Below are 55,683 nucleotides of genomic sequence, written 5' to 3' on the forward strand. Positions count from 1 at the left end.
ATAGGCGGTGAACGTGGCGCCGCCCGTCTCGGCCAGAATCTTGGTGATCGCCGCCGTCAGCGACGTCTTGCCATGGTCAACGTGACCGATCGTGCCGATGTTGCAATGCGGCTTCGTGCGCGAAAATTTTTCCTTGGCCATGGCCCTCGTTCCGAATGTCAGGCGGTAGAATCCAACGAGGGCGCTGCATAGAAGGCTTTCAACGCAACTTCAAGAGCCAAATCGCCGAAAACGAAGCCTATCTGGCGCGGGCGTCCGGCGGCGCGATATCCCTAACCATCGCCTATCCCGCTGTTTCCTCACGAGATTCGCTCGCAGGAGCCGAAAGCGCACGCCCGCCTTTACAACTTCCTTATGCGGCGAGGTCTCCTTCCGCATCGAAATTTGACGCGCGTTTCGCCAGATTCCGCGCCGCAACACGAAAGGAAACGCCATGTCTGATCTTGGCTATCTGGGCCTTGGATTGGCCCTGCTCGCGGCTCTGGCGCTCTACGCCAAAGCCCTGACGCGCGCCTGAAGGAGGCCGCGATGTTCGAACCGCTTCTCGGCCTGATCGTGGCCGTCCTGCTCGGGGTCTACCTCGTTTTCGCCCTGCTCAATCCCGAGCGTTTCTAAATTTCCGGAGTTCGTCATGACCCTGTCCGGCTGGCTGCAAATCGGCCTGATCCTCGGCCTCGCCGCGCTCACAGCGCGGCCGCTTGGCCTTTATATGGCGCGCGTCTTTTCCGGCGAGCGCACCTTCCTCACCCCCGCCCTCAGCCCGATAGAGCGCCTGTTCTACCGGCTCACCGGGGTTTCACCCGAGCGCGAACAGGGCTGGCTGGCCTATACGCTCGCCATGCTGGCGTTTTCGGCGGCGGGCTTCGCGTCGCTCTACGCGATCCTGCGACTGCAGGCTTTCCTGCCGCTCAACCCGCAGGGCTTCGACAATGTCCCGCCCGATCTCGCCTTCAATACCGCCATCAGCTTCCTGACCAACACCAATTGGCAGGCCTATGGCGGCGAGACGACCATGAGCCATTTCTCGCAAATGGCCGGTCTGGCGGTCCATAACTTCCTTTCCGCCGCGACCGGCATTGCGCTGGCTTTGGCCGTGACCCGAGCCTTCGCCCGCGCCAGCGCCGCGACGCTCGGCAATTTCTGGGTCGATCTGACCCGGGCCACCCTCTATGTGCTGCTGCCGATCAGCCTGCTGCTGGCCATCGCCTTTCTCGCGACCGGTGCGCCGCAGACGCTGGCCGGTTCGGTGGAGGCGACGACTCTCGAAGGCGCCAAGCAGACCATCGCGCTCGGCCCCATGGCCAGCCAGGAGGCGATCAAGCAGCTCGGCACCAATGGCGGCGGCTTCCTCAACGCCAATTCCGCCCATCCATTCGAGAACCCCAGCGCGGTGGCCAATCTGCTGCAGGTCTGGTCCATGCTGGCGGTTTCCCTTGGCCTGCTCATCATGTTCGGCCGCATGGTTGGAGCGGAAAAGCAGGGCTGGGCCTTCCTGAAAGTGGTGGGCGTGCTACTGATCGCCGGCGTCGCCGTGATCTATTGGTCGGAAAGCGCGGGCAATCCGCTGCTGACCCAGCTCGGCCTCGATCCCGCCAACGGCAATATGGAGGGCAAGGAGCTGCGCTTCGGCCTCGCGCTATCCTCGCTGTTCGCGGCGGTCACCACGGGCCTGTCCTGCGGCGCGGTCAACGCCATGCATGACTCGCTGACGCCACTTGGCGGGCTCGTGCCGATGTTCCTGATCCAGCTGGGCGAAGTTCTGCCGGGCGGCGTCGGCTCGGGCCTCTACGGGCTGGTCGTCTTCGCCATTCTTTCAGTGTTCGTCGCCGGGCTGATGGTCGGCCGCACGCCGGAATTTCTCGGCAAGAAGATCGAATCCCGCGAAATCAAGCTCTCAATGCTGGCCGTGCTGATCCTACCGCTCGCCATCCTCGGCTTCTCCGCCGTGGCGGCGGTGCTCCCGGCGGCGCTGTCGAGCCTCGCCAACAGCGGCCCGCACGGCCTGTCGGAAATCCTCTACGCCTATACGTCGTCAGCCGGCAATAACGGCTCCGCCTTCGCCGGCCTGAGCGCCAATACGCCCTGGTGGAACATCACCACCGCGCTCGCCATGGCGCTGGGGCGCTTCGGCTATGTCGTGCCGGTCGTGGCCATCGCCGGCTCCATCGCCGCGAAAAAGAAGGCGATGGCGTCGGCTGGAACCTTCCCCACCGATGGCGGGCTGTTCGTGGGCCTCGTTGTCGGCGTCATCCTGATCGTCGGCGGCCTGCAATTCTTCCCCGCCCTCGCCCTCGGTCCAATCGTCGAGCACGTCCTGATGCTCGCCGGCAAGACCTTTTGAGGTGGTTTGAAATGTCCCAGAAATCTCTCGCCAAACACAAGCTGTCGCTGTTCGACCCGGCGATCTTCCGCGAAGCCGCCGTCGAGGCCTTCAAGAAGCTCGCGCCACACAAGCTCGCGGCCAATCCGGTGATCTTCGTCACAGAGGTCGTCGCGGCGCTCGTCACCCTCCTGTGGCTACGCTCGCTTTTCCTCGGAGGCAGTGAGCCGTTCTTCTCGGGCCAGATCGCCCTGTGGCTTTGGTTCACGGTGTTGTTCGCTACTTTCGCGGAAGCGGTGGCGGAGGGTCGTGGCAAGGCGCAGGCCGCCACGTTGCGCGCCACCCGCTCCGACACCATGGCGAAAAGACTGCGCGACCCAGAGGCGTCGGGGCATTCCGCCGCGATCGATAATGTCCCCGCGCTCGACCTGCGCGCCGGCGACACGGTCCTGGTCGAGGCCGGAGACATCATCCCGTCGGATGGCGACATCGTCGAAGGCGTCGCTTCAGTCAATGAAAGCGCGATCACCGGCGAATCCGCCCCCGTGATCCGCGAGGCGGGTGGCGACCGCTGCGCGGTCACCGGCGGCACGACCGTGCTCTCGGACTGGATCAAGGTGCGCATCACCGCCCAGCCGGGCAACACCTTCATCGACCGCATGATTGCTCTGGTCGAGGGCGCCGAACGCCAGAAGACGCCGAACGAACTGGCGCTCTCCGTGCTGCTCGCGGGCCTGACGCTGATCTTCCTGATCGCCGTCGTGACCTTGTGGAGCCTTGGCGTCTATTCCGGCATGAATGTGAGCGTGGTTGTGCTGGTCGCTCTGCTGGTGACGCTCATCCCCACCACCATCGGCGGCCTGCTCTCGGCGATCGGCATTGCGGGCATGGACCGGTTGGTCCGCTTCAATGTGCTGGCCACCTCGGGCCGCGCAGTCGAGGCGGCGGGCGACGTGGACACGCTGCTGCTCGACAAGACCGGCACCATCACCTTCGGCAATCGCATGGCTAGCGAGTTCATCCCCATGCCCGGCGTATCGGCGGCGGATCTGGCCGAAGCGGCCCTGGCCGCCAGCCTTGGCGACGAGACGCCCGAGGGCCGCTCGATCGTCGCGCTCGCCAAAAGCGAATTCGGCGCCCGGGAGCCTGACTTCGGCGGCGTGGCGCCAACCATAGTCCCCTTCGCCGCGCAGACCCGGCTCTCGGGCGTGGACGCTGGCGGCCGCGCCATCCGCAAGGGCGCGGTTGAAGCGGTGCTGCGCTTCATCGGCCTGCCGGCAGATTCGACGCCGCCGGACTTCAAGGCCGGCGTAGAGCGCATCGGCCATAGCGGCGGCACGCCGCTGGCGGTCGCCGACAAGGGCCGCCTGCTCGGCCTCATCCACCTCAAGGACGTGGTCAAGCCGGGCATTCGCGAGCGCTTCGCCGCCTTGCGGGCCATGGGCATCAAGACGGTGATGATCACCGGCGACAATCCGCTGACCGCCGCTTCCATTGCGACAGAAGCGGGCGTAGACGATTTCCTCGCCGAAGCCACTCCCGAAGACAAGCTGAACCTGATCCGCAAGGAGCAGACCGGCGGCCGCCTCGTCGCCATGTGCGGCGACGGCACCAATGACGCGCCCGCCCTCGCGCAGGCCGATGTCGGCGTCGCAATGCAGACCGGCACGCAGGCCGCGCGCGAGGCCGGCAATATGGTCGACCTCGACAGCGACCCAACCAAGCTCATCGAGATCGTGGAGATCGGCAAGCAGCTGCTCATGACGCGCGGCTCGCTGACCACCTTCTCCATCGCCAATGACGTCGCCAAATATTTCGCCATCCTGCCGGCCTTATTCATCGCGACCTATCCGGAGCTTGGCGCGCTCAACGTCATGGGCCTGTCGTCACCGCGGTCGGCGATCCTGTCGGCGGTGATCTTTAACGCCATCATCATTGTGCTGCTGATCCCGCTCGCGCTGAAAGGCGTCGCCTATCGTCCCGTCGGCGCGGCGGCCCTGCTGCGCCGAAACCTGCTGATCTATGGCCTCGGCGGCCTGATCGCGCCCTTCATCGGCATCAAGGCGATCGACATCGTCGTCGCCGCGCTGCATCTCGCCTGACGGCAGCTTGCCTTCTCCCCTTGCGGGAGAAGATGGCTCGCCAAAGGCGAGACGGATGAGGGGTTCCTTCAAGGCAATCGACGCCCCCTCATCCGGCGCTTCGCGCCACCTTCTCCCGCAAGGGGAGAAGGGGTCCAAACGTCCCGAGGAACAAACCATGGGAAATCCAATGCAACATATTCGCCCCGCCATCGTCATGCTGGTCCTGTTCACCGCCCTCACCGGCCTCGCCTATCCACTCGCGCTGACCGGAATCGCCTCCGTCCTGTTCCCCTGGCAGGCGGGCGGCTCGCTGATCCAGCGCGACGGCAAGATTGTCGGCTCGGCGCTCGTCGGCCAGAATTTCACCTCGCCAACCTATTTTCAGTCTCGGCCCTCCGCGACCAGCGCGCCGGACCCGAACGACTCCAGCAAGACCGTCGATGCGCCTTATAACGCCGCCAATTCCGGGGGCTCCAACCTCGGCCCGACCAGCAAGGCGCTGATCGACCGCGTGAAAGCCGCGGCTGACGCCAAGCGCGAGGCGGGCTGGACCGGGCCGCTGCCTGCCGATGCGCTGACGACTTCGGCCTCGGGCCTCGACCCCGACATCTCGCCCGAAAACGCGCTCCTGCAAGCCCCCTCCGTGGCCAAGGCGCGCAGCATTGACGTCGCCAAGGCCCGCGATCTCGTGCTGGCCCATGTCGAAAAGCCCTGGCTCGGCTTCTTCGGTGAGCCGCGGGTCAATGTGCTCTTGCTAAACCTGGCGCTCGACGCGCAAAAATAAGGCATGGCGACGGAGCGCGAACGCGACCGCCGCCCTGATCCCGAGGCGCTGCTGGCGCTGGCGGGAAAGGAAGGGCGCGGCAAATTAAAGGTCTTCCTCGGCGCCGCCCCCGGCGTCGGGAAGACCTATGCCATGCTGGCCGGCGCGCGGCGGCTTAAGGCCGAAGGCGCCGACATCGTCATCGGCCTGGTCGAAACGCATGGGCGCGCGGAAACCGCCGCGCTGCTGGAGGGCCAGGAAGTCCTGCCGCGCAAAAAAGTCCCCTATCGCGGACGCGAGCTGGAGGAATTCGACATTGACGCGGCGCTGAAGCGCCGGCCCGCGCTGATCGTGGTGGACGAACTCGCCCACAGCAACGCCCCTGACAGCCGCCATCCCAAACGCTGGCAGGATGTCGAGGAATTGCTCGGCGCCGGGCTGGACGTCTGGACCGCGCTCAATATCCAGCATCTCGAAAGCCTCGCCGAAGTCGTCAGCCGCGTGACCGGCGTCGCCGTGCGCGAGACCGTGCCGGACGGCGTACTCCAACGCGCCGACGATGTCGTGCTGGTGGACATCACGCCGGACGAGCTGATCCAGCGCCTTCAGGAAGGCAAGGTCTATCTGCCCGAAACAGCGCGGCGCGCGACGCAGAATTTCTTCACGACGCGCAATCTCACCGCCCTGCGCGAACTGGCGCTGCGCAGCACCGCCGACCGCGTCGACGACCAGATGGTCGATTACCTGCGCCAGAACGCCATCGAAGGGCCGTGGGATACGTCTGACCATCTGCTGGTTTGCATCGGCGCGGATTTTCAGGCCGAGACGGTCGTGCGGGCGGGCGGGCGGCTGGCGACGCGGCTCAACGCCTCATGGGTCGTCGCCCATGTCGCGCCGGAAGGCCATGAAGAATCCGACCCCGCCAAGGTGCGCTTCGTGGACGAGGCCTTTCGTCTCAGCGAGCGGCTCGGCGCCGAAACGGTGCGGCTCGCCGCCTCCGACATGGTGGCCGAAATCCTGCGCTATGCCCGGCGCGAGAACTTCACGCAGATCGTCGTCAGTCGGGCGCGCGGCAATTTATGGAAGCATTGGCTCGGCCGCGATTTCGCTTATGAAATGGTGCGGCAATCCAGGGAGATTCCCGTCCTCGTCATCGCCGCGCCGGAGGCGCCCGCGCCAAAACCGCGGCGGATCAGCCTGAAACTCCGCGCAAGCGAGCGTCGCCGCCTCGGCGCTGGCCTTGCGGGCGCCGTCCTCGCCGTGGCGCTGGCGGTCGGCGCAGGCGAGGCGCTGAACGCCTGGCTGAGCCTGCCCAACTTGTCGATGGTCTTTCTGCTGGCAGTTCTGGTCTGCGCGGAGCGTTTCGGCCTCTGGTCGGCCATCGCGGCGTCGTTTCTCTCCTTTCTCGCCTATAATTTCTTCTTCATCGAGCCGCTCTACACGCTGACGATCGCCAAGCCCGAGGAATTGCTCTCGCTGCTGGTCTTTCTGCTGGTCGCGGTGCTGACCGGCTCGCTCGCGGGGCGCGTCCACGATCAATCCGAATTCGTGCGGCGTCGCGCGGAAAACTCCGAACTGCTTTACGCCTTCTCGCGCAAGCTTTCCGCCGCACCGACGCTCGACGACGCGCTCTGGGCGGCGGCCGCGCATCTTCAGCGCGTCCAGGGCGGCCATATCCTTTTCCTGTTGCCAGAGGGCGACGAGTTGCGGCTGGCCGCCGCATGGCCCCCGATGGACGAACTTTCCCCCGGCGAGATGAGCGCGGCGCGCTGGGCTTTTTCCAAGCGCGTGGCGGCGGGCTGGCGCACCGACACCCTGCCCAATCTCGCCTTCCAGTTCCGGCCCCTCGTCACCCCGCGCGGCGTCGCGGGCGTTTGCGGCTTTCAGCCCAAGACGCCGGACGAGCCGGTGTCGCCAGAGGACGAGCGGGCGCTCACCGCCATGCTGGAGCAGACCGCCATCGCCATCGACCGTTCGCTGCTGGTGGGCGAGGCGGTGCGTAGCGCCGCGCTGGAAGAAAACGAGAAATTGCGCACCACCCTGCTCTCCTCGCTGTCGCACGACCTCAAGACGCCGCTTTCTTCCATCACCGGCGCGGTGACGACCTTGCGCCAGCTCGGCGACAAGATGCCCATCGAGGACCGCCGCGACCTGCTCGCCTCCATCGAGGAAGAGGCCGCGCGGCTCAGCCGCTTCGTGGCCAATCTGCTCGACATGTCGCGGCTCGAATCCGGCGCGGTCAAGGTGCGCGCGGATTTTCTCGACCCCGCCGAAATCGTGCGCGGCGCGGTCGAGCGATGCCGCAAGGCCTTTCCCGGCATGCGCATCGAAACCTCGCTCGCGCGCGACCTGCCCTTCATTCGCGGCGATGCCGGCCTGCTGGAGCAGGTGCTGTTCAACCTGCTCGACAACGCCCATAAATATGGCGGCGAGACCGGCGCGACGGTCCACGCCCGGCAGGAGGGGCCGGAGGTCGTCATTTCGGTCACGGACGAAGGGCCGGGGGTCAAGCGCGCCGATCTCGAACGCATCTTCGAGAAATTCTATCGCGGCGGCAGGATGGACGGCCGCAAGGCCGGCACAGGCCTCGGCCTTTCGATCTGCAAGGGCCTGGTCGAAGCGATGGGCGGAAAGATCGAGGCGCAGAGCCCAGCGCTGCGCCGTCGCGGGACCAGGCTGCTGGTGCGCTTTCCCGTCGCTGTGGTGGACAAGGAGAAAAGGGCATGAAGACCCGCGTGCTGGTCGTCGACGACGAGGCGCCGATCCAGCGTTTTCTCCGTCCCGCCTTGTTGGCTTCGGGCTATGAGGCTCTGTCGGCGGAGACGGGCGCGCAAGCCTTGCGCCTCATCGCCACATCCGCGCCGGACGTCATCGTGCTCGATCTCGGCTTGCCCGACATGGACGGCAAGGACGTGCTGGTCGAAGCGCGCAAATTCAGCAAAAGCCCCATCATCATTCTGTCCGCGCGCGACCAGGAGACCGAGAAGATCGCGGCGCTCGATCTCGGCGCCGATGATTATGTGGAAAAGCCCTTCGCCATCGGGGAGTTTCTCGCCCGCCTGCGCGCCGCCTTGCGCCACGCCGCGCCCGACCACGCCCCCGCCCCGCGCTACGAGGCCGAGGGACTCGTGGTCGATCTCGACAAGCGCCGCGTGACGCGCGACGGCCAGAGCCTGAAGCTCACGCCCAAGGAATTCGACCTTCTCACCGTGCTCGTCCGCCATGCCGGGCGGGTGGTGACCCACCGCCAGATTCTCGCCGCCGTCTGGGGCCCGGCCCATGCCGATGACACGCAATATCTGCGAGTCTTCGTCGGCCAGCTGCGCGCCAAGATCGAACCGGACGCCGACGTCCCGCGCTTGATCCTGACCGAGCCGGGCATTGGCTACCGGCTCTGGGCGCCGGAGCCCGCCTGAACGCCGCATCCCAGGTTTCGTGACACAAATACTTGACGACGCGAGACCTTTTTCGGGCTTGATCGAGGTCATTCCCCGGGCGAAGTTTCGCGCCTACACATCGGGAAGCAAGCTCAAGCGCCGCGTGAACGGGCGCGGCTTGAGGGAAGGGACGCATGGCCTCAATTGATTCCTCACTCGAGCCGATATTGGCCCGATATGGCCGCGCGCCCTCCGCCTTGCTGCAAATCCTGCGCGACGCTCAGGAGGCCTTCGACTGGATCTCCCCGGAGGTTCGCTCGGCCGTCGCTCATGCGCTGGACATTCCCGCGACGCAGATCGACTGCCTCACCCAATTCTACGCCCATCTCTATGACGAGCCGTGCGGCCGATATCGCGTGCTGTTCTCCGACAATATCACCGACCGCATGGCCGACGCTCCGGCCCTGATGGCGCGCATGCTCGACCAGTTCGGACTGGAGCCGGGCGAAGTTTCCTCCGATGGCCTCCTCAGCATCGCCACAACCTCCTGCACCGGCATGTGCGATCAGGGGCCGGCGCTGCTCGTCAATAATCGCGCCGTCACGCGGCTGACGCCCGAGCGCATTGATGCGCTCTGCGCCCTGATCCGCGCGCGTACGCCACTGGACGCCTGGCCGTCGGAATTCTTCGAGGTGAATGACAATATCCGCCGCGCCGACATGCTGCTCGGCGCGGCCTGCGCCTCAGGCGAGGCGATCCGCGCGGCTTTGGCGCGCGGGCGCGACGGCATGTTCGCGGAGATGAAAAAGTCCAACTTGCGCGGGCGCGGCGGCGCCGGCTTCACCACGGCGGTCAAATGGGAGGCCTGCCGGGACGCCCCCGGCGAGGCGCGTTACGTGATCTGCAACGCCGACGAGGGCGAGCCCGGCACGTTCAAGGACCGCGTATTGCTGCAATCCTATGCCGGCCGCGTGTTCGAGGGCATGGCCATCGCGGGCTATGTCACCGGAGCGAAAAAGGGCTTTCTCTATCTGCGCGGCGAATATTCCTATCTGCGGGCTCCGCTGGAAGCGAAGCTCGCCGAAATGCGGCGCGAAAACTTGCTCGGCGACGCCATTTGCGGCGACCCGGGCTTCTCCTTCGACATTGAAATCCATATGGGCGCGGGCGCCTATATCTGCGGCGAAGAGACGGCGCTGATCGAGTCTCTTGAAGGCAAGGCTGGAAAACCGCGCATAAGACCGCCCTTCCCCGCCACCCATGGCTATCTCGGCCAGCCGACCGTCGTGAACAATGTCGAGACCCTGTGCAAGGCGACCGAGATCGCGATCCAAGGCGGCGTCTTCTATGCCGGTCAGGGCACGCAGCAATCGACCGGAACTAAAATCCTCTCTGTCTCGGGCGATTGCGAACGGCCCGGGCTTTACGAATATCCGTTCGGGGTCAGCATCGCGCAGGTGCTGGAGGATTGCGGCGCGGAAAACGCCTTCGCCGTGCAGATCGGCGGCGCGGCGGGCTGTTGTCTCGCGCCGCATGAGTTCGACCGCCGCATCGCCTTCGAGGACGTGCCGACCGCGGGAGCCTTCATGGTGTTCGGACAGGGCCGCGACATGTTCGAAACCGCGCTGAATTTCGCAAACTTCTTCGAGCACGAAAGCTGCGGCTTCTGCACGCCCTGCCGGGTCGGCACGGCGGTCATCGCGCGGATGATGAACAAGATCGACGCCGGCCATGGCGCGCGCTACGAACTCAACGAACTGAACCGCCTCGACGTCCTGCTGCGCACGTCGAGCCATTGCGGTCTGGGCCAGAACGCGACCATGGCGCTGCGCGACATGATGCAGAAATTCGCCCCGGCTTTCGAGCGCCGCTTGAGCCTGAAGGATTTCGAGCCCGGCTTCGATCTCGATGCGGCTTTGGCCGAGGCCCGCGCGCTGACGGGCCGTGACGATGCAGCCGCACATCTCGGAGCCGATTCATGAGCGAAATCCTCGCCCAACTCATGCTCGACGGCCACAAGATCGCCTTCGAGCCCGGCCAGACCATTTTGCAGGCCGCCCTGGCGGCGGGCGTCTATATTCCGCATCTCTGCGCCCATCCGGAGTTCGAGCCGCATGGGTCGTGCAAGCTCTGCACGGTCGTGGTCAATGGCCGCAATGGCTCGGCCTGCACCATCAAGGCCATGCCGGGGCAGGACGTGCTCAGCGACACGCCGGAGCTGAACTTGCGGAGGCGCACCCTGCTGCAAATGCTGTTCGCGGAGGGCAATCATTTCTGCCCCGGCTGCGAGAAGAGCGGCAATTGCCAGCTTCAGGCGCTCGCCTATGACCTCGAAATGTTCGACCCGCATTTCGCGCAATTCTTCCCCGCCCGCGAGGCCGACGGCACGCATCCGGAAGCTTTTCTGGACTTCAACCGCTGCATCATGTGCGAGCTTTGCGTGCGCGCCAGCCGCGACGTGGACGGCAAGAACGTCTTCGCCCTCGCCGGACGCGGACGCGACACGCATATCATCGTGAACTCGCCCAGCGGCAAGCTCGGCGATTCCACCTTCTCGATCCACGACAAGGCGGGCCAGGTCTGCCCGGTCGGCGCCATTCTGCCCAAGGAGGTCGGCTTCGTCCGCCCCATCGGCGAAAGGCTCTATGATCACGACACCATCGCCGAAGTCGCGCTCCGCGAAGACGCAACTTGGCGCGAAGGGGAGAAGTGACGTGAACGCCCCCTTCCCACCCCGCGCGAAGAAACGCCTCAAGATCGCCACGGCGACCCTCGGCGGCTGTTTCGGTTGCCATATGTCGCTGCTCGACATGGACGAACGCTTTCTGGAACGGGCCAAGCTGGTCGATTTCGACCGTTCCCCGCTCACCGACATCAAGCATTGCGGGCCTTGCGACATCGGCCTGATCGAAGGCGCGGTCTGCAATGCCGAGAACGTCCATGTGCTGCGCGAATTCCGCGCCCATTGCCGCACCCTCGTTGCGGTCGGCGCCTGCGCCATCAATGGCGGTCTGCCCGCGCAACGCAATCCGCTCGATCTCGGCGGCCTGATGCGCAAGGTCTATTGCGACCGCGTCGACGAGACCGCGCAGATCCCGGACGATCCCGAACTGCCGCTGATGCTCGACAAGGTCTATCCGATCCACGAAATCGTGCGCATCGACTATCTGATCCCCGGCTGCCCGCCTTCCGCCGACGCATTGTGGAAATTCCTCACCGACCTGATCGAGGGCCGCACGCCGCGTCTCGATTACGCCCATTTCCGTTTCGATTGAGGCTCGCATGTCCGCCCTGGAAACCGCCGAAACGAAACAGAACCTGCGCCGCATCGCCATCGATCCGGTCACCCGCGTCGAAGGCCATGGCAAGGTCACGATTCTGCTCGACGACAATAATCGCGTGCATCAGGTCCGGCTCCACATTGTGGAGTTTCGCGGCTTCGAGGCCTTCATCGAGGGCCGCCCGTTTTGGGAGGTTCCGGTCGTGGTGCAAAGGCTGTGCGGCATCTGCCCGGTCAGCCATCATCTCGCCGCCGTCAAGGCGATGGACCATATCGCCGGCTATCACAGCCTGACGCCGACGGCGGAGAAATTGCGGCGGCTGATGCATTACGGCCAGATCCTGCAATCGCACGCCGTGCATTTCTTCCATCTCGCCTCGCCCGACCTGCTGCTCGGCTTCGACAGCGAACCGACGCGGCGCAACATCGTCGGGGTCGCGGCGCAATTTCCCGAGATCGCCCTTCAGGGCGTGCTGCTGCGCAAATATGGCCAGGAGATCATCCGCCATACCTCGGGCAAGCGCATCCATGGCACGGGCGCCATTCCGGGCGGCGTCAACAAGACGCTCACAGCCGCCGAGCGCGAGGAGCTGCGGCGCGAGATCGACATAATGATCGGCTGGGCGCGCGACGCCGTCGGGCTGGTCGCGCAATTGCACGCGACCCGGCCGGACTTCTATGACGCCTTCGGGGAATTCCCGTCCAACATGATGGGCCTCGCCGCGCCGAACGGCGCTCTGGAGCTTTACGACGGGAGCTTGCGCGCCCGCGACGCCTCTGGCGCAATGATTTTCGACCAGGTCCCCTGCTCCGATTACGACAGCCTGCTGCAGGAAGAGGTCAAGCCCTGGACCTATATGAAATTCCCGCATATCCGGTCGCTCGGCGCGGAAGCGGGCTGGTACAAGGTCGGGCCGCTGGCCCGCATCCAGACCTGCGATTTCATCCCCACGCCGCTGGCGGAAGAGGAACGCAAGAAATTCATGGCCCAGGGCGGCGGCAAGCCGCGCCACGGCACTTTGCTGTTCCATTGGGCGCGGATGATCGAGGCGTTGCACGCAGTGGAGACGATCCGCGACCTGCTCGACGATCCCGACATTGTCGGGATCGATCTGATGGGCGAGAAGGGTGAGCGCCACACCGAAGCCGTCGGCGTGATCGAGGCTCCGCGCGGGACCCTGTTCCATCATTATCGCGTCGGCGCGGACGATCTGGTCAGCTATTGCAACCTCATCGTCTCGACCACCAACAACAATCAGGCGATGAACGAGGCGATCCGCAGCGTGGCGAAGGACCATCTCAGCGGCCATGAGGTGACCGAAGGCCTCTTGAACCATATCGAGGTCGCCATTCGCGCCTATGACCCCTGCCTCTCCTGCGCCACCCACGCCATTGGTCAGATGCCCTTGCAGGTCGATCTGCGCGATGCGTCCGGCGCGCTGGTCGGGCGGCGGCGCAAGAATTTTTCCGGCGACGCGGCGTGAGGCTCGTCGTGTTCGGCTGGGGCAATGTTTCTCGCGGCGACGATGGACTCGGGCCGCTGTTGCTGGCGCGGATCGCCGAGGCCAACTGGGCGGACGCAAGTTTGATCGAGGATTTCCAGTTGCAGCTCGAACATGCGCTGGATTTGCAGGGCGCCGATCTGGCCCTCTTCCTCGACGCCGGCAAGGACACGCCCACACCCTTCGCCTTCACGGAAATTCACGCCCGCCACGGCATGACGCACACCAGCCACGCCCTTGCGCCCGAGGCCGTGCTGGGCGTCTATGAAAAGACGCTGGGCAGGAGCCCGCCGACGAGCTTCCTGCTCTGCGTGCGCGGCGAAAGCTTCGAACTCGGCGATGGGCTGAGCGCCGAGGGCGCGGCGCGGCTGGAATCGGCATGGGCCTTTCTGGAGGCGCTCGACCGCAGGCGCGATGTGCAGAGCTGGCGGGCGCGCATAAGCGCAGATCGGCGCGAAAAAAATAAAAATCCGGGCGTTCCGCAATCGCCCGTAGGGGGGAAGTCATGAACGCCGCCTATTGGACCATTCTGCTGCATCTTTGCCTCGCGCTCTGCGCGGGCGGCCTCATCGGGCTGGAGCGCAGCCGTCGCGGCCGCATGGCGGGCCTCCGCGAACATGCGCTGGTCAGCCTCGGCTCGGCCCAGCTCATGATGATCGGCGTCTATTCCTGGCAGGGCGGGATCGTCGAACATCCCTTCGACGGCACGTCGAACCATGTGATTCAAGGCGTGATGAGCGGCATCGGCTTTCTTGGCGCGGGCGGCATTCTGAAGGAAGGCTTTTCCTTGCGCGGCCTGACCACCGCCGCCTCGCTCTGGTGCACCGCGACCATCGGGCTGATGATCGGCCTTGGCTTCCTCTTTCCCGCGCTGGCCACGACGACGCTGACCCTGCTCGCCCTGACCATCCTGCGCTGGTGCGAAGGACTGCTGATCGACAAGCACGAAATCAAGCTGCACTTACGCCAAAACCGCGCCGACGCGATCCATGAGCCGCAGATTGTCGAAATGCTGGCGAAACACCGTTGCGCCGTCTCCTCGCTCAGCGCCCAGGGCGCAGGCGAGGGGCGCTTTCTCGATTATCAGGCGCTGATCAGCACCCCCGACAAGAATGCCAGCCACGGCCTGATCGAGGCGCTGGCGAACGATTCCCGCTTTATCGAATTCAGCCTGACGCCGGTCGGCGATTTCTAGCTTCCGGCCTCATAAAGCCGACGGAACATCGCCAGCGCATCGACATGTCCCAGCTTAGGGTGACGAAAGGCTTGCGGCCGAATGATTCCCGCAGCGCAAACTGGTTTACGGACCTAAAATTCCACGCCGAAGACCATGCGTGCGCGCTGGCGGGAAAGATCGGCCTGGTTCCAGGCTTCGACGCCCTCCGCCGTCAGCGTTCGCGGCGATGACGAAAGCTGCGCCGACCACGCCAGGGAGAGGAAGGCCTTCGGCCCCATTTGCAGATGAAGCGTCGGGCCGGCGTAAAACGCAGAACCGACGCTGTTGCTGAAGCCCAGCGATTGATAGGCCTGATAATATTCGACTTCGCCGCCGACAAATGTGTCGGGCGTGATGCGATAGGACATCGCGCCGGTCACGCCGAACAGAGCCGAGCGGCTCGTTCCGCCATCGGCTTCATTGCTGGCCTCGGGCAGATAGATGATGTTGGTCGCGACCAGCAGCTTTTTCGGGATAAGCTCGGCGTCGAAATAGACGCGGGTCTCCATCGAGTAATTCTTGCCGCGTCCGCCGCTGATATTGTCGATCCGCTCGAATTCCGGCTCCAGCGAGATGGCGAAGCCGAAGGGCGCGTCAATGCCGCGCCGCAGGAAGATATATTTCGGCATCAGGGAGAAGCCGGCGAAATTCACCTGGCCGTGGTTGTCGAGGCCCGGGACGTTGGCGATGTTCAGCCACGAGCCGTAAAGTCCGATCTCATAGCCGAACCGATCCGTCGCAGCGCCCTCGAAGGCGGCCTCCTGCTGGACCGCCTGATAGACGCCGCGCCCCTTCTTGCCGAATCCGGACGTGGTGGTGAATTCCGCTTCCTTGCCGCCCGCCTCGCCGACGTCCGTGCCCTCGGTGAAGCCGAAAAGATGCTTGTCCTCAAAGAAATCCGGTTCGCTTTTCGCGCCGGGACGCGCGTCGTCGTCGTCCTGCGCCAGGGCGGGAGGCGCAAAGGAAAGTCCAACGAAGATCAGAAGCGCCAGTCGGATGATGGTCCTCTCGGCGCCGGTCGTGGCGAACAAACTTCTCTCCCGGAGGGAACCGCGCACGGATTCGCGCGCTAAAGGTCAGGCTAACAGAAAATATCCGGCCGCACGACGCCTATGCAAAGATCCGCGCCCCGGTTCACGGTCGGTTCATTTGGCCGGCATACACTATGCTCACTCATCTGAGGGAGGGTTAAAATGAAAATTTTCGCGAAAGGCCTGATCGTCGCGGGCGCCCTGTTCGGCGCGAGCCTGGTCGGCGCCGCGACGGCGAGCGCGATGCCCATCGCGCCCGACGCTGGCGGCCAGGCGGCCGGCGCGCCGATCGAGACCGTCGGCTGGCGCTGTGGTCCGGGCTGGCACGTGAACCCCTGGGGCCGCTGCGTGCCCAACGGTTACGGCTATGGCGGCGGCTATTACGCCCCCCGCCCCGTTTACCGGCCCTATGCGCCGGTCTATCGTCCTTATGCTCGGCCCTACGCCCGTCCTTACGCCCGGCCCTATGGCGTTTACGGCCATCCCTATCGCCGCTGGTGACAGCTTTTCGCTCGCCGGAGCCGCCCCGGGCGGCTCCGGCGTTTAAAACCTTTCGATCGTGAAGGGTTTCGGATCGGCGAAGGGCGCTTCGCCGGTCATGATTTCCGCCAGCAGCCGGCCCGAACTCGCCGAGAGCGTCAGTCCGTGATGCTGATGGCCAAAATTGAACCATAGTCCCTTGTGACGCGGCGCGGCTCCGATGATCGGCAGCATGTCCGGCAGGCAGGGGCGACGCCCCATCCATGGCTTGGCGTCCAATCTTTCTCCCAACGGAAATAGCTTGCGCGCGACGGGTTCGCTCGCATCGACCTGCGTATAGTCTGGCGGGGAGTCGCGGCGCGCGAATTCCGCGCCCGTGGTCATGCGAATGCCGCGCGCCATGGGCGCGAGCAAAAAACCATTGTCGGCGTCAAGCGCGGGATGATCGAGCCTCGCGCCCTCGCCTGGCGCATAATGCATGTGATAGCCGCGCTTCACCGCCATGGGGAATATATAGCCCAAAGGCCCGGTGACGGCGTCCGCCCAGGGCCCGAGGCAGATCACGGCCTCGCGCGCCAGCAGCGGCCCCTGCTCCGTCTCCACGCCATAGCCCGCGCTGGCGGGGCGGAAAGTCCGGGCGTCGCCGCGCAAAAAGACGCCGCCGCGCTGCTCGAACAGAGCGAGATATTTCTGCGTCAGCGCCAGCGGATCAGTGAGCGAGGCCGGGTCGAGATAATGCACGGCGCCGTGGACGCCATAGAGCGAGGGCTCAACCTTGCGCAGGGCCGCCGCATCATAAAGCCCGACCTTGAGGCCATAGGGCTCGATCTGCCGCGCCAACGCCCGCCCCTTGGCGAAGGTCTGCTCGCTGCGAAACAGTTTCAGCCAGCCGGTCTTGCGGAGCAGGTCCAAAGCGCCCGCCTCCACCATCAGCTTTTCATGTTCGCTCAGGGACTGCTCGATCAGAGGGCGGACGGCCATGGCGTTGCGAAAAGCCCGGTCCGGCGCGGATTCGCGCCAATAGCGGAGCAGCCAGGGCGCGAAATAAGGCATATCGCGCAAATGATAGCGCGCCTCATTGGCGCCATTGACCGCGTAAACCGCCAGCGCGCGCCAGTCGCGGGGGAAGAGATAGGGAAAGATCGAGGCGCGCTCGATCAGCCCCGCGTTGCCGAAGGAGGTCTCCTCGCCGGCGCCGCGCCGGTCCACCAGCGTCACCGCGCGCCCGCGCGCCTGGATTTGCAGGGCGGTCGCCACGCCCACGATCCCGGCGCCCAGCACAAGCACATCGGTCTGACGCATGAAGCATTCCTCAGTCCCGACGCTTCGTCCCGCCGGCCGGCAAGCGCGAGCGTCGCACTTCATATTGGTCTAGCAACGGCGGCGCCAACATGAAGGGCGACAAGAATGACACGGCGCCGCGCGGCCTGTGGACGACAGGCCGCCGATCCTGTAGGAGCGGATCACGATCCAAACCGGCAGGAAATCGCCAAAGTTCGGGGAAACAAAGATGCGCCCGCTGAAAATCGCTCCCTCGATCCTCTCCGCCGATTTTTCCAAACTCGGCGAAGAAATTCGCGCCATTGTCGCAGCCGGAGCCGATATCGTCCATGTCGATGTCATGGATGGCCATTTCGTGCCCAATATCACTATCGGGCCGGATGTCGTGAAGGCCTTGCGCGGCTCGACAGACCGGATTTTCGACGTCCATCTGATGATTTCGCCCTGCGACCCCTATCTGGAGGCTTTCGCGAAAGCGGGCGCCGACACCATCGTCGTGCACGCCGAGGCCGGGCCGCATCTGCATCGCTCGCTGCAGGCGATCCGCGCGCTTGGCAAAAAGGCCGGCGTCTCGCTCAATCCCGGCACGCCCGAAAATGTCGTTGAATATGTGCTCGACGAGCTGGATCTGATCCTCGTCATGTCGGTCAATCCGGGCTTTGGCGGACAGAAATTCATCCCCGCAACGCTGGAGAAGCTGCGCCGCCTCAGGGCCATGATCGGCGGCCGCCCCATCGATCTCGAAGTGGATGGCGGGGTCACGGCCGAAAACGCCAGCGATATCGTCGGCGCGGGCGCCAATTGGCTTGTCGCCGGCTCCGCTGTCTTCAAGGGCGGCCCCGAGCATTACAAGAAGAATATCGACGCCATTCGCCTCGCCGCCCAGATGGCGCGGGGCGAGGTGGTATAACGCAGCCCTTCCCTTCTCCCCTTGCGGGAGAAGGTGGCGCGAAGCGCCGGATGAGGGGTTCTTGACGCGCGGCCCCCTCATCCGTCTCGCCTGCGGCGAGCCACCTTCTCCCGCAAGGGGAGAAGGGAGTCCGGGTAGATATCCGGATTTCGCATAACAAGAGAGACGCCCGATGATCCCCCGCTATTCCCGCCCCGAAATGGTCTCCATCTGGGAGCCGCAGACGCGCTTCAAGATCTGGTTCGAGATCGAGGCCCATGCCTGCGACGCCCTCGCCGAGATCGGCGTGATCCCGAAGGAAAGCGCGAAAAACATCTGGGAAAAGGCCGGGAACGTCGCGTTCGACGTCGATCGCATCGACGAGATCGAGCGCGTCACCAAGCATGACGTCATTGCCTTCCTGACCCATCTGGCCGAGTTCATCGGCCCCGACTCGCGCTTCGTCCATCAGGGCATGACCTCGTCCGACGTGCTCGACACCTGCCTCTCGGTGCAGCTCGCCCGCGCCGCCGACCTTCTCATCAAGGATGTTGACGGCCTGCTCGCCGCCATCGAGCGCCGCGCCTTCGAGCACAAGATGACGCCCAGCATCGGCCGCTCGCATGGCATCCACGCCGAGCCCGTGACCTTCGGCCTGAAAATGGCGGAAGCTTACGCGGAGTTCGCCCGCGCCCGCAAAAGGCTCATCGCGGCGCGCGAGGAAATCGCCACCTGTGCCATTTCCGGCGCCGTCGGCACCTTCGCCAATATCGATCCGCGCGTGGAAGAGCATGTCGCGAAGAAGATGGGCCTGACGCCCGAGCCGGTCTCGACCCAGGTCATCCCGCGCGACCGTCATGCCATGTTCTTCGCCACTTTGGGCGTGGTGGCCTCGTCCATCGAGCGCCTCGCCATCGAGATCCGCCATTTGCAGCGCACGGAAGTGCTGGAGGCCGAGGAGTTCTTCTCGGAGGGCCAGAAGGGCTCCTCCGCCATGCCGCACAAGCGCAATCCGGTGCTGACCGAGAACCTCACCGGCCTCGCGCGCCTCGTGCGCGGCATGGCCGTGCCGGCGATGGAGAATGTCGCGCTCTGGCATGAACGCGACATCTCGCACAGCTCGGTCGAGCGCATGATCGGCCCCGACGCCACCGTGACGCTGGATTTCGCGCTGGTCCGCCTCACCGGCGTGATCGACAAGTTGCTGGTCTATCCGCAGAACATGCAGAAGAATCTCGACCTGCTCGGCGGCCTCGTCCATTCGCAGCGCGTGCTGCTGGCCCTGACGCAGAAGGGCGCCTCGCGCGAGGACGCCTATAAATTCGTCCAGCGCAACGCCATGCCGGTCTGGCGCGGCGAGGGGGATTTCCTCGACCTTTTGAAAAAAGACCCGGACGTCAAAGCTTTGTTGACCGACGCCGAGCTGGAGGAGAAATTCGACCTCGGCTATCACCTGAAGCACGTGGACACGATCTTCGCCCGCGTGTTTGGACGCACCCAGTGAATGACGTCTACCTCCTCGCCGGCGCGGGTCTCCTTGCCGGCGCAATGAACGCCATCGCGGGCGGGGGCTCATTCGTGACCCTGCCGGCGCTGATCACGGCGGGGGGGTCCCGGCGCTCAACGCCAACGCCTCGTCCACCGTGGCGCTGGTGCCGAGCGCGCTGGCCAGCGCCTATGCCTATCGCAAGGACTTCCAGGATTTCGAGGGAGTTCGTTTCCGGGACATGGCGCTGCTTAGCATCGCGGGCGGCGCCTCTGGCGCGCTGCTGCTGGAGGCGACGCCGCAGAGCGTGTTCACGTTCCTCGTGCCCTTCCTGCTGCTGTTCGGCACGCTCGCTTTCGCCTTCGGCCGTCAAGCAGGCGCATTCCTGCGCGAGCGCGTCAAAATCACGCCGCGCATGATGCTGGTCAGCCAATTCATTCTGGGTATTTATGGCGGCTATTTTGGCGGCGCCGTCGGCATCATGATGTTGGCCGCTTGGAGCCTGCTGACCTCCGCCTCCATCGCGGCGATGCAGCCGGCACGCAACCTGCTCAACGCCGCGATGAACGCCACCGCGACCTTGCTGTTCATCGCCGGAGGGCTGGTGTTCTGGAGGCAGACTTTCATCTTGTTCGGCGGCGCCATCATTGGCGGCTATCTCGGCGCCTATTACGCCCGCCGGATCGACCCCGGTCTGGCCCGCATCGTTATTTCCTGCCTCAACGCTGGCATGACCGCCTTCATGTTCTGGCGGACCTTCGGCCACTGAGATTGTTTCTGGGGACTCCCATGCTGAAATCGCTGCTCGCTTTTATCGTTCTCGCCGGCGCCATGACGCTTCCAGCCGAGGCCGCCTCGCGACGGACCAGAACTCCCCAGACCGAGGCGCCGCACCAAAGCCATTTCATGCAGAGGCAGCATGAAAAGCACCGAGCCCGCCATCATCATCCGCACCAGACGCATCGCCGCCCCTGGCATTAATCCGAACCTCGCCGAACTGGTTCAGGCGGCATTCATGCGCTCCGCGCGAAACTGCCCCCAGATCGAAAGATCAATCGGGGAGATCCTCCATGTTTCGCGCGTTTGCCACCGCCATTCTTCTCGCTTCAGGCCTTGTCCTGAGCGCAGCGCCCGCTTCGGCACAGTATTGGGGCGACCAATCTGCTTCGGATCACGACCCGGGCGAACGCCAAGGCTGGGACCGGGACCAGGGCGAGCATCACAATTGGGAGCGCGAACGCAACAACGCCGCCAGATGGGGGCGCGTCGACGACGAAGAGCACGGCTGGGGCCACGATCGCGGCCATCATCACGGCTGGCGGCATCACTGGCGCGAGCGTGAAGATTGGGACCGCGACGGCCATGACGACGACGGCCCCTTTTGACTCTGCGACAGCCGACGCCTGATCCGCTAAACGGAACTGACGGGAGATATTGATGCTGAAATCACTTGTTGTCGCCCTCGCGCTGATCTGCGCGCTGCCGCTTGCGGCCGCGCCTGCCGAGGCGCATGGCTGGGGGCGCCATCACGGATGGGGCCACCATCACGGCTGGAATCGCGGCCATCATTATGGCTGGCGTCATCATCATAGCTGGCGCCATCATCATCACTGGTGAGAATGTTGCGGCGGCCTGTGCCGCCGCGCTCAGAGCCCCTTGCTGAGGCGGTCGAAGGCGATCAGCCTTTCGAGCAAAGCTGGCATCTCGCTGAGCGGGACCATGTTCGGCCCGTCGGAAAAGGCTTCGTCGGGCCGGTCATGGGTCTCGATGAACAGGCCCGCGACGCCGACAGCCACCGCAGCCCGCGCCAAAACTGGCACGAATTCCCGCTGGCCGCCTGAAGAGGTTCCCTGCCCGCCCGGCTGCTGCACGCTGTGGGTGGCGTCGAAAATGACCGGCGCGCCGATTTCCCGCGCCATGATTGGCAATCCGCGAAAATCCGTGACCAGCGTATTATAGCCAAACGAGGCGCCGCGCTCCGTCACGAGAACATCGGGATTGCCCGCGTCATAGATTTTCGCCGCGACGTTTTTCATGTCCCAGGGCGCGAGAAACTGACCCTTCTTGACATTGATGGGCTTGCCGGTCGCCGCCGCCGCCAGCAGCAGATCGGTCTGGCGGCAGAGGAAGGCCGGGATCTGTAACAGGTCCGCGACCTCGGCCACCGTCGCGCATTGCTCCTTCTCATGCACGTCAGTGACGACGGGCAGCCCGAACTCGCGCTTGACCTCTTCGAAGATCCGAAGCGCCGCGTCGAGGCCAACGCCGCGCCGGCCCGAGGCCGAGGTGCGATTGGCCTTGTCGAAGGAGGATTTGAACACGAAATCCATGCCGAGCTTTTCCGTCAGCGCGGAAAGTTGTTCGGCCATGAACAGGGCGTGGTCGCGGCTTTCCAGCGCGCAGGGACCGGCGATCAGCGCAAGCGGCAGATCATTGCCGAAATGCGCCGCGCGCGCGCCCGCGCCGATCGTGACATTCCCATGTTTCCGCGCTTCCGACATCCTGTCTCCAATCAAGCCTGCTCGAAGGCGACAGCGACGCCCTCGATAGTTTCGGCCAGCAACCGGCCCGCCTGCTGGCGCGGCGATAGGCCCTTCGCGCGCAATACCGCTTCCGTTTCGGCGAGGTCCTTGACCGCGAAAACAAGGCCGGCGACGCGAAAGCCTTCCGCCGCCGGCGCCACGCCGAAGCGAAAAGCGAAAGCCGGCGCGCTCAGGACATCGAGGCGCGTCCCGCCGTCGAGGCGGATTTCGAGCCCAGCCGAAGTCGCCAGCATTTCGCGCTGGCCGGTGAATGCCGACAAATATTCCGCATGATCGGCCGGACCATCGGCAAGAGCCGCGACGGCGCGAAGGCCGAGGACGCCATTGGGATGGCGCGGCGCCTCAGTCGCACGCGCCGCCGACAGCTCGAAGGAGGACGCGGCCGGGTCAGCCGGTGTCGCCGGCGCGGCGACTTCATCGGCGCTCAACCCGACCGAAGCCCGTCGCGCGGCCGCATCTTTCGACGCGACGAAGTCCAGCGCCACGCCGTCGGCCAGCGCAATGGCGGCGCCGCTTGCGTCGAGCGCAAAGCCCAGCCGCGCCCATGCCTGAGCGAGGTCTTGCGGGCGGGAGGCGGCGAGCGCGACGTGAACGAGTTTTCTCGGCATGATCCATTCGGCTTGGTTGGCGCCGGACCTTATCGGCCAATCGAAAGACGCAGGCAAGTTTTCACTCCGGCGTCAGTCGCCGGTTCCGGCGGCGCGCCGCGCGCTCAATATCCCGGCGACGAGTTTTGTTCCGGGCAGAGCCGCGCCGCCCGGGCCGGGCATGGCGGCGACATCCTCCGCGCCAAAGCCTTTGCCGCAGGCCGAGCAGACCAGCCTCGGCTGGAACTGGCAGCCGCAGCTCTTGTGGCGAAACAGGATCGGCGCGCCCTGTTCCGGCTGGGCCCAGCGGTCGCCCCAGGCCGTGAGCGCCAGCAGGATCGGAACGAGGTCCCGCCCTGCTTCCGTCAAGACATATTCGAAGCGAGGCGGACGCTCCTGATAGGCGCGGCGCTGGATCACGCCATTTTCCTCAAGCGCCTTGAGCCGCCGCGTCAGCAGGTTGCGCGACACGCCGAGGTCTTCCGCCAGCGCGTCGAAACGGCTCACGCCCAGGAAGAGATCGCGCAGCACGAGCGGCGTCCACCAGTCGCCGATCAGTTCCAGAGCGCGCGCCAGCGAACAGCGCATTTCCGCGAAACTCGTTCTTTCCATGCTCCCAATTTAGTGAGTTGCATCATTGAACGCAATCGGCCATTTTTGGGTTCATTCATTGAACCTTAACCATAATCTCCGGAAAAGCCGATGTTTCACGCCATTGCCCGGCGTCAGATCAACGCCCTTTTCGAGGCCGTCGGGCGCGCCGACGCAGCGCCTGTGCTGGTCGCCTTCGCCAGCCAGTTCACGCACAGCTTTCTGGGGCGCTCGGCTTTAGGCGGAACCCGCCATTCCCTCGCGGCGACAGGGCTCTGGTACGAGCGGCTCTATCGTCTTCTGCCGGGGATAAAATTCGATATAGCGACGATCACGCTCGCCGGCCCACCGTGGAACACTCTGGCCGTGGTCGAATGGCGCGAGAGCAATGACGGCGCGGACGGCGTGAAGACCGAGAATTTCGGCTGTCACGTCGCGCGGATTTCATGGGGGAAGATGGTGTCGCTGGCGATCTGCCCGGACACAGCGGGGCTGCAGACGACGCTCGATCGCCTCGCCACGGCGGGCTTCGCCGAGGCGCACGCCCCGCCAATCGAGGATTGAGCTTGGCTTACACCAGCCGGCTTTGCGCCTTGGCGGCGGCGATGAAGCTGGCGAAGAGCGGATGCGGCTCGAAGGGGCGCGATTTCAGCTCGGGGTGATATTGCACCCCGACGAACCAGGGGTGATCCGCAAGCTCCACTGTTTCGGGCAGGAGCCCGTCCGGCGACGTTCCCGCGAAGATCAGGCCGCAATTTTCCAGCCGCTCGCGATAACCCATGTTGACTTCATAGCGGTGGCGATGGCGCTCGGAAATATGGGTCGTCCCATAAATTTCGGCGATCTTCGAGCCGGGCTTGAGCGAGGCCGCATAGGCGCCAAGGCGCATGGTGCCGCCGAGATCGCCGCTGGCCGAGCGAATCTCCAGCTCATTGCCGCGCATCCATTCGGTCATCAGGCCGACGATGGGCTCCGGCGTCGGGCCGAATTCCGTAGACCCAGCCTGCTTGATGCCGGCAAGCGAACGCGCCGCCTCAATCACCGCCATCTGCATGCCAAAACAAATGCCGAAATAAGGCACATTGTGCTCGCGCGCGAAACCTGCCGCCGCGATCTTGCCTTCCGTGCCGCGCGCGCCAAAACCGCCCGGCACCAGAATGCCGTGGACATGCTCCAGATAGGGCGACGGGTCCTGATGCTCGAAGATCTCGGCCTCGATCCAGTCGAGATTGACCTTCACGCGGTTGGAAATGCCGCCATGGGCCAACGCCTCGATCAAGGACTTATAGGCGTCTTTGAGGCCGGTATATTTGCCGACGATGGCGATTGTGACCTCGCCCTCGGGATTATGCACCGCCTCCGTCACGGCGTTCCAGCGGCCCATGTCGGGGCGCGGCGCCGGCTCGATGCCGAAGGCCGCCAAAACCTCGTGATCAAGCCCCGCCGCATGATAGGCGCGCGGCACGTCATAGATCGAGGAGACGTCGAGCGCCTCGATCACCGCCGATTCACGCACATTGCAGAACAGGCTGAGCTTGCGGCGCTCGTCGGCGGGAATGGAGCGGTCGGCGCGGCAGAGCAGGATGTCGGGCTGGATGCCGATGGAGCGCAGCTCCTTGACCGAATGCTGGGTCGGCTTGGTCTTCACCTCCCCCGCCGAGGGGATGTAAGGCAGCAGGGTCAGATGGATATAGACGCAATGCTGGCGCGGCAGGTCGTTGCCGAGCTGGCGGATCGCCTCCAGGAAGGGCATGGCCTCGATGTCGCCGACCGTGCCGCCGATTTCAACCAGCACGAAATCATAGCCGGAATTGCCGTCGAGGATGAATTCCTTGATGGCGTTGGTGACGTGGGGAATCACCTGCACCGTGCCGCCGAGATAATCGCCGCGCCGCTCGCGCGTGATGATGTCCTGATAGATGCGGCCGGTGGTGATATTGTCCATGCGATTGGCCGAGCGGCCGGTGAAGCGCTCGTAATGGCCCAGATCAAGATCGGTTTCGGCGCCGTCGTCAGTGACGAAACACTCGCCGTGCTGATAGGGCGACATCGTGCCCGGATCGACATTGAGATAGGGGTCGAGCTTGCGCAGCCGCACCGTATAGCCTCGCGCCTGCAGCAGAGCGCCGAGCGCCGCCGAGGCCAGGCCCTTGCCAAGGGAGGAAACCACGCCGCCGGTGATGAAAATATACCGCGCCATCGCGAGGCCCTCAGCTTTGAGCGGGACGCGGCGCGGGGGCGCCGGTCGACCGTGGGGATTCCAATGGTTTCATTTAACCGAAGGGCCGGAAAACCGGCCCCTCGAAAAACGCGAACTTACTGCGACCGCGGCGGGGCCGGAACGGGTTCCGGCGCGGGCGGGGCCGTCTTCTCCAGCTGCTTCAGCTGATCGAGCACCGTGCCTTTCGGCTGATCGGCGCCCTTGGACTGATCGCTCGTCGAGGCCGGTCCGGCGGCTGGCGATTCGAAGATGGATTTGCTGGCGTGAGTGTAGGAGGCCAGAATGGTCAGCCCCAGACTGGTCATGAAGAACAGGGTCGCGAGGATCGCCGTCGCCCGGGTCAGCGCATTGGCCTGGCCCCGGCCCGTGAAAAACCCGCCGGAGCCGCCGCCCATGCCCAGCGCGCCGCCTTCGGAGCGCTGCAGCAGGACCACGGCGATCAGCGCCACGACAATGAGAAGGTGAACGACGATCAGAACCGTCTGCATATTACCGTCCTTGGCGCCGATCCGCTGGAAAAAGCCGCTTTCCGGCGGAAGGCTGTTGAGAAAGCTTGATAAACCACAAAAGCCGCCGCAAACCGGCGGCGGCGCAAGATTGGGCGGGTCTTAACGCAAAATTCCGCCCTTGGGAACCCCGCACAGGGCTCAGCCGTAAACCGAAACGATGCCCAGAAAATCCTTGGCGGTGAGGCTCGCCCCGCCGACCAGCGCGCCATTGACGTTTTCGACCGCCATCAGTTCGGCCGCGTTAGAGGCCTTGACGGAGCCGCCGTAAAGGATTCGCACCGCCGCGCCATGGTCCGGCAGCAGGTCGATCAGCTCGCGGCGGATGAAGCCATGGACTTCGGCGACATCCTGCGGGGTCGGCGTGAGACCGGTGCCTATGGCCCAAACCGGCTCATAGGCGACCACCAGATTTGCCGCCGTCGCGCCATGGGGCAGCGAGCCGGCCAGCTGGCCGCCGACGACAGCGAGCGTCTGGCCCGAATCGCGCTGGAGATGGGTCTCTCCGACGCAGACGATGGCCACGAGCCCGGCGCGCAGGGCGCCTTCCGCCTTGGCGCGCACGATAGCGTCGCTCTCGGCATGATCGGCGCGGCGCTCGGAATGGCCGACGATGGCGAATGTCGCGCCCGCGTCCTTGAGCTGCTCGGCGGAAATATCGCCGGTATGGGCGCCCGACGCCTTGGCGTGGCAGTCCTGCCCGCCAATGGCGAGCTTGCCGCCGGCCGCCGCGACCGCCCCGGAAATCAGGGTCGCGGGCGGGCAAATCAGAACGTCCGCGCCGGGCGTCGCCGCCGCCGCGTCGGCGATGGCGGAAATTTCGACCAGGGACGCATTCAAACCATTCATTTTCCAATTGCCGGCGGCGAGCGGACGGATCGTGGTCATGTCATTTCCCCCAATGTGCCGCGCTCCGATTAGCAGAGGAGAAAACCTTTGCACAGGGGACGAATTGCAGCAGGCTCGGCTCGCGCTTCGCCGCCCATGGCGCGGAACTTGCCTGATGAGAGGCGGGAGCTTCTCCGGCCACGCGGAAAGACCGCCAGTTTGGCGTCTCGCACAGGCCGTCCGTGCCGTCGCAGCAGGGTTTTACCCGTTTTGTCGGGAAAGCTCCACTATCCGCCATGACAGATTGGTCGCCGCCGACGCGAGGCTGGCGCGTATCCGCGCGCCTCAGGCCGGCCGCCGCCTCGATTCTCCCCGAATTCGCCTGCCGCTGACGTCTTGAATGTCTCAAGAAGAGCGGATTTCCCGAAAGCCGATCATGACCTCCATCGAAACCACCGCCTTCCAGCGTCTCGAAACTGAAGACCGCCTGGTGAAACCCGCCCATAACGGCCCGACCCATAGCGCGGGCCGATACGGCTTTCGCGGCGAAATCGCCCTGACCAAGGATCCGGAAGTGCTTCTGACCGCCGTTTTCGCGGCGTCGCAGGACGGAGTCGAAGGCCTTTCCTTCCTTGCCGGCCAGCTCGGCAGTTTCAGCGAATTGCCGACCCTCGTGACGGCGCTCGACGGCGCCCTGACTCCCGCTGGAAAATATTTCATCTATGTCGGCGACGTGAAGCGCGGCGACCGCTACCAGGTCACGTTCGGCGATTCGTCGCTTTACGTCCTGCCCTATGACGACGTCTCGGTTTATAACGAGCTGATCGACTTCCTTTATCTCGACAAGATGAAGATGAAGAAATTCGACACGGCCGCGAAAATCGACGCCATCGCCGATGGCGCCGCCAGCTATTCCGAAACCTTCCCCAAGGTCACCTATGAGGAAGGCCTGAACCGCATCTGACCCGCGACGCCTGCAAACCGTGTCCCCGCCGTCCGCGCCCCCTCGCGGACGGCGGGCTTGCGCACAGCGTGTCGGGGCGCATGGCCCCTGCCCGGCTCGACCGGATTCCCGTCGCCGCAAGCCGATTGCGGCGACGCTTTATTGGATTGCCTGCGGCGCTTTTTTAATGGATTGCCTGCGGCGGTTGGCGTTTCTATAGTCCCGCGCTCTCAGCCGCCCGTTCGAATCCGGCGCCAAAACAGGAAATGCTCCATGCTCGATGGTCTCCGGATCATGTCGAAGAATATTTTCGGCCGGACCCTTCTTGCGGTCTTCGCCGCGCTGATCGTGATCGGCTTCGGCTTTTTCGGCATTCGCGACGTGTTCACCAATTTCCGGGCCAATCAGCTGGCGACCGTCGGCGACGCGGAGATCAGCGTCGCGCAGTTCCGCAATGATTACCAGTCCGCTCTCCAGCGCGCGCAGCGTCAGGCCAAGCGCGCCATCACCAATGACGAGGCGCGCCAGATGGGGCTCGACCGCCAGGTCCTGTCGCAATTGCTCACCGGCGCCGCGCTGGATCAGGACTCCAAAAAGCTCGGCCTCGCCCTGTCCTCCGCCGAAATCGCCCGGCTCATCAAGGCCGAGAAAATGTTCGCCGGCCCCACCGGCGCCTTCGACCAGGCCCGCATGAACGAAATCCTGCGCGACAATGGCTATACCGAGGCCAGCTATCTCCGCGAGCAGCGCGAATTCGCCCTGCGCCAGCAGATCGCCGACGCCGTCACCGGCGCATTGAAAGCGCCTGAAGTCCTGCTCGCCGCCGTCAATTCCTTCACCAGCGAGACCCGCAAGGCGGAATACTTCGTGCTGCCCGCGCCCGATCTCGCCAAGGCGGCCGCGCCCACGGACGAGGCCGTGAAGGCCTATTATGACCTCCGCAAGGAAGGCTATCGCTCGCCCGAGTTTCGCAAGGCGAATGTGCTGATGTTGTCGCCGGCCGATGTCGCGAAGACGATACAGATTTCCGACGAAGCAGCGAAAAAGGTCTATGACCAGACCGCCGCGCAGCGTTTCATCGCCCCCGAAAAGCGCACGATCGCCCAACTGACCTTCCCCAGCGAAGCTGACGCCGCCAAGGCGCGGGCGCGTATTGATGCGGGCGAAAGCTTCGACGCCGTGGCCGCCGACAAGAATGCCGGCGGCGTGCTCGCCGACATTGGCGCGACGACCCGGGCCGCCATGTTCGACAAGGGCGTCGCGGACGCCGCCTTCGGCCTGTCGCAGCCCGGCGTGACGCGGCCGATTCCCGGCAAGTTCGGCGTGGTGCTGGCGAATGTTTCCCAAATTGAGCCGGGCGCGACCAAGCCGTTCGACGAGGTCAAGGAACAGATCAAGGGCGAACTCGCGCAAGCGCAGGCCAAGGGCGACACGCAGGCCTTGCATGACAAGATCGAGGACCTGCGCGCCTCCGGCAAGACGCTCGCCCAGGCGGCCGAGGCGCTCGGCCTGCAAACCCAGACCTATCTCACGGACGCCTCGGGCGCCGGCAAGGGCGAGGCCGGGCAACCCGGCGCGCCAATTCCCGCGCTCGCCGCCGCGCCCGAACTGGTCAAGGCGATCTTCGCCTCGGACGTCGGCGTGGACAATGAAGCCGTCACGCGCAAGGACGGCGGCTTCTCCTGGTTCGAGATCAACGCTGTCGAGACGTCGCGCCAATTGTCGCTGGACGACGTCCGTCCCTTGCTCGTCAAGGCTATTCAGGAGAGCGAGGCGCAAAAGGCTCTGGCCGCAAAAGCCAATGAACTGGCGCGCAAGATCGATTCGGGCGAAAGCCTCGCCACGCTCGCCGCCGCCAATAATGCGGCGGTCGAGCAGGCGTCCGGCGTCAAGCGCTCCGACGCGCCGGGCCTGGCGCCGGCCGCCGTGCAGCAGATATTCGGCACGCCGGTCGGCGGCGCCGGCGTCGCGCTGGCCGATCGCGGCGGACGCATCGTGTTCAAGGTGCTCGACGCGACGACGCCCCCGATCGACCTGAAAAGCCCCGTGCTGGCCGGGCTTGTCCCACAGCTGGATACGAGCCTGGCCGACGATCTGTTCAGCCAATATGTCTCCGGCCTGCAAACGCAACTGGGCGTGCGCGTGAACCAGACCGCGCTGCGCGCGGCTGGCGGGCAGGAATAAGGGGAACCGACGGATGTTTCTGCCCGAATATGACGCTTTCGCCGGGCGTTATGAGGCTGGCGAGCCGTCGCTGGTCAGTCTGCGGCTGGTCGCTGACCTCGAAACCCCGGTTTCCGCCTTTCTGAAGCTCTCGCACGGACGCGCGGGCGACGTCTTCCTGCTCGAATCCGTCGAAGGCGGCTCCGCGCGCGGACGTTACTCCATGATCGGGCTGGACCCTGACCTGATCTTCCGGGTGCAGGGCGGCAAGGCCGAGATCAACCGCGACGCGCGGCGCGACCGCGAGGCTTTCACTCCCTGCAAGGGCAAGCCGCTCGACGCCCTGCGCGCCCTGCTCGACGAATCGGCCATTCCGGCTTTTCCCGGCCTGCCGCCCATGGCGGCCGGCGTGTTTGGCTATCTCGGCTATGACATGGTGCGTGAGATGGAGCGGCTGGCCCCGGCCAAGCCCGATCCGATCGGCACGCCGGACGCTTTGCTGGTGCGCCCCACCCTGATGGCTGTGTTCGACTCCGTGCGCGACGAGATCTGGCTGGTGACGCCAGTACGCCCGCAGAACGGCGCCAGCGCCAAGGCGGCCTATGAAAGCGCCGTCGCCCGGCTGGAAGAAGCCGTCGCGACGCTGGAAGGCCCGATGCGCCACGAAGGCCAGGCCGCCGACGCCTTGCTGCTCCAAAGCCACCAGCCGGACTCCAACACCAGCGAAGCCCAGTTTCTCGACATGGTCGAGCAGGCCAAGTCCTATATCCGCGCCGGCGACATTTTCCAGGTCGTGCTGTCGCAGCGATTCACCTCGCCCTTCCAGCTTCCGGCCTTTGCGCTCTACCGGGCGCTCCGACGCGTCAATCCGGCGCCTTTCCTGTGCTATCTGGATTTCATGGATTTCCAGATCGTCTGTTCCAGCCCGGAGATCCTGGTGCGGGCGCGCGAGGGCAAGGTCACCATCCGCCCCATCGCCGGGACGCGCTGGCGCGGCGAAACGCGCGAGCAGGACGAGGCGCTGGAGCACGAATTGCTCGCCGACGAAAAAGAGCGCGCCGAGCATCTCATGTTGCTCGACCTCGGCCGCAACGACGTCGGCCGCGTGGCGGAAATCGGCAGCGTGAAGGTGACGGAGCAATTCGTCGTCGAACGCTACAGCCATGTCATGCATATCGTCTCAAACGTCGAAGGCAGGCTCGACGCGAGCCGCGACGTGATCGATGCGCTCAGCGCGGGCTTTCCCGCCGGCACGGTTTCCGGCGCGCCGAAAGTGCGCGCCATGGAGATCATCGACGAGCTGGAAATCGACAAGCGCGGCATTTACGGCGGCTGCATCGGCTATTTCGGCGCCTCCGGCGAAATGGACACCTGCATTGTTCTGCGCACTTCCGTGGTAAAGGACGGCAAGATGCATGTTCAGGCCGGGGCCGGAATCGTCTATGATTCCGATCCGGCGAGCGAGCAACGCGAATGCGTGAACAAGGCGCGCGCCTTGTTCCGCGCGGCGGAGGAAGCCCTGCGCTTCGCCTCAACGGCGAGGCGGGGGCAGTGAAGTCTCCGCACGAAACTCAAATAGATCGGTAGAAAATTGACTTTTGAAAACGCCAGCCCCGCGCTGGCCCGAGCGCTCGCGGCGCATGACTATCTGAAACCCACCCCGGTCCAGGCCGCCGTGATGAAGCCCGAGGCCGAGGGCCGCGACATTCTCGTCTCGGCGCAGACCGGCTCCGGCAAGACCGTGGCCTTCGGCCTCGCCATGGCTTCCGACCTTATTGGCGCCGGCGAAACTGTTCCCGACGTCGGCGCGCCGCTGGCCCTCGTCATCGCCCCGACCCGCGAACTGGCCCTGCAAGTGGCGCAGGAGCTGCGCTGGCTCTATTCGCAGTCCGGCGCGCGCATCGTCGCCTGCGTCGGCGGCATGGACCCCCGCGCGGAGCGCCGCGCGCTGGAAGCCGGCGCGACCATCGTCGTCGGCACGCCGGGCCGCTTGCGTGACCATCTGGAACGCCGCGCCCTCGACCTCTCGCGCCTCGCCGTCGCCGCGCTCGACGAAGCCGACGAAATGCTCGACATGGGCTTCCGCGACGATCTGGAATTCATCCTCGACGCCACGCCGGAAGGCCGCCGCACCCTGCTGTTCTCGGCGACCATGCCGAAAAGCATCGTCGCCTTGGCCCGGAAATACCAGCGCAACGCCCTTCGCATCGAGGCCGTGGGCGATGTGGGCGGTCACGCCGACATTGATTACCGCGCCGTCCGCGTCGATCCGCGCGAGACGGAAAAGGCGGTCATCAACCTCTTGCGCTATTACGATTCCCCGACCGCCATCGTGTTCTGCAACACCCGCGATTCCGTGCGCCATCTGCAAGCCAGCTTGCAGGAGCGCGGCTTCTCCGCCGCGCTTCTTTCCGGCGAACTCGGCCAGCACGAACGCAACCTGTCCATTCAGGCACTGCGCGACGGCCGCGCGCGGGTTTGCGTCGCCACCGACGTCGCGGCGCGCGGCCTCGACCTGCCGACGGTCGGCCTCGTCATCCACGCCGACCTGCCCCATGACGCGGAAGCCCTGCAGCACCGTTCGGGCCGCACAGGTCGCGCCGGGCGCAAAGGCGTAAGCGTGTTGATGGTTCCGCCCAAGGCGCGCCGCCGCGCGGAAAGCTTGCTGGCCCAGGCCAATGTCGCGGCGGAATGGGCTTCGCCGCCGACGGCCGACGACATCAAGCGGCTCGACCGCGAACGCATGGCGCGCGACGAGGCCTTCCAGAACGAGCTGACCGACGAGGAAAACGAGATCGCGGCCCTGCTGCTGGCCGAGCACGGCCCGGAAAAATGCGCCGCGGCGCTGGCGCGCCTGCTGCTCGCCCGCCTGCCACAGGCCGAAGAAGTCGTCGACCCGGGCGTTGGGCCGGACTTTTCCGCGCCCGCCAAGGGACCGCGCGCCGGAAAGGCCCCGCTGCCCGGCGCGGTCTGGTTCCGTCTCGACATTGGCCGCGCCAAGAATGCCGATCCGAAATGGATGCTGCCCATGCTGTGCCGCAATGGCGGCGTCACCCGCGCCGACATCGGCGCGATCCGCATCTTCCCTCAGGATAGCAAGGTCGAGATCGCGGGCGAGGTCGCGGAAACCTTCCTGAAGAACATGCGGCGGCCCGGCGGCGAAAACATCCGCGTCGAGCGGATCGGCCCTGCCGGCGACAGCCCGGCGCCGTCCGACTTTGGAAAACCCAAGGGCAAGAAGCCTTACAAAGGCTCCAAACCACATCAATAACTTGTCACAAGATACTGAGTTAGCTCGTCTTTAATCTTCACGCGGTCGCATGACGCCAGAAAGGAAGCTGAGCATGACGGTCGCCGCCCTCAATGCCCTGGCGCCGGTCGTCCTGCTCATTAGCCTTGGCTATTCCCTGAAGCGCTTCCGCGTTCTCGACGAGGCTTTCTGGCCGCAGGCCGAGCGTATCAGCTATTTCGTCCTGCTGCCGACCCTGTTTTTCCATGGGATGGCGACAGCGGATATTGGTGAGTTGCCGGCCGGCCGGCTCTCCTGCGCGCTCATCGGCTCGACGCTGGCGCTCTCCGCGCTGATCGTCGCGGCTCGCCCGCTGATCCGAACCGACGGCGCCGGTTTCACCTCGGTTTTCCAAGGCGGAATCAGGTTCAACAATTATATCGGCCTGATGATGGTCTCGGGTCTGCTGGGCACGAAGGGCATCGCCTATGCCGCCATTTGCAACGCCGCGCTTGTGCCGACCGTCAATGTCCTCGCGGTGCTGGTGTTCGCGCGCTACGGCGAAGTGCGGCTGTCGCCGCTCCATGTGCTGCGGCAAAGCGTGACCAATCCGCTTGTGCTGAGCTGCCTCGGCGGCCTCGCCTTTCATATGGCGGGCTTTTCACTTCCCTTCGGCGTTGAGCCGGCGATGAAGGCGCTGGGCGGCGCGGCTTTGCCACTTGGCCTGCTCTGCGTCGGCGCGGCTTTGCGCTTTTCGGGCATTGGCGGCTGGGCGCAACCCATTTTCGCCTCGTCGCTGTTCAAGTTTGCGGCGGCGCCCGTCATCACCTTCCTGGCCGTGCGAACTGTCGGGCTGCCATCGACACCCGCCTCCGTCGCCCTGCTCTACCAATCGCTGCCCACAGCCTCTTCAGCCTATATTTTGGCGCGGCAAATGGGCGGCGACGCGCCCCTGATGGCGGGCATCACCGCCGCCCAGACCATCATGGCCGCCGCGACCATGCCCCTCACGCTGGGGCTGCTGGCGTCGGGGTGATTGAAGGCCTCATTCCTCCGGCAGGTCGGAGGCGAAAGCCTCGTTCAGCGGCTCTTCGCCCAGAGGCTCCTCGTCTTCCAGCAACCCCGCGTCGTCGCGCGGTTGCGGCACGCCAAAGCCCTTGGGCAGGCGGCCGTCGAACAGGCCCGCCGCCTTGAGTTCGTCGAGGCCCGGCAGGTCGGAAATCTGCTCGAGGCCGAAATGCAGCAGAAAATTTTCCGTCGTACCATAGGTCACGGGGCGTCCGGGCGCGCGGCGGCGGCCGCGCAGGCGCACCCAGCCGGTCTCCAGCAACACGTCCATCGTGCCTTTCGACAGCGCGACGCCGCGAATATCCTCGATCTCGGCGCGGGTCGCTGGCTGGTGATAGGCGATGATCGCCAGCGTCTCCATGGCGGCGCGCGAGAGCTTTCGCGGCTCCTGCTGTTCGCGTTGAAGCGCCCAGGCGAGGTCCGGCGCGGTGCGAAACATCCATTTCTTGCCGACCCGCACCAGATTCACGCCGCGCGACACATATTCGGCCTTGAGATAGGCCAGAGCCGGGGCGAGCGCCGCGCCCTGCGGCAGGCGCTTGATCATTTCGTCCTCGCTCAAAGGCTCGGTCGCGGCGAAAATCAGCGCCTCGCACAGCCGCATGACCTCGCGCTGCGCTTCGTCGGGCGTTTCGCGGGCCAGATAAGCGGCGGCGTCGGCCGCCTTGAGGTCAAACAGGGACTCTTGATCCGCCAAACCCGGTCACTCCGCCGCGAGCGCCTGCCGGCGCCGAAGCCAGAGCGGCGCGAAGGCGCGGTCCTGCCGCAGGTCGATCAGCCCTTCCTTGACCATTTCTAGCGAGGCCGAAAAGGTCGAGGCGCGCACCGTGCGCGCCTGGGCGGGCGTGGCGACCCAGGCGATCAGATAATCATCGAGCGTCGTCCATTCCACCGCCATGCCGACGATCCGCTCCAGCGCCTCGCGGGCCTCGGCCAGAGACCAGACCTGCCGCGTCTTGAGCGAGACATGCGACAAGGCTTGTTTCTGCCGCTGTATGGCATAGGCGGAGAGCAGATCGAACAGACTCGCCCGATAGAGCGGCGCGTTGATGATGTCCAGCCCCTCCGGGGCGCCGCGCAGAAAAAGGTCGCGGCCAAGACGCGGGCGCTCGGTCAGACGCTCCGCCGCCGCGCGGATCGCCTGCAGCCGCTTCAGGCGCCGGGCGAGGCTCGCCGCCAGCTCCCGTGGGTCCGGCTCCTCCGCCTTGGGCGGCGCCGGCAGCAGCAGGCGCGATTTGAGATAGGCCAGCCACGCCGCCATGACGAGATAATCGGCTGCCAACTCAAGCCGGACGCGGCGCGCGGCCTCGATGAATTCGAGATATTGCTCGGCCAGCGCAAGGACGGAAATACGGCTCAGGTCAACCTTCTGGCGACGCGCAAGCTCAAGCAGCAGGTCGAGAGGGCCTTCATAGCCGTCCACATCGACCCGGAAATCCGCTTCGCCTTCCGCGCGTTCGTCGCCCGCCGTCTCGAATTCCGCCTCGGCCCTGTCAAGGCCGCCGGAGGCGACGCGGCCGGGGACGTTGTCGTTCACCCGCTCCATATATCGCTGTCTGCTCCACTCCGCTTGCGATGCGAATCAGGCTTTCAGCGTGGGCGAATCAGGCCAGAGCCGCAAGCGCCGAAAGCAGTTCCGCCCGCGCTTCCACAGGATCGAACCCCTCGGCGCCCGCAAAAGCGGCGGAAACCTGCGCCCGCGCCCGCTCGACGCGGTGCAGCGCCTTGCCCGCGAGGACGGGCGAGGCCTGGGCCACGGCGCCCGCTTCGGTCAAGTCGCCATTGCAATGCAAAGCAAGATCGACACCAGCCGCGAAGGCCCGCGCGGCGCGCTCGAAAAAGCGCCCGTCGAGCGCCTGCATGGAAAGATCGTCAGTCATCAGCAGGCCATCGAAGCCGATCTCGCCGCGTACGACCTCCTCGATCACCATGCGCGAATGCGTCGCCGGATGCGCCGGATCGAGCGCCTCATAGATCACATGGGCTGTCATGGCCGCCGGAAGTTCGGCATTGGCGCGGAATGGCGCGAAATCCGTCTCCAGTTCGGCGCGCGAGACATGCACGCGCGGCAGCTCGAGATGGCTGTCCGCCGTCGCGCGGCCGTGGCCGGGGACATGTTTCATCACCGGCATGACGCCGCCGGCCATCAAACCCTGCGCTGCGGCGCGGCCAAGCCGCGCGACATCGGCCGGATTGTCGGCATAGGCGCGATCGCCGATCACGCGATGCGATCCCGGCGCCGGCGTGTCGAGCACCGGCAGGCAGTCAACATCTATGCCCACAGCGCGAAGATCTTCCGCGATCAGACGCGCGCCAAGCGTTGCAAGGCGGGCGTCGTCGCCGGGAACCCGCCCGAAAGCGGCGGCGGCCGGATAGACCGGCCAATGCGGCGCGGTCAGGCGCTGCACGCGCCCGCCTTCCTGATCCACCAGCACGGCGGCATCTGCGCCGAGCAAGTCGCGGAAGGAGTCCGTCAAGGCCCGAACCTGCGCGGGGCTATCGATATTGCGCCGGAACAGAATCAGCCCCCACGGCCGCGCCTCCTTGAAGAAAGCGCATTCGTCGGGGCTGAGCTCAAATCCGGCGCAGCCGGCGATAAAGGCGTGAAAGGTCATGAGGCGTCAGTTTTTCGCCACAAAGCAATTCCCGCCCTGGGCCTTGATAGCCGTACACATGGACTTGGCGCTTTCCTCGGTCAGACGGCCGACGCGGACGCGATAGACAGTCTTGTCGCCGATCTTGGCCTGCACGAAGCTCGGGCGATGGCCCTGCAGCGCGCTGGAATATTTGGCCGAAAGCGAGTTCACCGCCGCGCGGGCCTCGGCTTCGCTCGGCGTTCCGGCGAGCTGGACGGCGAAGCCGCCGGCTTCGCCCGGCGCGTTCGCGGCGACCTTCACGGGCTGCTGCGGTTTGGCGGCGTCAGGTTTGGCGGCCTGCGGATGCGCCGGCGCCTTCAGGGCCGCCTCCGTGGTGGACGTGGCGCGCTCGGTCGTTTTCGGAGCGGGCGTCCGGGTCGAAGGCGCGGCGGCAGCGCTCGACGGCGGGGCGCCGGCGGCAAGCGACGGCAATGTGCGGGCGACCGGCGCCGGGGCGGCGGCGTTGTCGATGACTGTGCCATCGGCGCGCACCGAAACGGTCTTGACCTTCTTGGCCGTCGGGAAAATCGCGTCGGCGTGCTGCGGCTGGGCCGGAGCGCCGGTGGGCGAAGGCGGCGCGGGCGTATCCACGCCGGCCGCGCCGCCGACGACGCGGGCGTTCTTCACCGTCACGCCGAGATCGGCGGGCTGCTCGGAACTGCCGGCGACCTTGGAGACATTGCCGTTGCTCTTGCGGTCGAACAGGGCCTGGCCAGCGGGCGCAGCGGCGTTGTCGGACGCGGCCGGCTTGACCTTGGCGGGGTCGCTGTCGGCCTGGATCGTGACCACGTCCTGATTGGCGGATTTTCCGCGCAACGCCAGCGTTCCGCCAATAGTGAGAACGCCGAGGCCGAGCACGGCGCCCATGCCGAGCATCACCTTGCGCCGGAAGTCGGGCGGGGGCGGCGCGGAGGCCTGCTCTTCGAAAGCGGCGGGCCAGTCCTGCTGCCCCGAGGGCTGGGCCTGCGGCTCAGGCGCCCAGGCTGGCTCGGATTCCTGATAGGGTAGCGGCTCGGCCGCATAGGCCTCGGCCGGATGGCCATAGGCCTGCTGCGGCTGGGGCGCTTGCTGGGGCTGCGGCGCGTGCTGGGGCTGCGGCGCTTGCTGCTGATCCTCGAAATAAGGTTCGCGCAGGGAATAATGGCCAAAATCGCCCTCGGTCGCGGGAGCCGGATGCGACTGCTCGCGGCGAGCGTTATGGATTTCGGCTATCGCCGTCTGAGCGCGGAAAAGCGCCTCGAAGGGATCTTCCTTCTTGGCCATGCTCTCGCCGCCCACGAGGCGCGCGAGCTCCGCCAGGGGATCGCCACCCTCCGGACGGGATTGAGACGCGGGCGCGGCGGCGCGCAGGCGACGTTCGAACTCGTCCAGATCGACCTCCGGACGAAACTTGGCGGCAAACTCACCCATAGCCAACCCTCGCGATTAACACAAAGCGACGCGGAGGGAGCGCCCATCTCCAGAAGGGCTTACGCGCAACTAGCGCATCTCGTCCGGCGCTTTAACACCAAGAACAGACAATCCTGACGCCAGTATATTGATTAACCCTGTCACGAGACCGAGCCTGGCGCAGGTCAAATCTCTACGATCTTGATTAACAAAGCGTAATTGCGGCTGATCTTTGCCGCGATTCCAGTGCGAATGAAAAAAACTCGCAACGTCATGCAGGTAAAAAGCCAGCCTATGCGGCTCATGCGCAGCGGCCGCGCTCTCTATAAGGCGCGGATATTGCGCCAATAATTTGATCAGCGCCAATTCGTGCTCATCGTCCAGCAAGGCGAGGTCGGCCGCCGCGAGGCGCTGCGGCGTCAGGTCGAGATCGGGGAAAGCGGCCAGGGCCTGTCGCAGAACGGAACAGGCGCGCGCATGGGCGTACTGTACATAAAAGACCGGATTGTCCTTGGATTGCTCGATCACCTTGGCTAGGTCGAACTCCAGCGGCGCGTCATTCTTGCGATAGAGCATCATGAAGCGCACGGCGTCCACGCCGACTTCGTCCACCACCTCGCGCAGGGTGACGAAATCGCCCGAGCGCTTGGACATCTTCACTGGCTCGCCGTCGCGCATCAGCTTGACCATCTGGCACAGCTTGACGTCGAGCGAGACCCGGCCCTCGGACAGCGCCTGAACCGCCGCGCTCATGCGCTTGACATAGCCGCCATGGTCGGCGCCCCAGACGTCCACCAGGACGTCATAGCCGCCCTCGATTTTCTTGCGGTGATAGGCGATGTCCGATGCGAAATAGGTGAAGGCGCCGTCGGACTTTTTCAAGGGGCGATCGACGTCGTCGCCAAAGGAGGTGGAGCGGAACAGGGTCTGCTCCCGATCTTCCCAATCATCGGGAAGCTGCCCCTTGGGCGGAGGCAAACGTCCTTCATAAATCAAATCCTTGGCGCCTAAATCCTCAAGCGCTGCTTCAACATCGGACGGGCCTTTGGAGCTGTCGTGCAGGCTGCGCTCGGAGAAGAACACCTCATGCGTGATATTGAGCGCGGCGAGATCGTCGCGGATCATCTCCATCATCGCGGCAATAGCCGCCTCGCGCACCGGCTCCAGCCATTCGCCTTCGGGCTTGTCGCGCAGGGAATCGCCGAATTTCTGCGCCAGAGCGGCGCCGACCGGCTTGAGATAATCGCCCGGATAGAGCCCGTCCGAAATGGTCACGTCCTCGCCGAGCGCCTCGCGATAGCGCATGAAGGCCGAGCGCGCGAGCACATCGACCTGGGCGCCGGCGTCATTGATGTAATATTCGCGCGTGACCTCCGAGCCGGAGAACTCGATCAGGCTGGCGAGCGCGTCGCCGAACACCGCGCCGCGGCCATGGCCGACATGCATCGGCCCGGTCGGATTGGCGGAGACATATTCCACATTGACCTTTTTCGCGGCGACCCGACCTGAAGCGCCACGCCCGAAATCGCAGCCATCGACGATGATCTCGCGCAGGATGTCCGCGAAGACCCGCGTCTTGAGACGGATATTGAGAAAGCCCGGCCCTGCCACCTCGGCCTGATCGACGTCCGGCTCCTGTGTCAGCTCATAGGCCAGTTCAGCCGCGAGCTGGCGCGGGTTCGGGTAAAAAGCCTTGGCCTCCTTGGCGAACACCATGGCGGCGTTGCAGGCCAGATCGCCCATGCTCGCGTCGCGCGGCGGCTCGACGACAAAACGCGCCGGATCGAGGTTCTCCGGAAGGCGGCCCTCCTTGCCGAACCGTCCGAGAATGGCGGCGATGCGGTCATGGAATTCGGCGTAAACATTCATCGGGCGGCCTCGGAAACGACATTCGAGGCGGGGCTAACGCAATTCGTGGCGCGCGTCAAAGAATCCCGCTCATTTCAGCGGAACCTTTGCCGTCCGCTGACATTTATTAAAAGGCCCCCATATTAGGGAAAACGGCGCATTAAGCTTTCCGAAATGTGTCGGGCGCAGCCTCGTCGTTTACCGTAGGGCCACAAAAAAAGAACATCCCGGCTCGGCGGCGCAATTTTTGCGGGGCAAGCGCCAATCCAGGCGGAATGTTTCAATTGAGGACCGGCCCATGTTCGGTTTTAATTGGAAGACGTTCGAAAAATCCGGCGAAAGCTTCTCGGCGGCCAGCGGCGGCGGAGCAGCGACGACGCGAAGACGCCCGCGCATAGGCCTGGCGCTCGGCTCCGGCGCGGCGCGCGGCTGGTCCCATATCGGCGTTTTGCAGGAGCTTGAGGCGCGCGGCGTCCCCATAGACGTCATCGCCGGGGCCTCCATCGGCGCGGTGGTCGGCGGCTGCTTTTCGGCGGGCCGCCTCTCCGCGCTCGAAGCTTTCGCCCGCTCGCTGACCAAGCGCCGGGTGTTCTCCTTGATGGACCTGTCCTTTTCCGGCGTGGGCATGATTTCAGGCGGCAAGCTGCGCGACGAGCTTTCGCGCGAGTTGGAAGGCCGGCGGATCGAGAACCTGCCGATTGTCTTCGGCGCCGTCGCCACGGAAATCGGAGCCGGCCACGAGGTCTGGCTGCGCCGGGGCGACCTTGTCTCGGCCATCCGCGCCTCCTACGCCATGCCCGGCGTGTTCGAGCCGCTTTGCATCGACAATCGCTGGCTGTTCGACGGGGCGCTGGTCAATCCGGTGCCGGTGACCCTGTGCCGGGCGCTTGGCGCGGAACTGGTGATCGCCGTGAATCTGGTCGGCGATTCCGCCTATCGCGGCTCCCTGATCGCGGACGCCGCCGGCATGACCCCGGAACACAAGGAAAGCGCCGAGCCTGCCCCCCTGCCCAAACATGCATCGGAAGCGCGGCAATTGCACCGTCAGTTCGGGCGCCGCGCCAATGGCGCGCCGGGCATGGCCGCCGCCATGCTGGACGCCTTCAACATCACGCAGGACAGGATCGCGCGGTCGCGGCTCGCGGGCGACCCGCCGGACGTGCTGATCAGCGCGCGCCTGTCGAAGATCGGATTTTTCGACTTTCACCGCGCCGACGAATTGATCACGTTGGGACGCGAAGCGGCGCGGCGAGCCCTGAACGACATCGAGGACGTCGCGGCGCTGGAGCACCAGAGCCGCGAACCCGCCAAAACAACGCCCTGAGCGCCGCCCGCCTCTCGCGAGGCGGCGTCGCGATCAGGCGGTCGCGATATATTCACGCATGGCGCGATGTTCGGATTCGATCGCGTCCAGCCGATGTTTGACGACGTCGCCGATCGAGACGACCCCCGCGAGCCGGCCATTGTGAATCACCGGCAGATGGCGGAAGCGGCCTGCGGTCATCTGCTCCATGACCGAGTCGATCGCCTCGTCCATGCGGGCGGTGACCACCTTGCTGGTCATGAATTTGGACACGGAGTCCTGCAGGACGGCGACGCCATGGCGGCCGACCGCGCGAACGATGTCGCGCTCTGACAAGATACCAAGCACTTCGCCGTCGCCGCCGGTGACAATCACCGCGCCGATGCCTTTTTCGGCAAGAATGGCGGCGGCTTCCTGCATCGTCCGATGCGGCTGAATTGTGGTCACGTCGTGACCCTTGCTGGCGAGAATGATTGCGACGCTCATGGATATCCTCCGGAATGGTGCGGGTTTATTCCCGTCTTTCCCGCAAGGATGCTCCGGTTCGCCGTCAAGCGCAAGCGAAGGCTGGGCGCTCAGCTCTTGCGCCTTTGGTCGAACAGCGGCGCGAGCAGCACGCCGGCGAGGAAGCCGCCGATATGGGCTTCCCAGGCGATCGGCGCCTGCGAGACTCCGAAGCTCTGCGCGCCAAGGCCGACCAGGAGGTTGGAGACAAACCAGAACACCACGAAAGCCAGCGCCTGCCGGTTCGCCAGCATGGCGCGGAAGGAAGCGAGCGGCGGCGGCTCCGGCGGCGCATCGGTATCCGGGCGGGCGAAGCCTCCGGGTTGGAACACGAAGCGCGCCGCCGCGCCCATATAGGCCGAGATCGCGGCGGAGGCGCCCACCATCGGCGTCGCTTCGGTCAGATGCAAAGCGAGATAGACGCCCGCCCCTGCGACGGCGCCGGCCACGCCCAGCAGCAGGAAATTGGCCGAACCGAAGCGCCGGGCCACCGGCGAGCCGAAGGCGGCCAGCCAGACGCAATTGAAAATCAGATGAGTCTTGTCGCCATGCAGGAAGGCGTAGGACAGCGGCGTCATCCAGACCTGGTTCGGGGGGGCGTAGGTCAGGAAGAACTGGCCGATCTGGGCGTCGAGCTCGGACTCGCGGGCAAGCTGGGTGAGGTGATCCAGCACGGCGCGCTGATCGATAAGAAAGCCGAACCGCGCCGGCACGAAGCCATAGGTCGCCACGATCCCGACATCGGCTTCCGGCGACAGCAGCGCGCGGGCGATGTGGATCAGGATCAGGACAGCGAGAAGAATGACGACGACGAAGGGAATATTGAAGATCGGCTCGCGGGCGCGTTCGCGCATCTCGGAATGGTTCCCTTCTCGCGGCAAACAGAAAGGGGAGAGCTGGAGCGAGCTCTCCCCTTCTGCGACGGCGTTAACCGTCATGCTTGTGCGGCGTGCTTGCGGTCTCGTCCGCGATCCCGGCGCTTCGACTTCCGCCTCTCCCGAGCAAGAGCGCGGCGGCGTCGAAATTGGCCAGAAACCAAGCGTAGGCGTTTAGCTCGAACGTCGCGTCACCCGGGTCGCTTATCCGCCGCCGCGTCGTTCGCATGAGAATATATTGCCAAAGTCCTAACGTCTTTGCAACATGAGCAATTCATTAAGCTTAACGGCGGCCGGGGAAAGCGCGGCCCCGGCCCGAACTTCGCACTGTCGGGAAAGACAACGGTCGTAACCGGGATTCCGGCCAGCAATCGATCACAATCGACCCAAAAAAGAACAAGGGCGAAAAAATGAGACAGGCGGCCACGCAAGAGCTCTATAGCTACTGGAACCGGCTGCGCGGCGCGCGCCTGTCGCCGGAGCGCGAGGAAATCGACCCCTCGGCCATCCGGCATATCCTCGCCGACACCATGATCCTCGAAGTGGACGACGCGCGCCAGTTCCCGGTCCGCATCTCCGGCACGCGGCTCAATGCGTTGTTTCTCGACGAACAGAAGGGTCGCTCGTTTGTCGATTTGTTTGCGCCCGGAGACAGGCTGGCGGCGCGGGAGATGATTTCCGCGGTCATCGACGGGGTGCGTCCTGTCGTCGCAGGCCTCACCGCAGAGCCCGATGACGCGCGCGCCATCCATCTCGAACTCTTGCTGCTGCCGCTCCGCCACCACGGCAAAACGCACGCCCGCGTGCTGGGCATGCTGACTCCAACCGCTCTCCCCGCCTGGTTCGGCCTGCGCCGAGTCAACTGTCTCGGACTCTCGGCCATGCGCTTCGTCGGCGATGAGCAGGCCGCCATGCCGACCATGCTCGCGAAACGCGAGGGCGGCGACGAATTTCGGCCAAGCGATCTCGCCCGCCGCCCCAAGGCGCGGCGCCATTCCTTCTTTCTCATCCCCGGCGGACGCGAGGATTGAAGCTTGCGCGAAGCTTGGCGCCGAGCCGAGGATTAATTCCGAAAGCTCGGCAGTAACAATGAATTAACAGGCTGGATCCTATAGTTACCGGCAACATTAGCGACAGTCCGGTCAGCCCTATGCAATTACAGCGGAAATTGAGCGCCAAGCCGCAGGAGCGCCGCCGACATGCGCGGGTGAAACTTGCGCTGCTCGGACGCTACATGCTCGAGGACCGCCGCGAGTTTCCCTGCCAGACCATTGATATTTCCGTTGGCGGCCTGGCCCTCACTGCGCCCGTCGCCGGCGCCGTGGGCGAACGGGTCGTGGCCTATTTCGACGCCCTCGGCCGCATCGAAGGCGTGATCGTCCGCCAGTTCGAACATGGCTTCGCCATGACGGCGCTGCTTCCGTCCGCCAAGCGCGAGAAGCTGGTCAACCAGCTGACCTGGCTGATCAACCGCAAGACGCTTGGCCTGCCCGAGGACCGCCGCCACGAGCGCATCGTGCCCAAGGAAGTCAATACGGTTATCCGCCTCGGCGACAAGACCTCCTTCCCCGCGAAAATCGTCGATATTTCCGTTTCGGGCGCGGCCGTCACCTGCGCCAAACAGGGCCGCATGGGCGCCATGATCCAGATCGGCCGCCGTCGCGCCCGGATTGTGCGCGTGTTTGATCACGGCATGGCGCTGGAATTCGCGCTCCCGCTGTCGTTCGACCAGTTCGACGAAAACGTCATTTTGTGACAAAACGGTGCGGGACTTCGCCCGCGCCTATGCTGTGAGCGCGCGAACGCCCGCGCCTTCGCCGACTTAGTCGATCTTCACGAGCCCCGCGGCATAGCGGCGGCCATTCTCGACATAATGCCGCGCGCTCTTCAGCAGCCGCTCCGTCGCGGAAGGGTCGATCTGCTTCACGACCTTTGCCGGCGCGCCGACGATCAATGAATAATCGGGAAACTCCTTGCCCTCCGGGACCAGCGCATTGGCCCCGACGATGCAGAACTTGCCGATCTTGGCGTTGTTCATGATGGTCGCGCCCATGCCGATCAGGCTGCCCTCCCCGATCGCGCAGCCATGCAGGATGACCGCATGGCCGATGGTGACGTCCGGGCCGATCGTCAGCGGGCAGCCCATGTCCGTGTGCAGCACCGACAGATCCTGGACATTGCTCCGCGCGCCGACGTCGATCCATTCATTATCGCCGCGCAGGGTCGCGCCGAACCAGACATTGGCGTCCTCATGCAGGCGCACCCGGCCGATCAGATTGGCGTCTGGCGCGACGAAATAGCGGCCTTCGGGCGGCAGTTCCGGCGAAACGCCGTCGAGCGAATAAAGACTCATCGATCAAGACTCCCTTGCCAAGCGCAAGATAATCGGCTCCAAGATAAAGGGCTAAATCCAAAAAGCCCGCGCTTTTTCTTCCGCCTTTGGGCTGCCCCTACCGCACGATCCGCTTGCGCAAAACTCTTCTCATTCTCGGGCTCGCGCCCAGCGTCCTGATGATCGTCGGCCTCGCGGTCTGGCGCTTCTGGCCTGCGCCGCCGCCCTCCGAGACGCTGACCTTCGACATCGGCGGCCAGCGCCTGCGCTTCGCCTCGCCCTATGTCCGCCTGCCGGAAACCATCGAGCCGGACCGCGTCGATCTGGTGGTGCGGGCGCCGGATTTCGCGCCCGCCGCCGCGACTCCTGCCCGCCTGCCCGCCGCCGGCGAAGTCGACGACAAGGGCCGCACGCAGATTTTCCTCACCCTGACCCCCGCCCCGAAACTCGACCGGAACGCCCCGCCCGCCGAACGCTATGCGCCTTTTCTCGCCCCCGAGGCGCAGGTGACAGAAGGTGGCCTGCTGCGCCGTCGCTTCGAGGACAATTCGCCCTATGCCGGCGAAGAACTTTATCTGTCGCCGCCGGATGGCGAGGTTTTTTTCGCCCGCTGCCAGCGCCCGCGCATTCCCTCCGACGGTCTGCCCGACGCCTGCCTCAGCGAATTTGGCGCCGACGGCCTCATGATCCAGATGCGCTTCGACCCGGTCTGGCTGGCCGATTGGCAGCATCTGCGCGCCAACGCTCTGCAATTGGCGCATTCGGCCAAAGCGCCTTAATTCATTTCGCCAATTTGGCGCCCGCCTTGCGCGCAAAGTCGTGCGCCGTGCGAGCCTGGCACAGCGCCGCGAAAGATTGATACATCGAGCCGGAATTGCCTTCCGCTATCCTGTCGCAGCGCTTGAGCGCTGCACCATAGGCTTTCTTGAGGGGCGGCCGGGCCTTCGGCAGGAACAGAGCCTCGCATTTGCCGCGCACCATGTCGCTCAGGGCGTTGTCGGCCGATGAGCCGAGCTGGCAGAGCTGGAGCCGCCGATAGGCCGTCAGGCAATCCGGCGCGGCGGCGATGGCCTGCTCGACCGCGGCCACATAGCTGCTCGCTTTGGCGGCCGCCTCGTCACTGACCGGGCAAGCCGCTTCGGCCAAGGCTGGCCCGGTGGTGGCTGGCCCTGTTGAGGCGAGCGCCGCAGCCAGAACGAACAGCCGGAACGCCGCGCCCCTCACGGCTTTCTCACAAATCTTCGAGATCGAAATCGAGGATCGCCATTTGCAAGGTATAGGACTTGCCCTTGGGATCGTCGGCGGAAATCACGCCGAGGAAATCGTCGCCCCGGTTGAGCTCGACTGAATCGTTCTTCTTCATGCGCGCGACGATCTTGAGATCTTCATTGTCGAACAGCCTGCGCAGATATTCCTGCAACACGGGACGCTCGACCGGGATCTTCATCGAGAACGAGAAGGAACGGTCGCCGTCCTCGTCATCCACGATGATCTGGCCGATCTGGCGTTCGCCAAACGTCACGACAGCCTGTTCGGTGTCCTTGGGGTCAAGCCCGACCTTGATTCCCGTCGCGCCGAAGGCGTTCCGCAGGAATTCCTGCAATTTGCGCAATTCGCTCTTGTCCAAGACCCGTCTCCGTCCGCGGTTTCAACGCGAGGCTTGCCAAAAAGCCGCGCGCCGCGCAAGGGGCGAGAAGATATTACCGGTATAAGCGCCGATTCAATCCTCTTCCGCTTTCGCGGCGAGGATCTGGTCCATTTCGCGCGCAGGCTCCGCGCAGCCCGAGGCGCCGACAATGCGGGCCGGCACGCCCGCGACCGTGACGTTCGGAGGCACCGGCTTCAGCACCACCGAACCCGCCGCGATGCGCGAGCAATGGCCGATCTCGATATTGCCGATGATCTTGGCGCCGGCTCCGATCAGCACGCCGTGCCGGATCTTGGGATGACGGTCGCCGCGCTCATGGCCAGTGCCGCCCAGAGTTACGCTGTGCAGGATCGACACGTCGTCCTCGATCAGGGCCGTCGCGCCGACCACGAGGCCGGTGGCGTGATCGAGGAAAACGCCCTTGCCAATGCGCGCCGCCGGATTGATGTCGGTCTGAAAGGCCGACGAAGAACGGCTTTGCAGATAAAGCGCGAAATCCTTGCGCCCCGTGTTCCATAGCCAATGGGCGAGCCGATGGCACTGGAGCGCATGGAAGCCCTTGAAATAGAGCACCGGCTCGATCACGCGCTGGCAGGCCGGATCGCGGTCGGCGACGGCCAGGATGTCGGCACGGATGGCCACGCCCAGCGACGGGTCGCGCGCGGCGAGATCGAGAAAATTCTGGCGGATCAGATCGCCGGGGAAATCGGGATGCGACAGGCGCGAGGCGAGGCGATGGCCGACCGCCTGCTCCAGCGTCGCATGATTGAGGATCGACGCCGCGAGGAAGGAGCCGAGTTCCGGCTCGCGCCGCAGCGCCTCCTCGGCCTCGCGCCGGATCTGCGCAAAGACCGGATCGGATTCGGTCTTGTGCAGCGTCCGCACATTGCCGGTCGTCGTCATGACATTCTCCCTTCCGCACGTGCGGAATATTCCCAAAGCCCAATTTACCACGCCGCGACGGCGCTGTCGCCGCCCCCTCAGCCCTTGTCAGGCCTTGGAAATCCCTTCCAGAAAGGCCAGCACGCCTTCCTTGTAAACCTTGTCGCCGACCGCGCGGTTGTGGTCCCGCCCCGGAATGACCAGGGCCCGAGCGTTCTGCATCATCTGCGCCAGCGGCTCCGGGTCGCCGGCGACGTCATCCTCCGAGCCGACGCAGATCAGCGTCGGCGTCTTGATGGTCCCCACCACGTCCGCGCTCAGCGCATGTCGCGACCCGCGCATGCAAGCGGCAAGAGCGTGAAGATCGCTCTTGGTCGCTTCGGCGAAAACGCGGAACATGCGCTGCATCGGATCGGTCAGGCCCTCCGCCGACGGCGCCTCCATGGCGTCGGCTATGCCGGCAGGAAGCCCTTCTCCATCCACCAGATGGATTCCAAGACCCGCGAGCACAAGCCCCCGGACCCTTTCCGGCGAGGCGGCGGCCATATGGGCGGCGATGCGCGCGCCCATCGAATAGCCCATCACATCGGCGCGGGCGATGCCCAGATGATCGAGCAAGTTGACAGCGTCGGCGGCCATGATCCAGGGCGAGTACAGGGCGGGATCATGCAGCTTTTCGCTGCGCCCGTGGCCGCGATTGTCGAACACGATCACGCGCCGTCCGGCGTGGGTCAGTGTCTTGACCCACTGGGGAAAGAGCCAGTTGACGCCGTGGTTCGAGGCGAAGCCGTGGATGAGGAGGATGGGCTCGCCCTTGTCCGCCGTCGTCGGGGCGAAATCGAGAAAGGCGAGGCGCACCCCGTTCGACGAAAATTCCTGCATGGACCAATCCTGTGCGCGCCGCGCCTACCAGCGCAGCAGACGCCCGCCCGCAACCCAGCCGAGGGCGACGACGACCGATGTCGCGATCATATACCAGACAGCGACGAAGAAGGGCGAGTCGTCCGGGCAGTTCATGGCGTAGAGCGTCGCCGCGAGGCCCGAGGCCGCGAAGGCCGCGGCCGCGCCCGCCCGTTGCGGATCGCTCGGGGCGCCATGCTTGAGCGCCAGGAACAGGCCGGCCAGCGGCGCGAGCGCCATCAAAGGGATGAGCGTCAGGCAATGAACGGCGTTATGGCCGATCAGGCGCGCGCCCCATTGGTCCGCCGGGACGCTGGCCATCTCGGCCAGGCAGGCGGCCAGAACCAGCGCCGGCGCGAGCAGGACCGCGCGCCGCGCCAGCCCGGCCGCGACGCCCGGACGCGATAGCCGCCAGGTCAGGACCAGCCCGGTGCAGGCCATGGTCAGCGTAAAGACGAATTTGAACAGGAAACGCGGGTGGTCGAGCGAGGCGAAAAACGTGTCGCGCAGGCCAAGAAAAAGAAAGAAGCCGATGGCGGAGACGAGAAAGCCCAAAGCGAGGTCGAGCGCGAAGGCGCGCGACAGCGGCGCGGCTTTCGTGTCATTGTCCGCCGCCAGCGCGGCGATGAGGTCCTCGGTCTTCATCTTCGTCAATCGCTCATTCTTCGATAAAGCTCCGCCAGAGCCTTGAGCCCGCGATGCACGGACACGCGCAGGGCCCCTTCGCTGACCCCCAGGTTTATCGCCGCGTCGCGCAGGCTCTCGCCCCGGATCGACACGGCCTCGATCGCCTCCCGCTGCTTCCCGCTCAATTGATCGAGCAGGCGCAGGGCGTCCTGCCGCTCCAATTCCCGCTCGACATTCTCAGCCTCGGGCGGGGCGGCGAGGACATTCTCGAAATCCGCGATATCCGTCTCCGCGCGGCGGCCGCGACGGCGCATCATATCGATGACCTTGTTGCGCGCGATGGCCGAGAGCCAGGGCGTCAGCGGCTGGCTGGAATCCCAGGTGTGGCGCTTGAGATGAATGGCCAACAGGGTTTCCTGCACCGCGTCCTCCGCCTCGCTCGCCGAAAGACCGGCGCGCGCGCAGGCCCTTCGGCACAGGTTGCGCAGATAAGGCGCAAGGGCGGCGAGAAGGCGCTGGTAGGCGGCGCCATCGCCCGCCAAAGCGGCGCGCATGGCTGCGCTCCATTCCCGATCCTGCGCCAGCAAATCCGGCATCCAATACTCATCTTCGCGCGAGGGCGGCGGATTGTTACAACGGAAACGTCGCAATTGCACGCCAGCGCGATTTTTTCTCGCGGCGCGACTTTTTTTGCGATCCGGCGTAACGGCGCGGCCCGCCCCGCGTATGGTTGGACAGGCGAACAAGCCTGCCCCAGCAAAGGAGATTTCTTGATGAGCAAATCCAGCATGACCCGCGATCTCGTCGTTTCAGCCTCGCTCGCCGCCTCGCTGATGACGGCCCTCGCCGCCGTCCCGGCGCGCGCCGAAAGCAAGCAGGAAAAATGTTTCGGCGTGGCCCTCAAGGGCGCCAATGATTGCGCGGCGGGCGCGGGCACGACCTGCGCCGGAACCTCCGCGATCGATTATCAGGGCAATAGCTGGAAATTCGTGCCCAAGGGAACCTGCGAAGCCATGAAGCTGCCGGGCGGCCGCACAGGCTCGCTGACCCCGCTCGACCGCGATCATTCCAAATCGTGATTTCAGGAGCCGCGTCGCCATGAATATTCGCCCGCAACCGCACAGCAACGCCGCCGTCCTCGCGCAAAACAGCGTGGGCGCCGGGCTGAAGCCGGCGCATTTCGCGGAAATTCTGGCGACGCGGCCCGATATCGGCTTCTTCGAGATCCACGCCGAGAATTACATGAACGCCGGCGGGCCGAACCATCGCTGGCTTGCCGCAATCCGCGAACGTCACGCGATTTCAGTCCATGGCGTCGGCCTGTCGCTCGGTTCCACCGAAAAGCTCGACCGCGACCATCTGGCGCGGCTGAAACAGGTCGTGGAGGGCGCCGAGCCCGCGCTTGTTTCGGAGCACTTGGCGTGGTGCGATTTTTCCGGCCGCGTCTTTCCCGACCTGCTGCCCCTGCCCTATGACGACTCGGCGCTGCGCCGCGTCGCGGACAAGATCGACGCCGTGCAGCAGGCTTTGGGCCGCGAAATCCTGATCGAAAACCCTGCGACCTATCTGCGCTTCAGAGGCGATGCCCTGTCCGAGCCGCAATTTCTCGCCGAACTCTGCGCGATCGCCGGCTGCGGCCTGCTGCTCGACGTCAACAACGTCCATGTCAGCGCGATCAACCATGGCTTCGACGCCGAAGAATATCTCGACGCTTTTCCGCTGGAGCGGGTCGGCGAAATCCATCTGGCCGGCCATGCCGAAACCCGCGACTCCCAAGGCGCCTTCCTGATCGACGATCACGGCGGCCCCGTCGCTGAGGAGGTCTGGGCGCTCTATCGCCATGTGATCTCGCGCGCCGGCCCGCGTCCGACGCTGATCGAATGGGACAATAATATCCCGGACTGGCCCGTTCTGCTCGGCGAGACGCTGAAAGCGCGCAGGGCGTTGGACGCCAGCCGCACGCCCGCCAGTCACAAGACGAGGGTCGCGGCGAAAGGCAAGGCCGCGCCCGCCAACGAATTTTGGCAAGACGACTTCGCGACGGCCTTGCGCGACCCGGACGCGCCCGTTCCGGCGCTGTTCGCTCCCTGCGACGCGGAGGCGCGTTTCGCGGTCTATCGCAACAATACCGCCGTCGCGGAGATCGGCGCGCTCAAGGAGCAGTTTCCGACGGTGCTGCAACTGGTGGGCGATAACGCCTTTTCCGGCCTCGCCCGCGCCTTCGCGCGCAAAATACCGCCGCGCTCGCCCATTCTCGGCGATTATGGCGCGGAGTTTCCCGAATTCGCAGCGGAATTCCTGTCTGAACAGGAGGCCGAGGAAACGCCATATTTGCCCGATGTCGCGCGGCTCGATTGGGCCTGCCTGCGCGCCCAGCGGGCTGAAGAAGCGGAGCCTTGCGATGTGGCGCGGCTCGCGTCGCTCGATCCGGCTCGAATCGGCGTGGCCCGCGCCAGAACCCATCCCGCGCTGGCGGTCGTTGCGTCGGACTGGCCGCTGCTGGCCCTGCGCGACCCGGAGGCGCGGGCGATCGACGACTGGCGCGCCGAAACGATCCTCGTGCTGCGGCCTCAGGCCGAAGCCCGGCTGATCGCGATTTCGCCCGGCGCCGCAGCCCTCCTCCATGCCTGCGCCAAAGGTGCGACACTGGCCGAGGCCGCCGAGGCTGGCGCGCGAGCAGAAGACAATTTCGATTTCGGCGCGACCCTCGTTGCATTGACCCACGCCGGGGCCTTCGTCGATTTCATTTTTGACACTCAAATCTAAGGGGAGAATTCCATGAGCGCGCTGACCGCCCGTTATCCGCTTGAACTGCCTTTTTGGCGAGTTGTGAAGCCCGGTCTCGTCAATATCGCGCAACTTGCCCTGCGCGTGGCGCTAGCCGTGCCGTTCTATCGCTCGGGCCTGACGAAATGGGACGGCTTCCTGAACCTCAGCGACAGCGCCGACGCTTTGTTTTCCGACGAATTCAAGCTGCATTTGTTCGGTGGCGAATATGCCTTCCCGGCCCCGCACGCGATGGCCTTCGCCTCGGGCTGCATGGAAATTCTACTGCCGATCCTGCTGATTCTGGGTTTCGGAACGCGGCTGGCCGCGCTCGGCCTGTTCGGCATGACCGCGATCATCCAGCTTACGGCGCCCGAGGGCTGGGCCAATTTTCACCTGATCTGGGCCGCGACCGCCCTTGCCATCCTCGCCCATGGGCCGGGCGCGATCTCGCTCGATGCGCTGATCGGACGCGCCTTCGGACGCTCCTTGCCCAAAGGCGATAGCTGACCGAGGCTGGCGCCCCCTACACAAAGCCGGCGGCATTGATTATGGTGCGGCGCATTGAGCGCCAGCGCCGCCTCCTATCGGATCGAGACCCATGTCGGACCACGCCATTCCGCATTTCCACAACCAGCCCGGACTTTCGAAAATTCGCGTCGGCGCCAAGGAATTTATGTGTATCGGCGCGCTGCCGCCTTTCGACCATCCCCATGTCTACATCGACATCGGCTCGGATTCGGAGGCGGTCTGCCCTTATTGCTCGACGCTTTATGTTTATGACGCCGCGCTTCACGGCCATGCCGATCCCGCGGAATGCGAAGCCCCGGCCCAGGCAGCCTGAAGAGCGGCCTGAGAAGCAGCCTGAGGCGGCGCGCGGGAATTTTCGCGCCGTGGGAGTGCGCAAGTGACTTCGCAACAAGTTTTCGTGATCGCGGGCGGCGGCGTCGGCGGCCTTACCGCCGCGCTGGCGCTTGCCAAGGCCGGCCAGCCCTCGCTGCTGCTTGAGCGCGCCACGGCTTTCCGCGAAGTCGGCGCCGGCTTGCAACTCTCCCCCAACGCCAGCCGCATCCTGCGCGAACTCGGCGTGCTCGACTCGCTGATGACAAACGCGGTCGTCACCGATTACATCCGGCTGCGGCGCGGCTCCGACGGCGCCGACCTGACCCGAATCCCGCTGGGAGACGCCGAAAAGCGTTGGGGCGCGCCCTATATCGCCGTCCACCGCGCCGATCTCCTTGCCGCCTTGGTGGCGAAGGCGCGGCTGGAGCCGCTGATCGAGATCAGCAATGATTCGACCCTGACCGGCTATATTCAGGACGAAAAGGGCGTCGCCGCGACCTATCGATTCGACGGCGAATTTCGCCGCGCCTCGGGCGCCGCGCTGATCGGCGCCGACGGCGTGCGCTCCATGGTGCGCGGGCGCCTCATCGGCGGCGACGCCGACAAGCCCGCCTATACCGGCCACACCGCCTGGCGCGCCGTATTGCCTTCGGCCAGCCTGCCCGAGCCCTTCCGGCGCAATGTCGCCAATCTCTGGTTCGGCGAGAGGGCGCATCTCGTCCATTATCCGCTGCGCGGCGGCGCCTTCGTCAATGTCGTGGCGCTGGTCGAGGATGCCTGGCGCGGCGAGAGCGAAAGCGCCGATCCCGATATATGGGACAATGTCGGCGACCGCAAATTCCTGATCAATCGCTTCAAGACTTGGTGCAAGGAAGCTCAGGATCTGATCGCCACCGCCGACGCCTGGATGCGCTGGCCCCTGTTCGACCGGCCCCCGATCGATTCGTGGTCGCGCGGCAGAGTCGCCCTGCTCGGCGACGCCGCCCATCCCATGCTGCCCTATCTGGCCCAGGGCGCGGCCCAGGCGATCGAGGATTCCGTTGCGCTGGCGGCCTCGGTCACGGCCAATCCCGGCGACCCGACCGCCGCCTTGCTGGCCTATTCGGCGTCGCGCGCCGACCGAGTCCGGCGCATCCAGCAAGCCGCGCGCGCACAGGGCGAAATCTATCACTTGTCCGGATTCAAGGCTTTCGCGCGCGATGTCGTGCTGCGCGTCGCGAGCCCCGGCCGGCTGCGCGCCCGGCAGAACTGGATTTACGCGGCCTGAGAGCGAATACGCTATAAGGACCCGCGCGTGACGCGAGAGAGCCACATGAACACTGACTCTGCCGAAGCGCCGGAGCTGCGCGCCGCCCATGTGATCGTCGTCGCCAATGAAAAAGGCGGCTCGGGCAAGTCCACCATGTCGATCCATCTGACGGTGGCGCTGCTCAAGGCCGGCTATCGCGTCGCGACCATCGATCTCGACACCCGTCAGCAGACCCTGACGCGCTTTTTCCAGAACCGCGCCTCCTGGGCCCGAAATGCGCCGTGGAATGTCGAGCTGCCGAAGCATTTCGCCCCCGAGCGCGGCGAATCGTCCAATGCGCAGGAGAATGAATCCGCCGAATTCGCCACTTTCGCCGAGGCCATCGGCGAAGTTGAGCATGATTATGAATTCGTGGTGATCGACACCCCGGCGAGCGATTCCTACCTGATGCGGCTGGCCCATTCGCTGGCCGACACCCTGATCTCCCCGATGAACGACAGTTTCATCGACATGGATGTGCTGACCCGCGTCCATCACGACCGCGGGCAGCGCGGACTGGTCGCGCAATATGCGGAAATCGTCATAGAGGCGCGGCGTAAGCGCCGCCTCGTGGATAACGGCCTGATCGACTGGGTGCTGGTGCGTAATCGCATCGCCACCTTGCAGACCAACAACGCCCGCCAGGTCGACAACGCCCTGCGCAAGCTCGCGGTGGAATTGCAGTTCCGCGTCGCCGAAGGCCTCCACGACCGCGTCATTTTCCGCGAATTATTCCCGCTTGGCCTCACGGCGATGGACGCCATCGAAGAGGCCAACCACAATCTCACCCCGTCGCAGCAATCGGCGCGGCGCGAGATCGCGACGCTGGTCAACGACCTCCGCCTGCCCTCCCGCGCCGAGGGCGCCGATTATCTCGAATCGCGCCACGTCTGGTTCGAGGCGATCTCCAATTATTACCGCGAGCTGACGTCCAAGAAGGATAACTAATATCAAGCCTCACAGGTGATCACCTGTGAGGCTTGATTAGGCGCGAATGCGCCGCCGAGCCTATGCGAGGGATTCCTTGACCGCGATGAGTCGCGGTCAAGGAGAAATAATTAAAGCGCCTTCTCGACATCGCCGGCGATGTCCTCGGGCTTGTCATTCGGCGCATAGCGTTTCAGCACCTTGCCGTCGCGCCCGACCAGGAATTTGGTGAAATTCCACTTGATCGCCTCGGTGCCGAGCAGACCCGGCGCCGCCTTCTTGAGATGGCGATAGAGAGGATGGGCGTTGGCGCCGTTCACTTCGATCTTGGCGAAAAGGGGAAAGCTGACGTCATAGTTCAGCTCGCAAAAATTCTTGATTTCCGCCTCATCGCCCGGCTCCTGATGGCCGAACTGGTCGCAGGGAAAGCCCAGCACATCGAAGCCGCGCGTGAAAAAGCGCTGCTGCAGCGCCTCCAGCCCGGCATATTGCGGGGTGAAGCCGCATTTGCTGGCGACATTGACGAT

59 protein-coding genes (1 of these 59 only partly in view) are annotated in these 55,683 nt (G+C 65.1%); 34 read left to right on the plus strand and 25 right to left on the minus strand.

The features are described from left to right. The coding region (locus QZ409_RS07055) for a GTP-binding protein (RefSeq protein WP_296708465.1) at positions 1-141 on the minus strand (141 nt) is incomplete at its 3' end. A gap of 348 nt (positions 142-489) precedes the next feature. Beyond that, positions 490-633, minus strand: a complete 144-nt coding sequence (locus tag QZ409_RS07060; protein ID WP_296708511.1) for a hypothetical protein — start codon at positions 631-633, stop codon at positions 490-492. On the opposite strand from QZ409_RS07060, the gene kdpA reads away from it, so the two are divergent. The 11 genes from kdpA to QZ409_RS07115 all read left to right on the plus strand — a co-directional run bounded on the left by kdpA (position 632) and on the right by QZ409_RS07115 (position 14,521). Then, positions 632-2,341 (plus strand): potassium-transporting ATPase subunit KdpA, encoded by a 1,710-nt coding sequence (kdpA, locus tag QZ409_RS07065; RefSeq protein ID WP_296708514.1) that lies wholly within the window; start codon positions 632-634, stop codon positions 2,339-2,341. The two genes, QZ409_RS07060 and kdpA, sit on opposite strands and share 2 nt — an antisense overlap. Positions 2,342-2,352: 11 nt before the next feature. Next, positions 2,353-4,422 (plus strand): potassium-transporting ATPase subunit KdpB, encoded by a 2,070-nt coding sequence (kdpB, locus tag QZ409_RS07070; protein WP_296708516.1) that lies wholly within the window; start codon positions 2,353-2,355, stop codon positions 4,420-4,422. Positions 4,423-4,591: 169 nt separating this feature from the next. Further along, positions 4,592-5,188 carry a potassium-transporting ATPase subunit KdpC gene (gene kdpC / locus QZ409_RS07075; protein ID WP_296708519.1) on the plus strand — a complete coding sequence of 199 codons (597 nt, stop codon included), beginning with the start codon at positions 4,592-4,594 and terminating at the stop codon, positions 5,186-5,188. A 3-nt stretch (positions 5,189-5,191) separates the two neighbouring features. Then, complete coding sequence (locus tag QZ409_RS07080) at positions 5,192-7,894, plus strand: sensor histidine kinase KdpD (protein WP_296708522.1); 2,703 nt, start codon at positions 5,192-5,194, stop codon at positions 7,892-7,894. Then, complete coding sequence (locus tag QZ409_RS07085) at positions 7,891-8,583, plus strand: response regulator transcription factor (RefSeq protein ID WP_296708526.1); 693 nt, start codon at positions 7,891-7,893, stop codon at positions 8,581-8,583. Before QZ409_RS07080 ends, QZ409_RS07085 begins: the two co-directional genes overlap by 4 nt. A 155-nt stretch (positions 8,584-8,738) precedes the next feature. Next, complete coding sequence (locus QZ409_RS07090) at positions 8,739-10,526, plus strand: NAD(P)H-dependent oxidoreductase subunit E (RefSeq protein ID WP_296708530.1); 1,788 nt, start codon at positions 8,739-8,741, stop codon at positions 10,524-10,526. After that, positions 10,523-11,257 carry a 2Fe-2S iron-sulfur cluster-binding protein gene (locus tag QZ409_RS07095; protein ID WP_296708534.1) on the plus strand — a complete coding sequence of 245 codons (735 nt, stop codon included), beginning with the start codon at positions 10,523-10,525 and terminating at the stop codon, positions 11,255-11,257. Before QZ409_RS07090 ends, QZ409_RS07095 begins: the two co-directional genes overlap by 4 nt. A gap of 1 nt (position 11,258) precedes the next feature. Further along, positions 11,259-11,819, plus strand: a complete 561-nt coding sequence (locus QZ409_RS07100) for an NADP oxidoreductase (protein ID WP_296708538.1) — start codon at positions 11,259-11,261, stop codon at positions 11,817-11,819. A 7-nt stretch (positions 11,820-11,826) separates the two neighbouring features. After that, complete coding sequence (locus tag QZ409_RS07105) at positions 11,827-13,308, plus strand: Ni/Fe hydrogenase subunit alpha (RefSeq protein ID WP_296708540.1); 1,482 nt, start codon at positions 11,827-11,829, stop codon at positions 13,306-13,308. Further along, positions 13,305-13,835, plus strand: a complete 531-nt coding sequence (locus QZ409_RS07110) for a hydrogenase maturation protease (RefSeq protein WP_296708542.1) — start codon at positions 13,305-13,307, stop codon at positions 13,833-13,835. The genes QZ409_RS07105 and QZ409_RS07110 overlap by 4 nt, the downstream gene beginning before the upstream one ends. Beyond that, a complete protein-coding gene (locus QZ409_RS07115) occupies positions 13,832-14,521 on the plus strand; it encodes an MgtC/SapB family protein (RefSeq protein ID WP_296708545.1) in 690 nt (229 codons plus the stop codon). Before QZ409_RS07110 ends, QZ409_RS07115 begins: the two co-directional genes overlap by 4 nt. A gap of 113 nt (positions 14,522-14,634) precedes the next feature. Here QZ409_RS07115 and QZ409_RS07120 read toward each other — a convergent pair whose 3' ends face one another. Next, positions 14,635-15,573 carry a transporter gene (locus QZ409_RS07120; protein WP_296708547.1) on the minus strand — a complete coding sequence of 313 codons (939 nt, stop codon included), beginning with the start codon at positions 15,571-15,573 and terminating at the stop codon, positions 14,635-14,637. A 162-nt stretch (positions 15,574-15,735) separates the two neighbouring features. Here QZ409_RS07120 and QZ409_RS07125 point away from each other — a divergent pair, with 162 nt between their 5' ends. Next, positions 15,736-16,074, plus strand: a complete 339-nt coding sequence (locus QZ409_RS07125; protein WP_296708550.1) for a hypothetical protein — start codon at positions 15,736-15,738, stop codon at positions 16,072-16,074. 42 nt (positions 16,075-16,116) lie between these two features. Here the strand turns inward: QZ409_RS07125 and QZ409_RS07130 are convergent, their stop codons facing one another. After that, positions 16,117-17,355, minus strand: a complete 1,239-nt coding sequence (locus tag QZ409_RS07130; RefSeq protein ID WP_296708553.1) for an FAD-dependent oxidoreductase — start codon at positions 17,353-17,355, stop codon at positions 16,117-16,119. Positions 17,356-17,563: 208 nt separating this feature from the next. On the opposite strand from QZ409_RS07130, the gene rpe reads away from it, so the two are divergent. The 6 genes from rpe (at position 17,564) to QZ409_RS07160 (ending at position 21,326) form a co-directional block, all read left to right on the plus strand. Next, positions 17,564-18,244 (plus strand): ribulose-phosphate 3-epimerase, encoded by a 681-nt coding sequence (rpe, locus tag QZ409_RS07135; RefSeq protein ID WP_296708556.1) that lies wholly within the window; start codon positions 17,564-17,566, stop codon positions 18,242-18,244. 172 nt (positions 18,245-18,416) lie between these two features. Continuing rightward, a complete protein-coding gene (gene purB, locus QZ409_RS07140) occupies positions 18,417-19,727 on the plus strand; it encodes an adenylosuccinate lyase (RefSeq protein ID WP_296708558.1) in 1,311 nt (436 codons plus the stop codon). Positions 19,728-19,797: 70 nt separating this feature from the next. Next, positions 19,798-20,478, plus strand: a complete 681-nt coding sequence (locus QZ409_RS07145) for a sulfite exporter TauE/SafE family protein (RefSeq protein ID WP_296708876.1) — start codon at positions 19,798-19,800, stop codon at positions 20,476-20,478. Positions 20,479-20,498: 20 nt separating this feature from the next. Continuing rightward, entirely contained in the window at positions 20,499-20,690 is a 192-nt protein-coding gene (locus tag QZ409_RS07150; protein WP_296708559.1) for a hypothetical protein, read from the plus strand. An 89-nt stretch (positions 20,691-20,779) separates the two neighbouring features. Next, positions 20,780-21,094, plus strand: a complete 315-nt coding sequence (locus tag QZ409_RS07155; protein ID WP_296708562.1) for a hypothetical protein — start codon at positions 20,780-20,782, stop codon at positions 21,092-21,094. Between the two features lie 52 nt (positions 21,095-21,146). Then, entirely contained in the window at positions 21,147-21,326 is a 180-nt protein-coding gene (locus QZ409_RS07160; RefSeq protein ID WP_296708564.1) for a hypothetical protein, read from the plus strand. Positions 21,327-21,355: 29 nt separating this feature from the next. On the opposite strand, the gene kdsA is transcribed toward QZ409_RS07160, so the two are convergent. The 3 genes from kdsA to QZ409_RS07175 all read right to left on the minus strand — a co-directional run bounded on the left by kdsA (position 21,356) and on the right by QZ409_RS07175 (position 23,451). Continuing rightward, positions 21,356-22,210 (minus strand): 3-deoxy-8-phosphooctulonate synthase, encoded by an 855-nt coding sequence (gene kdsA, locus QZ409_RS07165; protein WP_296708566.1) that lies wholly within the window; start codon positions 22,208-22,210, stop codon positions 21,356-21,358. An 11-nt stretch (positions 22,211-22,221) separates the two neighbouring features. After that, positions 22,222-22,860, minus strand: coding sequence for a hypothetical protein (locus QZ409_RS07170; RefSeq protein ID WP_296708569.1), 639 nt, complete (start codon positions 22,858-22,860; stop codon positions 22,222-22,224). A gap of 72 nt (positions 22,861-22,932) precedes the next feature. Continuing rightward, positions 22,933-23,451 (minus strand): helix-turn-helix domain-containing protein, encoded by a 519-nt coding sequence (locus tag QZ409_RS07175; RefSeq protein ID WP_296708572.1) that lies wholly within the window; start codon positions 23,449-23,451, stop codon positions 22,933-22,935. Positions 23,452-23,541: 90 nt separating this feature from the next. On the opposite strand from QZ409_RS07175, the gene QZ409_RS07180 reads away from it, so the two are divergent. Then, positions 23,542-23,994 (plus strand): hypothetical protein, encoded by a 453-nt coding sequence (locus QZ409_RS07180; protein ID WP_296708575.1) that lies wholly within the window; start codon positions 23,542-23,544, stop codon positions 23,992-23,994. A 7-nt stretch (positions 23,995-24,001) separates the two neighbouring features. Here QZ409_RS07180 and QZ409_RS07185 read toward each other — a convergent pair whose 3' ends face one another. The 3 genes from QZ409_RS07185 to tpiA all read right to left on the minus strand — a co-directional run bounded on the left by QZ409_RS07185 (position 24,002) and on the right by tpiA (position 27,045). After that, a complete protein-coding gene (locus QZ409_RS07185) occupies positions 24,002-25,630 on the minus strand; it encodes a CTP synthase (protein WP_296708577.1) in 1,629 nt (542 codons plus the stop codon). Between the two features lie 116 nt (positions 25,631-25,746). Then, positions 25,747-26,139, minus strand: coding sequence for a preprotein translocase subunit SecG (gene secG / locus QZ409_RS07190; protein WP_296708579.1), 393 nt, complete (start codon positions 26,137-26,139; stop codon positions 25,747-25,749). A gap of 159 nt (positions 26,140-26,298) precedes the next feature. Beyond that, positions 26,299-27,045 carry a triose-phosphate isomerase gene (gene tpiA, locus QZ409_RS07195; RefSeq protein ID WP_296708582.1) on the minus strand — a complete coding sequence of 249 codons (747 nt, stop codon included), beginning with the start codon at positions 27,043-27,045 and terminating at the stop codon, positions 26,299-26,301. A 376-nt stretch (positions 27,046-27,421) separates the two neighbouring features. Here tpiA and QZ409_RS07200 point away from each other — a divergent pair, with 376 nt between their 5' ends. From QZ409_RS07200 to QZ409_RS07220, 5 genes are all read left to right on the plus strand, one after another. Then, a complete protein-coding gene (locus QZ409_RS07200) occupies positions 27,422-27,949 on the plus strand; it encodes a hypothetical protein (protein ID WP_296708583.1) in 528 nt (175 codons plus the stop codon). 252 nt (positions 27,950-28,201) lie between these two features. Beyond that, positions 28,202-30,112, plus strand: coding sequence for a SurA N-terminal domain-containing protein (locus QZ409_RS07205; protein ID WP_296708586.1), 1,911 nt, complete (start codon positions 28,202-28,204; stop codon positions 30,110-30,112). 13 nt (positions 30,113-30,125) lie between these two features. Continuing rightward, positions 30,126-31,646 carry an anthranilate synthase component I gene (gene trpE / locus QZ409_RS07210; protein ID WP_296708588.1) on the plus strand — a complete coding sequence of 507 codons (1,521 nt, stop codon included), beginning with the start codon at positions 30,126-30,128 and terminating at the stop codon, positions 31,644-31,646. Between the two features lie 36 nt (positions 31,647-31,682). Then, a complete protein-coding gene (locus QZ409_RS07215; RefSeq protein WP_296708590.1) occupies positions 31,683-33,362 on the plus strand; it encodes a DEAD/DEAH box helicase in 1,680 nt (559 codons plus the stop codon). A 73-nt stretch (positions 33,363-33,435) separates the two neighbouring features. Beyond that, complete coding sequence (locus QZ409_RS07220; RefSeq protein ID WP_296708593.1) at positions 33,436-34,356, plus strand: AEC family transporter; 921 nt, start codon at positions 33,436-33,438, stop codon at positions 34,354-34,356. Positions 34,357-34,365: 9 nt separating this feature from the next. On the opposite strand, the gene scpB is transcribed toward QZ409_RS07220, so the two are convergent. From scpB to argS, 5 genes are all read right to left on the minus strand, one after another. After that, positions 34,366-35,031 (minus strand): SMC-Scp complex subunit ScpB, encoded by a 666-nt coding sequence (gene scpB / locus QZ409_RS07225; protein WP_296708881.1) that lies wholly within the window; start codon positions 35,029-35,031, stop codon positions 34,366-34,368. A 60-nt stretch (positions 35,032-35,091) separates the two neighbouring features. After that, on the minus strand, positions 35,092-35,925 hold the full coding sequence (locus tag QZ409_RS07230) for a ScpA family protein (protein ID WP_296708596.1): 834 nt from the start codon (positions 35,923-35,925) through the stop codon (positions 35,092-35,094). A 67-nt stretch (positions 35,926-35,992) separates the two neighbouring features. Further along, positions 35,993-37,003 carry a beta-N-acetylhexosaminidase gene (nagZ, locus tag QZ409_RS07235; protein ID WP_296708600.1) on the minus strand — a complete coding sequence of 337 codons (1,011 nt, stop codon included), beginning with the start codon at positions 37,001-37,003 and terminating at the stop codon, positions 35,993-35,995. Positions 37,004-37,009: 6 nt separating this feature from the next. Next, complete coding sequence (locus QZ409_RS07240; protein WP_296708603.1) at positions 37,010-38,434, minus strand: SPOR domain-containing protein; 1,425 nt, start codon at positions 38,432-38,434, stop codon at positions 37,010-37,012. A gap of 69 nt (positions 38,435-38,503) precedes the next feature. Next, positions 38,504-40,282: an arginine--tRNA ligase gene (argS, locus tag QZ409_RS07245; RefSeq protein WP_296708608.1), complete on the minus strand. Its 1,779-nt coding sequence runs from the start codon at positions 40,280-40,282 to the stop codon at positions 38,504-38,506. Positions 40,283-40,559: 277 nt separating this feature from the next. Here argS and QZ409_RS07250 point away from each other — a divergent pair, with 277 nt between their 5' ends. Next, complete coding sequence (locus QZ409_RS07250; RefSeq protein WP_296708612.1) at positions 40,560-41,585, plus strand: patatin-like phospholipase family protein; 1,026 nt, start codon at positions 40,560-40,562, stop codon at positions 41,583-41,585. A gap of 33 nt (positions 41,586-41,618) precedes the next feature. Here the strand turns inward: QZ409_RS07250 and QZ409_RS07255 are convergent, their stop codons facing one another. Next, positions 41,619-42,050 (minus strand): CBS domain-containing protein, encoded by a 432-nt coding sequence (locus QZ409_RS07255; RefSeq protein WP_296708616.1) that lies wholly within the window; start codon positions 42,048-42,050, stop codon positions 41,619-41,621. Positions 42,051-42,139: 89 nt separating this feature from the next. After that, positions 42,140-42,922 carry a rhomboid family intramembrane serine protease gene (locus QZ409_RS07260; protein ID WP_296708618.1) on the minus strand — a complete coding sequence of 261 codons (783 nt, stop codon included), beginning with the start codon at positions 42,920-42,922 and terminating at the stop codon, positions 42,140-42,142. 431 nt (positions 42,923-43,353) lie between these two features. Between QZ409_RS07260 and QZ409_RS07265 the strand changes: the two genes are divergently transcribed. Beyond that, positions 43,354-43,974 carry a PAS domain-containing protein gene (locus QZ409_RS07265; protein ID WP_296708623.1) on the plus strand — a complete coding sequence of 207 codons (621 nt, stop codon included), beginning with the start codon at positions 43,354-43,356 and terminating at the stop codon, positions 43,972-43,974. A 119-nt stretch (positions 43,975-44,093) separates the two neighbouring features. Then, the gene (locus QZ409_RS07270) at positions 44,094-44,699 is read left to right on the plus strand and encodes a PilZ domain-containing protein (protein WP_296708626.1); all 606 of its coding nucleotides are present in this window, start codon (positions 44,094-44,096) and stop codon (positions 44,697-44,699) included. Positions 44,700-44,765: 66 nt separating this feature from the next. Here the strand turns inward: QZ409_RS07270 and QZ409_RS07275 are convergent, their stop codons facing one another. Then, positions 44,766-45,296, minus strand: coding sequence for a gamma carbonic anhydrase family protein (locus tag QZ409_RS07275; RefSeq protein ID WP_296708629.1), 531 nt, complete (start codon positions 45,294-45,296; stop codon positions 44,766-44,768). Between the two features lie 113 nt (positions 45,297-45,409). On the opposite strand from QZ409_RS07275, the gene QZ409_RS07280 reads away from it, so the two are divergent. Further along, entirely contained in the window at positions 45,410-46,054 is a 645-nt protein-coding gene (locus QZ409_RS07280) for a hypothetical protein (protein ID WP_296708632.1), read from the plus strand. A 1-nt stretch (position 46,055) separates the two neighbouring features. Here QZ409_RS07280 and QZ409_RS07285 read toward each other — a convergent pair whose 3' ends face one another. The 6 genes from QZ409_RS07285 to QZ409_RS07310 all read right to left on the minus strand — a co-directional run bounded on the left by QZ409_RS07285 (position 46,056) and on the right by QZ409_RS07310 (position 49,928). Then, positions 46,056-46,499, minus strand: coding sequence for a hypothetical protein (locus tag QZ409_RS07285; RefSeq protein ID WP_296708635.1), 444 nt, complete (start codon positions 46,497-46,499; stop codon positions 46,056-46,058). Positions 46,500-46,506: 7 nt separating this feature from the next. Continuing rightward, complete coding sequence (locus tag QZ409_RS07290; RefSeq protein WP_296708638.1) at positions 46,507-46,902, minus strand: DUF3126 family protein; 396 nt, start codon at positions 46,900-46,902, stop codon at positions 46,507-46,509. A 93-nt stretch (positions 46,903-46,995) separates the two neighbouring features. Beyond that, a complete protein-coding gene (gene cysE / locus QZ409_RS07295; protein WP_296708640.1) occupies positions 46,996-47,826 on the minus strand; it encodes a serine O-acetyltransferase in 831 nt (276 codons plus the stop codon). 87 nt (positions 47,827-47,913) lie between these two features. Then, a complete protein-coding gene (locus QZ409_RS07300) occupies positions 47,914-48,687 on the minus strand; it encodes an alpha/beta hydrolase (protein ID WP_296708643.1) in 774 nt (257 codons plus the stop codon). Between the two features lie 24 nt (positions 48,688-48,711). Further along, on the minus strand, positions 48,712-49,350 hold the full coding sequence (locus tag QZ409_RS07305) for an NrsF family protein (protein ID WP_296708887.1): 639 nt from the start codon (positions 49,348-49,350) through the stop codon (positions 48,712-48,714). A 5-nt stretch (positions 49,351-49,355) separates the two neighbouring features. Continuing rightward, a complete protein-coding gene (locus tag QZ409_RS07310) occupies positions 49,356-49,928 on the minus strand; it encodes a sigma-70 family RNA polymerase sigma factor (protein ID WP_296708646.1) in 573 nt (190 codons plus the stop codon). Positions 49,929-50,105: 177 nt separating this feature from the next. Here QZ409_RS07310 and QZ409_RS07315 point away from each other — a divergent pair, with 177 nt between their 5' ends. From QZ409_RS07315 to QZ409_RS07340, 6 genes are all read left to right on the plus strand, one after another. Beyond that, positions 50,106-50,411 carry a DUF2282 domain-containing protein gene (locus QZ409_RS07315; RefSeq protein WP_296708649.1) on the plus strand — a complete coding sequence of 102 codons (306 nt, stop codon included), beginning with the start codon at positions 50,106-50,108 and terminating at the stop codon, positions 50,409-50,411. Positions 50,412-50,430: 19 nt separating this feature from the next. Further along, positions 50,431-52,098 carry a DUF692 family multinuclear iron-containing protein gene (locus QZ409_RS07320; RefSeq protein WP_296708653.1) on the plus strand — a complete coding sequence of 556 codons (1,668 nt, stop codon included), beginning with the start codon at positions 50,431-50,433 and terminating at the stop codon, positions 52,096-52,098. 12 nt (positions 52,099-52,110) lie between these two features. Next, the gene (locus tag QZ409_RS07325; RefSeq protein ID WP_296708657.1) at positions 52,111-52,608 is read left to right on the plus strand and encodes a DoxX family protein; all 498 of its coding nucleotides are present in this window, start codon (positions 52,111-52,113) and stop codon (positions 52,606-52,608) included. Between the two features lie 91 nt (positions 52,609-52,699). Then, the gene (locus QZ409_RS07330) at positions 52,700-52,942 is read left to right on the plus strand and encodes a zinc-finger domain-containing protein (RefSeq protein ID WP_296708661.1); all 243 of its coding nucleotides are present in this window, start codon (positions 52,700-52,702) and stop codon (positions 52,940-52,942) included. 63 nt (positions 52,943-53,005) lie between these two features. Continuing rightward, a complete protein-coding gene (locus QZ409_RS07335) occupies positions 53,006-54,208 on the plus strand; it encodes an FAD-dependent monooxygenase (RefSeq protein WP_296708665.1) in 1,203 nt (400 codons plus the stop codon). Between the two features lie 45 nt (positions 54,209-54,253). Then, entirely contained in the window at positions 54,254-55,177 is a 924-nt protein-coding gene (locus QZ409_RS07340; protein WP_296708670.1) for a division plane positioning ATPase MipZ, read from the plus strand. Between the two features lie 110 nt (positions 55,178-55,287). Here QZ409_RS07340 and QZ409_RS07345 read toward each other — a convergent pair whose 3' ends face one another. Beyond that, positions 55,288-55,683 carry the 3' portion of a glutathione peroxidase gene (locus tag QZ409_RS07345; RefSeq protein ID WP_296708674.1) on the minus strand. It continues 84 nt past the right edge of the window, so only the last 396 of its 480 coding nucleotides appear in the window; the start codon falls outside the window, past its right edge; its stop codon occupies positions 55,288-55,290.

It is taken from the genome of Rhodoblastus sp. (assembly GCF_019449565.1).
GTDB lineage: Bacteria > Pseudomonadota > Alphaproteobacteria > Rhizobiales > Beijerinckiaceae > Rhodoblastus.

Excerpts from the sequence above, each read along its gene's own strand:
- kdpA (WP_296708514.1), top strand. The coding sequence starts at position 632 with ATGACCCTGTCCGGCTGGCTGCAAATCGGCCTGATCCTCGGCCTCGCC.
- QZ409_RS07060 (WP_296708511.1), bottom strand. The coding sequence starts at position 633 with ATGACGAACTCCGGAAATTTAGAAACGCTCGGGATTGAGCAGGGCGAA.
- kdpB (WP_296708516.1), top strand. The coding sequence starts at position 2,353 with ATGTCCCAGAAATCTCTCGCCAAACACAAGCTGTCGCTGTTCGACCCG.
- kdpC (WP_296708519.1), top strand. The coding sequence starts at position 4,592 with ATGCAACATATTCGCCCCGCCATCGTCATGCTGGTCCTGTTCACCGCC.
- QZ409_RS07080 (WP_296708522.1), top strand. The coding sequence starts at position 5,192 with ATGGCGACGGAGCGCGAACGCGACCGCCGCCCTGATCCCGAGGCGCTG.
- QZ409_RS07085 (WP_296708526.1), top strand. The coding sequence starts at position 7,891 with ATGAAGACCCGCGTGCTGGTCGTCGACGACGAGGCGCCGATCCAGCGT.
- QZ409_RS07090 (WP_296708530.1), top strand. The coding sequence starts at position 8,739 with ATGGCCTCAATTGATTCCTCACTCGAGCCGATATTGGCCCGATATGGC.
- QZ409_RS07095 (WP_296708534.1), top strand. The coding sequence starts at position 10,523 with ATGAGCGAAATCCTCGCCCAACTCATGCTCGACGGCCACAAGATCGCC.
- QZ409_RS07105 (WP_296708540.1), top strand. The coding sequence starts at position 11,827 with ATGTCCGCCCTGGAAACCGCCGAAACGAAACAGAACCTGCGCCGCATC.
- QZ409_RS07115 (WP_296708545.1), top strand. The coding sequence starts at position 13,832 with ATGAACGCCGCCTATTGGACCATTCTGCTGCATCTTTGCCTCGCGCTC.
- QZ409_RS07125 (WP_296708550.1), top strand. The coding sequence starts at position 15,736 with ATGAAAATTTTCGCGAAAGGCCTGATCGTCGCGGGCGCCCTGTTCGGC.
- QZ409_RS07130 (WP_296708553.1), bottom strand. The coding sequence starts at position 17,355 with ATGCGTCAGACCGATGTGCTTGTGCTGGGCGCCGGGATCGTGGGCGTG.
- rpe (WP_296708556.1), top strand. The coding sequence starts at position 17,564 with ATGCGCCCGCTGAAAATCGCTCCCTCGATCCTCTCCGCCGATTTTTCC.
- purB (WP_296708558.1), top strand. The coding sequence starts at position 18,417 with ATGATCCCCCGCTATTCCCGCCCCGAAATGGTCTCCATCTGGGAGCCG.
- QZ409_RS07150 (WP_296708559.1), top strand. The coding sequence starts at position 20,499 with ATGCTGAAATCGCTGCTCGCTTTTATCGTTCTCGCCGGCGCCATGACG.
- QZ409_RS07155 (WP_296708562.1), top strand. The coding sequence starts at position 20,780 with ATGTTTCGCGCGTTTGCCACCGCCATTCTTCTCGCTTCAGGCCTTGTC.
- QZ409_RS07160 (WP_296708564.1), top strand. The coding sequence starts at position 21,147 with ATGCTGAAATCACTTGTTGTCGCCCTCGCGCTGATCTGCGCGCTGCCG.
- kdsA (WP_296708566.1), bottom strand. The coding sequence starts at position 22,210 with ATGTCGGAAGCGCGGAAACATGGGAATGTCACGATCGGCGCGGGCGCG.
- QZ409_RS07170 (WP_296708569.1), bottom strand. The coding sequence starts at position 22,860 with ATGCCGAGAAAACTCGTTCACGTCGCGCTCGCCGCCTCCCGCCCGCAA.
- QZ409_RS07175 (WP_296708572.1), bottom strand. The coding sequence starts at position 23,451 with ATGGAAAGAACGAGTTTCGCGGAAATGCGCTGTTCGCTGGCGCGCGCT.
- QZ409_RS07180 (WP_296708575.1), top strand. The coding sequence starts at position 23,542 with ATGTTTCACGCCATTGCCCGGCGTCAGATCAACGCCCTTTTCGAGGCC.
- QZ409_RS07185 (WP_296708577.1), bottom strand. The coding sequence starts at position 25,630 with ATGGCGCGGTATATTTTCATCACCGGCGGCGTGGTTTCCTCCCTTGGC.
- secG (WP_296708579.1), bottom strand. The coding sequence starts at position 26,139 with ATGCAGACGGTTCTGATCGTCGTTCACCTTCTCATTGTCGTGGCGCTG.
- tpiA (WP_296708582.1), bottom strand. The coding sequence starts at position 27,045 with ATGACCACGATCCGTCCGCTCGCCGCCGGCAATTGGAAAATGAATGGT.
- QZ409_RS07200 (WP_296708583.1), top strand. The coding sequence starts at position 27,422 with ATGACCTCCATCGAAACCACCGCCTTCCAGCGTCTCGAAACTGAAGAC.
- QZ409_RS07205 (WP_296708586.1), top strand. The coding sequence starts at position 28,202 with ATGCTCGATGGTCTCCGGATCATGTCGAAGAATATTTTCGGCCGGACC.
- trpE (WP_296708588.1), top strand. The coding sequence starts at position 30,126 with ATGTTTCTGCCCGAATATGACGCTTTCGCCGGGCGTTATGAGGCTGGC.
- QZ409_RS07220 (WP_296708593.1), top strand. The coding sequence starts at position 33,436 with ATGACGGTCGCCGCCCTCAATGCCCTGGCGCCGGTCGTCCTGCTCATT.
- nagZ (WP_296708600.1), bottom strand. The coding sequence starts at position 37,003 with ATGACCTTTCACGCCTTTATCGCCGGCTGCGCCGGATTTGAGCTCAGC.
- QZ409_RS07240 (WP_296708603.1), bottom strand. The coding sequence starts at position 38,434 with ATGGGTGAGTTTGCCGCCAAGTTTCGTCCGGAGGTCGATCTGGACGAG.
- argS (WP_296708608.1), bottom strand. The coding sequence starts at position 40,282 with ATGAATGTTTACGCCGAATTCCATGACCGCATCGCCGCCATTCTCGGA.
- QZ409_RS07250 (WP_296708612.1), top strand. The coding sequence starts at position 40,560 with ATGTTCGGTTTTAATTGGAAGACGTTCGAAAAATCCGGCGAAAGCTTC.
- QZ409_RS07255 (WP_296708616.1), bottom strand. The coding sequence starts at position 42,050 with ATGAGCGTCGCAATCATTCTCGCCAGCAAGGGTCACGACGTGACCACA.
- QZ409_RS07260 (WP_296708618.1), bottom strand. The coding sequence starts at position 42,922 with ATGCGCGAACGCGCCCGCGAGCCGATCTTCAATATTCCCTTCGTCGTC.
- QZ409_RS07265 (WP_296708623.1), top strand. The coding sequence starts at position 43,354 with ATGAGACAGGCGGCCACGCAAGAGCTCTATAGCTACTGGAACCGGCTG.
- QZ409_RS07270 (WP_296708626.1), top strand. The coding sequence starts at position 44,094 with ATGCAATTACAGCGGAAATTGAGCGCCAAGCCGCAGGAGCGCCGCCGA.
- QZ409_RS07275 (WP_296708629.1), bottom strand. The coding sequence starts at position 45,296 with ATGAGTCTTTATTCGCTCGACGGCGTTTCGCCGGAACTGCCGCCCGAA.
- cysE (WP_296708640.1), bottom strand. The coding sequence starts at position 47,826 with ATGACGACGACCGGCAATGTGCGGACGCTGCACAAGACCGAATCCGAT.
- QZ409_RS07300 (WP_296708643.1), bottom strand. The coding sequence starts at position 48,687 with ATGCAGGAATTTTCGTCGAACGGGGTGCGCCTCGCCTTTCTCGATTTC.
- QZ409_RS07305 (WP_296708887.1), bottom strand. The coding sequence starts at position 49,350 with ATGAAGACCGAGGACCTCATCGCCGCGCTGGCGGCGGACAATGACACG.
- QZ409_RS07310 (WP_296708646.1), bottom strand. The coding sequence starts at position 49,928 with ATGCCGGATTTGCTGGCGCAGGATCGGGAATGGAGCGCAGCCATGCGC.
- QZ409_RS07315 (WP_296708649.1), top strand. The coding sequence starts at position 50,106 with ATGAGCAAATCCAGCATGACCCGCGATCTCGTCGTTTCAGCCTCGCTC.
- QZ409_RS07320 (WP_296708653.1), top strand. The coding sequence starts at position 50,431 with ATGAATATTCGCCCGCAACCGCACAGCAACGCCGCCGTCCTCGCGCAA.
- QZ409_RS07325 (WP_296708657.1), top strand. The coding sequence starts at position 52,111 with ATGAGCGCGCTGACCGCCCGTTATCCGCTTGAACTGCCTTTTTGGCGA.
- QZ409_RS07330 (WP_296708661.1), top strand. The coding sequence starts at position 52,700 with ATGTCGGACCACGCCATTCCGCATTTCCACAACCAGCCCGGACTTTCG.
- QZ409_RS07340 (WP_296708670.1), top strand. The coding sequence starts at position 54,254 with ATGAACACTGACTCTGCCGAAGCGCCGGAGCTGCGCGCCGCCCATGTG.